The following is a 56,462-nucleotide window of genomic DNA, read 5'->3' as shown; positions in this document are numbered from 1 at the left end:
CACCAGGCCGCCGCGCGCCGTATTAATCAGCAAGGCGGAGCGTTTCATGCGCGCCAGTTCGGGCGCGCCGATGATGTTGCGGGTCTGCTCGTTCAGCGGTGCATGCAGGCTGAGCACGTCCGAGGTTTCCAGCAACTCGTCCCAGGACACGTTCCTCACGCCTTCCTCGTCCACCGGTGTGCGCTTGTGCACCAGGATTTCCATGCCGAACGCGCGCCCCAGCCGCGCCACCGCCTGCCCCAGCGCGCCATAGCCCAGCAGGCCCAGTTTGCTGCCCGCCAGGTCGGTGATGGGGTAGTCGAACAGGCAGAACTTGTCGGACTTCTGCCACTTGCCGGCCTGCACGTCGGCGCGGTAGGCCAGCAGGTTGCGGCGCAGCGCCAGGATCATGGCAAAAGTGTGCTCGGGCAAGGTGGCGTACGCATAGTTGCGGATGTTGGACACCACGATGCCGCGCTCCTTGCACGCGGCCAGGTCGATGATGTCGGTGCCGGTGGCGGCCACGGCGATCATCTTCAGGTCCGGCAGCTGCGCCAGCGTATCGGCGCGCAGCGGCACCTTGTTGGTGATGGCGATGGTGGCGTCGGCCAGGCGGCCTGCGGCGTCGGCCGCTGCCGTGGCCGCGTATTCGGTCCAGCTATGGCTGAAGGCCGGGCGGCGCACGTTGGCGATTACGCTCTCGCGGTCGAGGAAGACAATATTGTGGTCATTCATCAGGCGGCCTGCTGGGTAGGAAGGAAGTTGGGCAAGGTGCGGATGCGCATGCCGGGGTGGGCGGCAAAATGCTCGGCCACCCACTCGACGAATACCCGCACCTTGGCCGACAGGTGGCGGTTCTGCGGGTAGACGACATGAATCGGGATCGGGTCGGTGATCCAGTCGGCCAGCACCTGCACCAGGCGGCCGTCGCGCAGGTATTCCTCCAGCGCGAAGTCGGTCATCTGCACGATGCCCAGCCCGGCCAGCCCGGCCGCGACGTAGGCGTTGCTGTCGTTGAGCGCGATCACGCCCGGCAGCGGCATCTGGATGCGCTCGCCGTTCTGCGTGAAGTCCCAGTCATAGATCTTGCCGGTCTTGGCGGAAAAATAGTTCACGCAGCGGTGCCGTTCCAGTTCGCGCGGGTGGCGCGGCACGCCGTAGCGTTCCAGATAGGCCGGCGCGGCGCAGGTGACGAAACTGAGCACGCCGATGCGGCGCGCGATCAGCGCCGAGTCGCCCAGGATGCCGCCGCGCACGGCGCAATCGACACCTTCCTCGATCAGGTCCACCGGGCGGTCGCTGCAGCCCAGTTCCAGCGTGATGTCCGGGTAGCGCTCGAAAAAATCGGGCAGGGCAGGGACCAGCACGCCGCTGGCCAGGCCGGTGGGCGCGTCCACCCGCAGCCGTCCGCTGGGGCTGAGCTTGGTGCGCGACAGCGATTCCTCGGCTTCGCGCACGTCCGACAGGATGCGCAGGCAGCGCTCGTAATAAGCGGCGCCGTCGGCGGTTACGCTGATCTGGCGCGTGGTGCGGTGCAGCAGCTTGACCGCCAGCGTGGTTTCCAGGCTTTGCACCAGCGTGGACACGGTGGCTTTCGGCAGTTGCATGTTCTCGGCCGCGCGCGTGAAGCCTCCGGCATCGACCACCTGCACGAACACTTCCATTGCTAGCAGTTTGTTCATCTATTTCCTTATTGTTCGGGATTCTGAACAATCAATTCGACTTCAGGCCATTTATCGGATTGTAGATCAAGACTATAGTTCATGCATGCAGAAATGTAACGCAGTGCCACTAGGAGTTTAACCATGAAACATCGGGATGGAATCTTTGCAACGATCGCGTTAGCGCTGAGCTCGTTCGCCTTGGCCGGAATGATGTACACCGACGCGTACTCGGCAGCTGCCGGTACGGAAGTGCGTGGCGTCAACGCGCTGACCCATGAGGTCATCGGCGGCGACATGGTGGCGCGTGCGGACAGCCTGGACGGCACTCATTCTGCGGCGGTGCAGCAATGATGGACCCGGTGCCGGCACAGCTGAAGATGCGCGATCTCGAAGTGGCCGGGGCTCATGGCCCGCTGGCTGCCCGCCTGTATAGCGGCGCCTGGTCCGGCAACCCGGCCGGCGCTGCCGGGGGCAAACGCGATACGCTGATCGTCTTCTTCCCCGGCGGCGGTTTCGTCAGCGGCGACCTGGACGAGGCGGACGAGTTCCTGCGCGGCCTGGTCAGCTGCAACACCGGCTACCTCGTGCTGGCCAGTAATTACACCCTGGCCACTGCCAGCCCCTTCCCGGCGGCGGTGGAAGATGCCCACGCGGTCTTGCTGTGGGCGAAGAAGAACAAAACCAAGCTGGGCTGGAATGGCAAGCGTTTGGTGGTGGCCGGCATCGAAGCCGGTGCCAATCTGGCCGCCGTCAGTTCGCTGATGTCGCGCGACCGGGGCGGCCCTGCGCTGTCCGGCCAGATCCTCATCATGCCCATGCTGGACCCGGGCCTGTCGAGCAGCTCCATGCGGGAGCTGCCGACATGCACCGACAAGGCCAAGGCGGCCGACGTATGCGCCGCCGGCTACCGCGGCTACCTGCCCAATGCGGCGGACCGTACCCATCCTTACGCCTCGCCCCTGCAATCGAGCCGGTTGAAGAACCTGCCGCCGGCCTTGATCCTGTCGGGCGAAGACGACCCATTACGCGACGAAGCTGAACAATACGGCACCAAGCTGATCTCTTGCGGGATCAAAACCACCGTGCGGCGCCTGCCGGCCGCGCCCGTCTCCGACGTGGAGGCGCGCAACGAATGCGCGTGCAAAGTATTTGCACTGAGCGAAATTGCCGGCTTCATCGCCGGCCTGGATGGAACGGAGATTCCGCCAGCATGATTAAATAAACAAATACGTTTACATATTACCTGGCTGCCAGTATATTTGTAGACGAGAGAGACATTCCGTGCAGTAACAATTTTTCCGTGCCTCGTGCGCGGTAGGGCCGTCTTGTCCCTACGTTTTGCAGTGACAAGCGGTATCGCCGCATCTATTAAAAATTTTCATACAAAAAGGGATTAATATGAAAACCGAGAAAAATATCACCACCTTGCTGCGCCCACTGGCGGCGGCAATGGTCGTTGCAGGGCTGGCAGCCATCAGCCTTGCAGGATGCGATACCGCAAACGGCAAGACCGCCGAAGCGCCCGCTGCCGGCGGGCCGCCGATTTCCGCCGCCGCCGTGGTGGAAAAGAACATCACTGAAACCCAGGAGTTTTCCGGCCGCCTGGAAGCCATCGAGCGCGTGGAAATCCGTTCCCGCGTGAGCGGCTTCATCACCGCCGTGAACTTCAAGCCGGGCAGCGAAGTCAAGAAGGGCGACGTGCTGTTCCAGATCGACGCCCGTCCATACCAGGCTGAACTGAGCCGTGCCGAAGCCGCCGCCAACTCGGCGCGCGCCAAGGCCGACCTGGCCAAGCTGGAACTGGCCCGCGCCGAGAAGCTGCTGGCCGACAAGGCCATCGCGCAGCGCGAATACGACGAGAAAGCCTCCGGCCTGAAAGAGCTGGACGCCAACGCCCGCGCCGCCACCGCGCAGGCCGAAGCGGCCCGCCTGAACGTGGCTTACACGCAGGTGGTGTCGCCGATCAACGGCCGCGTGTCGAAAGCGGAAATCACGCTGGGCAACCTGGTCGATGCGTCGGCCGTGCTGACTTCCGTGGTCTCGCTGGAAAAAATCTACGCCAGCTTCGACGGCGACGAAGACACCTACCTGCGCGTGGGCACCGCCGCCACCAAGGGCAAGCCGGTCACCGTGAAAGTGGGCCTGGCCAACGAAACCGGCTTCCCGCACGAAGGCAAGCTGGAATTCGTGGACAACCAGCTCGACCCGCGCAGCGGCTCGGTGCGCATGCGCGCCACCTTCGCCAACGCCGACAACGCGCTGGTTCCCGGCCTGTTCGCCCGCGTGCAGCTGGAAGGCGCCGGCACCGGCAAGCCTGCGCTGCTGATCAACGACCGCGCCGTGGGCACGGACCAGAACCGCAAGTTCGTGTTCGTGGTCGGCGCCGACAGCAAGGCCGAATACCGTCCTGTCACGCTGGGTCCGCAAATCGACGGCCTGCGCGTGGTGCGCGACGGCCTGAAGCCGGGCGAGAAGATCGTGGTCAACGGCCTGCAGCGCGTGCGCCCCGGCGCTCCGGTGACGGCGGAAATCGTGAAGATGGATTTCGACCCGCTGGCGCCGGCCCCGGCCAAGCCTGAAGCCAAGAAAGAAGAAAAAGTCGCCGCCGCAGCCGACAAGGCCAGCAGCACTGCGAAGCAATAACAAAGGAATAATCCATGAACTTTTCACGCTTCTTTGTCGATAAACCGATCTTCGCGGCGGTTCTATCGATCATCATTTTCGTCGGTGGATTGATATCCATCTTCAAGCTGCCCATCTCCGAGTATCCGGACGTGGTGCCGCCCTCCGTGGTGGTGCGCGCCCAGTATCCGGGCGCCAATCCGAAGATCATTGCCGAAACCGTGGCCGCGCCGCTGGAAGAGCAGATCAACGGCGTCGAGAACATGCTCTACATGTCGTCGCAGAACACCTCGGACGGCGCGCTGGCACTGACCGTGACGTTCAAGATCGGCACCAACGTGGAGCAGGCCGAAACCCAGGTGCAGAACCGCGTCCAGCGCGCGCTGCCGCGCCTGCCGGAAGAGGTGCGCCAGATCGGTGTGACGACCGTCAAGTCGTCGCCCAACCTGACCATGGTGGTCCACTTGCAGTCGCCGGACGGCCGCTATGACGACCTGTACCTGCGCAACTACGCTGTGCTGAACGTGAAGGACCAGCTGGCCCGCATCAACGGCATGGGCGAGGTCCAGCTGTTCGGTTCCGGCGACTACGCCATGCGCGTCTGGCTCGATCCGCAGAAGGTCGCGGCGCGCAACCTGACCGCCGGCGACGTGGTGGCCTCGATCCGCGAGCAGAACGTGCAGGTCGCGGCCGGCGTGATCGGCCAGGGTCCGGCGAAAGACGCGGACTTCCAGCTGACCGTGAACACGCAAGGCCGTTTGCAGTCGGTGGAAGAATTCGGCAACATCATCGTCAAGACCAACGCCGACGGCGCTGTCACCTTGCTCAAGGATGTGGCGCGCCTGGAAATGGGCTCGAATTCCTACGCGCTGCGCTCCCTGCTGAACAACAAGTCCGCCGTGGCTATCCCTATTTTCGAAGCGCCGAACGCCAACGCGCTGCAACTGTCCTCGGACGTGCGCGCCAAGATGGCGGAGCTGTCGAAAGATTTTCCGGAAGGCGTCGAATACAGCATTGTGTACGACCCGACCCAATTCGTGCGCGAGTCGATCGACTCCGTGATCCACACGCTGATCGAAGCGATCGTGCTGGTGGCGCTGGTGGTGATCATCTTCCTGCAAACCTGGCGCGCCTCCGTCATTCCGCTGCTGGCCGTGCCGGTGTCGGTGGTGGGTACCTTCGCCGTGATGATAGGCTTCGGCTTTTCGATCAATACGCTGTCGCTGTTCGGCCTGGTGCTGGCCATCGGTATCGTGGTGGACGATGCGATCGTGGTGGTGGAGAACGTCGAGCGTAACATCGCCAACGGCCTGACCCCGCGCGACGCGACCATCCAGGCCATGAAAGAGGTGAGCGGCCCGATTATCGCCATCGCCCTGGTGCTGTGCGCCGTGTTCGTGCCGATCGCCTTCGTGTCCGGCCTGACCGGCCAGTTCTACCGCCAGTTCGCGCTGACCATCGCCATCTCGACCGTGATCTCGGCATTCAGCTCGCTGACACTGGCCCCGGCCCTGTCGGCAGCCCTGCTGAAACCGCACGACGCGCCGAAAGACGCGCTGACCCGCGGCATGGACAAGATCTTCGGCCGCTTCTTCGGCTGGTTCAACCGCTTCTTCGGCCGCGCGTCGGACAAGTATGAGGTGGGCGTGAAGGGCGTGCTGCGCCGCAAATCGGCCGCGCTGGGCGTCTACGCGCTGCTGGCCGTCGCCGCCGTGTTCATGTTCAAGGCCGTGCCGTCGGGCTTCGTGCCGGCGCAGGACAAGCAGTACCTGGTGGGCTTCGCCCAGCTGCCGGACGCCGCCTCGCTGGACCGCACCGACGCCGTGATCAAGAAGATGTCCGCCATCGCCAAGGAAATCCCGGGCGTGGAAGCCAGCGTGGCTTTCCCAGGCCTGTCGATCAACGGCTTCACCAATGCGCCTAACTCGGGCATCGTGTTCACCACGCTCAAGCCTTTCCATGAGCGCAAGGACAAGAGCCAGTCGGCCGAAGCGATCGCCGCCGAGATCAACAAGCGCATGGGCGCCGTGCAGGACGCGTTCGTGATGGTGTTCCCGCCGCCGCCAGTCAACGGCCTGGGCACCATCGGCGGCTTCAAGATGATGCTGGAAGACCGCGGCAACGTGGGCTACGACGAACTGTATAAAGCCAGCCAGGCGATGCAGATGAAAGCATGGCAGAACCCGCAGCTGCAGGGCGTGTTCTCCAGCTTCCAGATCAACGTGCCGCAGCTGTTCGCGGACGTGGACCGCACCAAGGCCAAGCAGCTGGGCGTGCCGCTGGCGACCATCTACCAGACCTTGCAGATCAACCTGGGTTCGCTGTACGTGAACGACTTCAACCAGTTCGGCCGCACCTACCAGGTGCGCGTGCAGGCTGACGCCCCGTTCCGTTCGCAGGCCGAGCAGATCGCCCAGCTGAAAGTGCGCAACGACAAGGGCGAGATGATACCGCTGTCGTCGCTGATGCGCGTGAAGGACAGCTATGGCCCGGACCGCGTGCAGCGCTACAACGCCTACGTGTCGGCCGACATGAACGGCGGCCCTGCGCCGGGCGTATCGTCCGGCACCGCGCAAGCCATCTTCGAGCAGATCGCCAAAGAGACTCTGCCAAAAGGGGTAGCTTACGAGTGGACCGATTTGACTTACCAGGAGATCCTGTCCGGTAATACGATGATCTACGTGTTCCCGCTGTGCGTGCTGCTGGTGTTCCTGGTGCTGGCTGCGCAGTACGAGAGCTGGACCCTGCCGCTGGCGGTGATCCTGATCGTGCCGATGTCCATCCTGTGCGCCCTGATCGGCGTGAAGGTGACCGGCGGCGACAACAACATCTTTACCCAGATCGCGCTGTTCGTGCTGGTTGGCCTGGCGTCGAAGAATGCGATTCTGATCGTGGAGTTCGCCCGTGAACTGGAAGACCATGGCCGCACCGTGCTGCAAGCGGCCCTGGAAGCGTGCCGCCTGCGTCTGCGTCCCATCCTGATGACGTCGATCGCCTTCATCATGGGCGTCGTGCCCCTGGTGTTCTCGAGCGGCGCAGGTTCGGAAATGCGCCACGCGATGGGTGTGGCGGTGTTTGCCGGCATGCTGGGCGTGACCTTCTTCGGTCTGTTCCTCACGCCTGTGTTCTACGTCCTGCTGCGCACCCTGGCCCAGCGCCTGGAGAAGAAATCCCCGGCTGACGCCATCGCGGCGCCTGCCAAACTGGAAGGGACTCATTAATATGAATATGATCGCCAAAGGTGTGGCGCCACTGGTCGCAGCGCTGCTGCTGACCGCATGCGCCGCGCCGCAATTCAAACAGCCCGACATCGCCGTGCCGACGGCCTTCAAGGAAGGGCAAGCGCCCGTGCAGACCGCCGCCGACGGCACCCGCTGGAAGCAGGCGCAGCCCGCCGAGCAGCAGCCGCGCGGCGAATGGTGGCTGGCCTTCCACGATCCGGCCCTGAACCAGCTGATCGCGGAAGCGACCAAGGCCAACGCCAACCTGGCCGTGGCGGCCGCCCGCGTGAAGCAGGCGCGCGCCATCGCCGGCATCGCCGAAGCGGACCGCATCCCGCAAATCGGCGTGGGCGTGGGCGCCCAGCGCGCCCGTGCCTCGGCCCAGTCGCTCGGCCTGCCGCAAGGCACGCCGGTGGCGCCGCAGACCACCTACACCGCCAGCCTGACGGCCAGCTATGAAGTGGACCTGTTCGGCCGCGTCTCCTCCGGCGTGGACGCCGCCCGCAGCGACGCCGCTTCGGTGGAGGCGACCTACCGGTCGGTGCTGCTGTCGGTGCAGGCCGACGTGGCGCAGACTTACTTCCGCCTGCGCGCCACGGACGCCGAACTGGCCACGCTGGAACAGACGGTGCGCCTGCGCGAAGAAAACGTGAAGGTCAACCAGCGCCGCTTCGACCTGGGCGACATCGGCGAATTCGACCTGTCGCGCGCCAAGACCGAACTGGCCACCTCGCGCGCCGAGGCCATCGGCCTGCAGCGCACCCGCGTCACCACCGAGCACGCGCTGGCTGTGCTGCTGGGCAAACCGGCGGCCGATTTCACGGCCGGCGTGAGCCCGCTGCTGGATTCGTCGCTGCTGCCCGCCATCCCGGCTGGCCTGCCGTCGGCGCTGCTGGAGCGCCGTCCGGACATCACGTCCGCGCAGCGCGCCATGGAAGCGTCCAACGCCCGTATCGGCGTGGCCCGCGCGGCCATGTTCCCGGCGCTGAACATCAGCGCCAACGGCGGCGGCGCCGCAGGCACCTTCTCGGAAGTGTTCAAGTGGAGCAGCCGTTCGTGGGTGCTGGGCGCGCTGATGTCCATGCCGCTGATCGACGGCGGACGCAACAAGAACAACGTGGTGCGCAGCGAAGCGGCGCTGGAAGAATCGGTTGCCAGCTACCGCCAGAGCGTGCTGACCGCGTTCGCCGAGGTGGAAGACAATCTGGCCGGCCTGCGCATCCTGTCCGGCCAGACCCAGCAGATCGACGACGCGCTGGTGTCGGCGCGCCGTTCGGCCGACCTGGCGCAGAAGCTGTATGACGCCGGCCGTTCCAGCTACCTGGACCTGCTGGACGCGCAGCGCAACCTGGCCAGCGTGGAACGCGCAGCCGTGCAGCTGCGCGGCAGCCGCGCCGTCACCACGGTGGCGCTGATCCGCGCGCTGGGCGGCGGCTGGGATGCCGCAGCGCCGCTGGCAGTTGCATCGAAGTAAGATTTTCTATACCGGTAGTTCTCGTTTTGCCCTTGACGGCGCCAGTGATGGCGCCGTTTTTTTTAACATTGATTTACTCGCCATCGGCGGCCGGCACCGGTAGACTCGCGGTAGGATAGACACCCACTTTCAGCGAGGGATAGCCATGCGCCAGCTTGCTCTGCCGTTCGTCTTGTCAGTTGTCCTGCTTGCCGCTTGCGGCGACAAACCCAAGGAAGCGCCGCCCCAGGGCGGGGCGCCGGTGTCGGCCGCCGTGGTGGTGGAGAAGGAGATCATTGAGACCCAGGAATTCTCCGGCCGCCTGGAAGCCATCGAGCGCGTGGAAGTGCGTCCGCGCGTGGGCGGCTACATCACTTCCGTCAATTTCACGCCGGGCAGCATCGTGCGCAAGGGCGACGTGCTGTTCGTGATCGACCCGCGCCCCTACCAGGCGGCGCTGAACGGGGCCGAGGCGGCCGCAGCCGCCAACCGCGCCAAGGCCGAACTGGCCAGGCTGGAGCTGACCCGCGCCGAGCGCCTGTATGCCGACCGCGCCATCGCCCGGCGCGAACTGGACGAGCGCGCGGCCGGGCTGAAAGAGCTGGACGCGGACCTGCGCGGCGCTCACGCGGCGCTGGAAACGGCGCGCCTGAACATGGGCTATACGCGCGTGCTGGCGCCGATTGCGGGCCGCGTAAGCAAGGCCGAAATCACGGTCGGCAACCTGGTTGACACCACGGCGGTGCTGACCTCCGTGGTCTCGGTGGACAAAATCTACGCCAGCTTCGACGGCGACGAGGAAACCTATCTGCGCGTGGGACCGATGGCGCACAAGGGCACGCCGGTGGCGGTGCGCGTGGGCCTGGCCAACGAACAGGGCTTCCCGCACGAAGGCAAGCTGGAATTCGTCGACAACCGCCTCGATCCGCAGTCCGGCAGCGTGCGCATGCGCGCCACCTTCGCCAATGCGGACAATGCGCTGGTGCCCGGCCTGTTCGCCCGCGTGCAGGTCAGCGGCGGCAAGGACGGCAAGGCGACGCAGGCGCTGCTGATCAACGAGCGCGCCGTGGGCACGGACCAGAACCGCAAGTTCGTGTTCGTGGTGGACAAGGAGAGCAAGGCCGAGTACCGGCCGGTGGCGCTGGGGCCGTCCATCGACGGCCTGCGCGTGGTGCGGTCCGGGCTTTCCAAAGGCGAGAAGGTGGTTGTCGCCGGGCTGCAGCGCGTGCGGCCCGGCGCGCCGCTCACGCCGCAGATCGTCGGCATGGACTACGACCCGGCCGCGCCGCCCAAGCCGGCCAAGGAAACCAAGGTGGCGCAAGCGGGGGGCAAGCCATGAACTTCTCCCGCTTCTTCGTCGACAAGCCCATCTTCGCCGCCGTCCTGTCCATCATCATTTTCGTGGCAGGCGTGATCTCCATCATCGAATTGCCCATCTCCGAGTATCCCGACGTGGTGCCGCCGTCGGTGGTGGTGCGCGCCCAGTACCCGGGCGCGAATCCCAAGATCATTGCCGAAACCGTGGCCGCGCCGCTGGAGGAGCAGATCAACGGCGTCGAGAACATGCTGTACATGGACTCGAAAAACACCTCGGACGGCTCGCTGGCGCTGACGGTGACGTTCAAGATCGGCACCAACGTGGAGCAGGCCGAAACCCAGGTGCAGAACCGCGTGCAGCGCGCCTTGCCGCGCCTGCCGGAAGAGGTGCGCCAGATCGGCGTGACCACCGTGAAGTCCTCGCCCAACCTGACCATGGTGGCGCACCTGGTGTCGCCCAACGGCCGCTATGACGACGTCTACCTGCGCAACTACGCGGTGCTCAACGTGAAGGACCAGCTGGCGCGCATCCCCGGCATGGGCGAGGTGCAGCTGTTCGGCGCCGGCGACTACGCCATGCGCGTCTGGCTGGACCCGCAGAAGGTGGCCGCACGCAACCTCACCGCCGCCGACGTGGTGCAAGCCATCCGCGAGCAGAACGTGCAGGTGGCGGCCGGCGTGATCGGCGCGGCGCCGTCGCGCGGGTCCGAGTTCCAGCTGACTGTAAACACCCAGGGCCGCCTGAAATCGCTGGAGGACTTCGGCGCCATCGTGGTCAAGACCAGCGGCGACGGCGCCACCACCTTGCTGCGCGACGTGGCGCGGGTGGAGCTGGGCTCGAATTCCTATTCGCTGCGCTCCCTGCTGAACAACAAGTCTGCCGCCGCCATCGGCATCTTCGAGGCGCCCGGCGCCAACGCGCTGCAGCTGTCCACCGACGTGCGCAAGACGCTGGCCGAACTGAAAAAGGATTTCCCCGAGGGCGTGGACTTCGACGTGGTCTACGACCCGACGCAGTTCGTGCGCGAATCGATCAAGGCCGTGATCCACACGCTGCTGGAAGCGGTGGCGCTGGTGGTGCTGGTGGTGATCGTGTTCCTGCAGACCTGGCGCGCGTCCATCATTCCGCTGCTGGCGGTGCCGGTGTCCATCGTCGGCACCTTCGCGGTGATGCTGATGTTTGGCTTCTCCATCAACACGCTGTCGCTGTTCGGCCTGGTGCTGGCCATCGGCATCGTGGTGGACGACGCCATCGTGGTGGTGGAAAACGTGGAGCGCAACATTGCCAATGGCCTCACGCCGCACGACGCCACCATCCAGGCCATGCGCGAGGTGAGCGGGCCGATTATCGCCATCGCGCTGGTGCTGTGCGCCGTGTTCGTGCCGATCGCCTTCGTGTCCGGCCTGTCCGGCCAGTTCTACCGCCAGTTCGCGCTCACCATCGCGATATCCACCGTGATCTCGGCTTTCAGCTCCCTCACGCTGGCGCCGGCGCTGGCCGCGTCCCTGCTGCAGCCGCACGATGCGCCCAAGGACCCGCTGACGCGCCTGATGGACAAGGTGTTCGGCCGCTTCTTCCACTGGTTTAACAAGGTGTTCGGCCGCGCCTCGGCGCGTTACGAGGATGGCGTGGGCGGCGTGCTGAAACGGAAGGCCGGCGCGGTGGGTGTCTACCTGCTGCTGGTGGTGTGCGCCGGACTGATGTTCCGCGCCGTGCCGGAAGGCTTCGTGCCGGGGCAGGACAAGCAATACCTGGTCGGCTTCGCGCAGCTGCCGGACGCCGCCTCGCTGGACCGCACCGACGCCGTGATCCGCCGCATGTCCGACCTGGCCACCGGCGTGCCCGGCGTGCAGGACTCGATTGCCTTCCCCGGCCTGTCCATCAACGGCTTCACCAACGCGCCGAATGCGGGCATCGTCTTCATCGGCCTGAAACCCTTTCACGAACGGCACGGCGCCGCCGAGTCCGGGCTGGGCATCGCCGCCGAAGTGAACAAGCGCATGGGCGCGATACAGGACGCCTTTATCATGGTGTTCCCGCCGCCGCCCGTGAATGGCCTGGGCACCATAGGCGGCTTCAAGATGATGATAGAAGACCGGGGCAACCTGGGCTACGACGAGTTGTACAAGGCGGTGCAGGCCCTGCAGATGAAGGCCTGGCAGGAGCCGAAGCTGGCCGGCGTGTTCTCCAGCTACCAGATCAACGTGCCGCAGCTGTTCGCCGACATCGACCGCACCCGTGCCAAGCAGCTCGGCGTGGCGCTGCCCACCATCTACCAGACCTTGCAGATCAACCTCGGTTCGCTGTACGTGAACGACTTCAACCAGTTCGGCCGCACCTACCAGGTGCGGGTGCAGGCGGACGCGCAATTCCGCTCGCGCGTGGAGCAGATCGCCCAGCTCAAGGTGCGCAGCGAGCGGGGCGAGATGATCCCGCTGTCCTCGCTGATGCGTGTGAGCGACACCTACGGGCCGGACATGGTGCAGCGCTATAACGCCTACGTGGCGGCGGACCTGAACGGCGCCCCGGCGCCGGGCGTGTCGTCCGGGCAGGCGCAGGAAGCGCTGGAAAAGCTGGCGCGCGAGGTGCTGCCCAAGGGCATCAGCTACGAATGGACCGAGCTGACCTACCAGGACATCCTGTCCGGGAACACCATGATCTATGTGTTCCCGCTGTGCGTGCTGCTGGTGTTCCTGGTGCTGGCCGCGCAGTACGAGAGCTGGACGCTGCCGCTGGCGGTGATCCTGATCGTGCCCATGTCCATCCTGTGCGCGCTGGCCGGCGTGAAAATCACCGGCGGCGACAACAACGTGTTCACCCAGATCGCGCTGTTCGTGCTGGTGGGGCTGGCATCCAAGAACGCCATCCTGATCGTGGAATTCGCGCGCGAGCTGGAAGACCACGGCCGCACCATCCTGCAAGCTGCGTTGGAGGCCTGCCGCTTGCGGCTGCGGCCTATCCTGATGACGTCCATCGCCTTCATCATGGGCGTGCTGCCGCTGGTGTTCTCCAGCGGCGCGGGCTCCGAGATGCGGCACGCGATGGGTGTTGCGGTGTTCGCCGGCATGCTGGGCGTGACCTTCTTCGGCCTGTTCCTCACGCCGGTGTTCTACGTCATCCTGCGCACCTTTGCGCGCAAGTTCGAGCGCCAGCCGCATGCCGGAACGGCGGTGCCGGCCACGCCGCCTGCCACGCCGCACGGCGGGGCTGAGTGAGCGTCACTGCAGCGGCGCGGGCTTCAGTCCGTGCCGGTGCGCGATGGCGGCAACCGTGCCGTCGCGCTGCAGCTGGCGCAGCGTGGCGTGGAACAGTTCGGCCTGCTCCTCGGTCATTTTCTTGCGCGACAGGCCGATGTAATACTCCACCTTCTGCACTTCGCCCACCTGTTTCAGGCCGGCGTCGCCTTCCTGCTTCATCAGGTGCAGCGCCAGGTCCTGGTTGATGAACACCGCGCCCTTGGCGCCGTAGCGGCCCAGGCGCAGCTTGCGCAGCGCGGTCGGGTTATCCATTTCCACTTCCATGCGCGCGCCGGGAATGTGCTGCACCAGCTCGGCGGCCGCGTAGGAAGTGCCGGACGGGCCGTAGGCGCCGATGGTGTAGCCCGCCAGGTCGCCCGGCGCAGTGTAGCGCACCGGATTGTGCTGTTGCGCGTACAGCACGTAGGCCGACTGGATCACCGGCGCGCCCAGGTGGAAAATCTCCTCGCGCTCTGGCGTCTTGAGCAGCAGCAGGATGCCGTCCACTTTGCCGCCCTGGGCCAGTGCGTAGGCGCGCCGCCACGGATAGACGTCGAGCTTGCATTGCGTCTGCATGGCAGAGCAGACCGCGCGCAAGATGTCGGGGAACACGCCGACCGGCTGGCCGCCTTTCACGTCGTTAAAGGGCGGAAAAACCTGCATCACGAAGGTCAGGGGCGGCGGCGCGGCGCGCCCGACGGCCGGCACAAGGGAGGATAACAAGGCGGCCAGCAGGGGCAGCATCCGGGGCCGCAAGCTTGTCCTGGTCATGGCTCATCCTTTTGAGGGGGGATGACTTCAGACTATAGGCGCATTTCCCACGGCAATCAACCTGTAGCGGCAAGGCGGCCGCCGTTCGTTTATCATGCCGGCTGGCTGATTTGACAATGAGGATAGCTTGATCACGAGTGCGTTGCTGGCGGCGGTGCCAGGGATAGAACATGGATTTGGTACGGCGGCCGGGCTGGTGCCGCAGGCGCTGCAAGCGGCGTGGGCGCTGCGGCCGGACAAACGGCAGGTGCACGGCACGCGTTCGGTGCACATCACCGAAACGCAGCAGGCGGCAGGCGAGGCCGATGCGTTCTATACCTCGGCCAGCGGCATTCCCGTCAGCGTGATTACCGCCGACTGCGTGCCGCTGCTGATGGCGCGGCGCGACGGCGGCATGGTGGCGGCGCTGCACGCCGGCTGGCGCGGGCTGTACGCCGGCATCATCGGCCGCTTCTGGCACGAGCTGCGCGAGCGCGGCGAGCGGCCTGCGGACTGGGTGGCGGCCGTCGGCCCCACCATTTGCGCGCCGTGCTACGAAGTGAGCGAGGAGCTGGCCCAGGACTTCGTGCGCCATTACGCGGCGCTGCCCCCCGGCACCGTCGTGCCGACGCACCGCCACCTGGACCTGCGCGCCATTGCGCAGTACGAACTTGAACGCGCAGGACTGGGCGGGATCGAGCATGTGGGCGGCTGCACCTGCTGCGCGCGCAACGCGGACGGCGAACTGACTTTCCGCAGCTACCGGCGCGGCGACCGTAATTCTCAGCAGCACGCGGGCTTGTTGATACACGTTGATGCCTTGAAATAGCCACGCTTTGTTAACTGGCTAACCGTGGCGCCGGGCTGCCGGGCGTAAAGTCAGCGGTATGAGCGACACACTGAAAACCTACAAGGCCAAGCGCAACTTCGACGTGACGCCCGAACCGGCCGAAGGCGGCGAGGAGGGCGGGGAGAACCTGTCGTTCGTCATCCAGAAGCACTGGGCTTCGCGCCTGCATTACGATTTCCGGCTGGAGCTGGACGGCGCCATGAAGAGCTGGGCCGTCCCCAAAGGCCCCAGCTACGACACGCACGACAAGCGCATGGCCGTGCACGTGGAAGACCATCCCATTTCCTACAATACGTTCGAGGGCACCATACCGGAAAAGCAGTATGGCGCGGGCAAGGTTATTATCTGGGACAAGGGCACATGGCATCCGTTGGATGACCCGCGCAAGGGTTACCGGGCCGGCAGCCTGAAGTTCGAGCTGCGCGGCCACAAGATGCATGGCCGCTGGGCGCTGGTGCGCATGAAGGGGCGCGGCGAGAAGCAGGAACCGTGGCTGCTGATCAAGGAAAAAGACGAATACGCGCGGCCCGCCGCCGAATTCAGCGTGGTGGACGAAATGCCGGATAGCGTGAAAAAACTGGGCATGCCGAAGGCGAAGCGCGGCCGCGCCGCGGGTGCGGGCGCCGGCGCGGCGGCTGCGTCCGCCGCTGCTTCCCCGGCCGCTGCGGCCGCCGAGGTTCCAGCCGAAAAAGCCGAGCTGCCCGCCACGCTGGCGCCCGAGCTGGCCACGCTGGTGGACAAGCCGCCATCCAACCCGGAAGACTGGCTGTTCGAGATCAAGTTCGACGGCTACCGCCTCCTGGTGCGGGTGGACGGCAAGGACATCAAGCTGTTCACGCGCAACGGCAACGACTGGACCCACAAGCTCAAACCCTTGCACGCCGCGCTGGCGAAAATGAAGCTGCCGCGCGGCTGGTATGACGGCGAGATCGTGGTCCATGACGAGAACGGCCGGCCGGACTTCGGCCTCTTGCAGCAATCGTTCGACAACGAAAAAACCAACGATATCGTCTACTTCCTTTTCGACGCGCCTCTCCTCGACGGCTACGACTTGCGCAGCGTGCCGCTGGTGCAGCGGCGCGAGCTGCTCAGCGCCGTTATGGCCAGGCACGACGCGGGGATGGTCCGCCTGAGCGCACAGCTGGAGGCGCTGCCGCAGGAGATGGTGGAGGCGGCCTGCAAGATGGGCCTGGAGGGCATAATCGGCAAGCGGCGCGATTCGGGCTACACCTCGCGGCGCTCGGGGGACTGGATCAAGCTCAAATGCGGGCAGCGGCAGGAATTTGTCATCGGCGGCTACACGGACCCGCAAGGCTCGCGCACCGGCATCGGTTCGCTGCTGCTGGGCACGCACGGCAAGGATGGCAAGCTGCACTACGCCGGCAATGTGGGCAGCGGCTTCAACGAAGCCAGCCTGAGCGCGCTGAAGGCGAAGCTGGACAAGCTGGCCGCCGACGAGAGCCCGTTCGCGCCAACCAAGGCCATTGCCAAGAAGGCGCACTGGGTCAAGCCCACGCTGGTGGCGGAGGTCAGCTTCGGTGAATGGACGCGCAGCGGATCGGTCAGGCACGCCGTATTCCAGGGTCTGCGCAACGACAAGCCGCCCCGGCTGATCACGCGCGAGCAGCCGGCGCATGTGGAGGACCTGGCCTACGCGGAACCGGAGCAGCCGGCCGGCAAGCGCGCCAAGGCCGGCGCCAAGCCCGGCGCAAAGGTTGGTGCAAAGGCTGGTGCAAAGGCTGCTGCAAAGGCAAGCACCGGAGGCGCGCCGCAGCCAGCCACCGCCGATGCCGCCGATGCCGCCGATGCCGCCGATGCCGCCCCGGCGGCGCTGCACGGCACGCTGCCGGACAGCCTGAAGGTCACCAACCCCGACCGCGTGATCGATGCCGAAAGCGGCACCACCAAAATTGCGCTGGTGCGCTATTACGCGCTGGTGGGCGAGTTGATGATGGCGCATCTCAAGGCGCGCCCAGTGTCGCTGGTGCGCGCGCCTGCCGGCGTGGGCGGGGAACTGTTCTTCCAGAAGCATGCCGACGTGACCAAAATGCCCGGCCTGATGCACCTGGACCAGGAGCTGGACCCCGACCATCCCCCCATGCTGGCGGTGAAGAACGTGGAAGGCTTGCTGTCCGCCGCGCAGTGGAACGTGGTGGAGATCCACACGCAGAACGCGGTGGCCCGCACGTACGAAAAGCCCAACCGCATGATCTTCGACCTCGACCCCGGCAAGGGCGTGACCTGGCCGGCCATCCAGGAAGCGGCGGAACTGATGCGCGCCTTCCTCGACCAGCTTGGCCTGCCCGCCTTCCTGAAGACCAGCGGCGGCAAAGGCCTGCACGTGGTGGTCCCCATCAAGCCCGCCTATGACTGGGATACCGTGAAGGCGTTCTCCAAAGCCATCGTCGAGCACATGGCGGCCACGCTGCCCGACAGGTTCGCGCTCAAGAGCGGGCCGAAAAACCGGCTCGGCAAGATCTTTATCGATTACCTGCGCAACGGGCGCGGCGCGACCACCGTGTGCGCCTGGTCGGCGCGCACCCGGCCCGGGCTCGGCATTTCGGTACCGGTGCGCTGGGACGAACTGTCCCACCTGAAGGGCGGCGACCACTGGACCGTGGCCACGGTCCATACCCGGCTTGACGAGGGCAACGCGCCGTGGGATGGTTACGACGGCGCCGCCAAAAGCATAGGCGCCGCCATGAAGGCGCTGGGTTTCACGGCGGACTAGGTATCCTCAGGAGGCAACGATGTTACGCGACTATTCCCAATTTCCGGACGATGAAAACGGTGGCGTGCTGTGGGGCATGGACCAGGACGGGGACGATCTTGAAATTCCACGGGAAATGGATTTCTCCGTCATCTTCCCATCCGAAGACGGCGCGCTGAAATTCGCCACCCAGCTGCTGCGCGGCGGGCAAAAGGTGTCGTTCGCACCGTACGAAGGCAACGCTGAACTGCCGTGGCAAGTACAGGCGCATCCCTTCATGGTGCCCACCTACGAGAACATCACGGGCTACGAAGAAGAACTGGCCAGGGCGGCCACGCTGTTCGGCGGTCGCAATGATGGCTGGGGCTGCGTGTCGCAATGCGCCATGCCTGAGTAAGCCCGGGCGCCGGCCGGCGGGCCGCCGGCCGAGGCGTCTGTCAGGCGGCTTTGCGGCGGGTGCTTGTGCTGCTGGCTGCGCGCGGCTTGGCCGGCGCCTTGGCAGCTGCCTTTTTCGCGGCCGGCTTGGCGGCGGATTTGGCGGCCGGCTTGGCGGCGGCGCGCGCTGTTGAAGCGTTGCGTGCCTTGCTCGCGCCCGATTTGGCTGCCGCCGGCTTGCGCACGCGCGGCGCTGCTTCCTCCTCGCCGCTGTCCTCGTCGCCGGCCTCCTGAGCGGTGTCCTCGTCCTCGTCGTCGGCCACCTTCTTGCCCTTGCCGCCCAGACTCTGCTTGAGCAGCGCCACCAGGTCCACCACGTTGCTGCTGGCTGCTTCCTTCTTCTCCGGCGCAGCCACGGTGATCGACTTGGTCTGCTTGGCCTTCACCTTTTTCTCCACCAGGGCCAGCACGTCGTTCTTGTAGGTGTCGTGGTACTGCTCGGGATTCCACTCCTCCGTCATGCCTTCCACCAGCGACAGGGCCATCTTCAGTTCCTTGTCCGAAATGCCGGCCGACTTGACGGACTTGGGCGGCAGCTTCAGCTCCGACGTGCTGCGGATCTCCTCGGCAAAGCGCAAGGTGTTGAGGATGATGCTGTCGTCCACGCACACCAGCGCGCACAGGTGCTGGCGCACGCGGATCACCACGGTGGCGATGGCGATGCGGCCGGCCTGGCGCAGGGTCTCGCGCAGCAGCGCGTAGACCTTGTCGCCGCCGCGTCCCGGCGCCAGGTAGTAGGGCGTTTCGTAATAGGTCAGCGGCACGTCGGCCGCGTCCACAAAGGCCAGGATGTCGATGGTCTGCGTGGCCTTCACGTTGGCCTGGCGCAGATCCTCGTCCGACAGCACCACGTACTCGCCGTCCTTGTACTCGTAGCCCTTGATGATGTTGTCCCAGCTGACTTCCTTGCCCGTGCTCTTGTTGTAGCGCTTGAAGCCGATGGGCGAGAAATCGCGCTTGTCCAGCATGGTCAAGTCCAGGTCGTGCGACTGCACGGCCGTGTGCATTTCAACCGGGATGTGCACCAGGCCGAAGCTGATGGCGCCTTTCCACAATGAGCGTGCCATGGCGCCGCCTCCCTCTATTCGCCCACGCTGCCGGTCACCGGCAGCACGATACCCGTGATGTAGCTGGAGCAGCACGGCGCGGCCAGGAACACGTAGGCCGGCGACAGTTCTTCAGGCTGCGCGGGGCGCTTCATGTCGGTGGAGGCGCCGAACTGCGCGATCTTCTCGGGCGACTGGTCGGCGGGATTGAGCGGCGTCCACACTGGTCCCGGCGCCACCGCGTTCACGCGGATGCCCTTGTCGAGCAGGTTGGACGCCAGCGACATCGTGAACGCATGGATCGCGCCCTTGGTGGTGGAATAGTCCAGCAGGTGCTTGGAACCCTGCAGGCCGGTCACCGAGCCGGTGTTGATGATGGACGAGCCGCGCTGCAAATGCGGCTCCACCGCCTTGGCCATGTGGAAGTAGCCATAGATATTGGTCTTCATGGTGAGGTCGAAGCGCTCTTCGGACAGCTCGCTCAGCGAACCGGCGTGCTCCTGGAAGGCCGCGTTGTTGACCAGGATGTCGATGTGGCCGAACTCGGCGACAGTCTGGTCCACGGCGCGCCGGCAAAATGCCGGGTCGCGCACGTCGCCGGGCAGCAGCAGGCAGCTCTGGCCTTCGGCTTCCACGTAGCGTTTGGTCTCGGCCGCATCCTCGTGCTCGTCGAGGTAGACAATGGCCACGTCCGCGCCCTCGCGCGCGTACAGCACCGCCACGGAACGGCCGATGCCGGAGTCGCCGCCGGTGATGAGGGCGGTCATGCCGCTCAGCTTGCCGCTGCCGCAATAGTCCGGCGCCAGGAAGCGCGGCTTCAATTCCATGTCCGCTTCGCTGCCGGGTTTTTCCAGATGCTGCTTGGGCAGGGGCGGGCTGGGCTGGTCGTGGCGGCTGGTCTGCACCGCATCCTTGCTTTCCTTTTGCTGTCCCTGCGACTGGTCGCGCCTGTCCTGTTCTTGCTGTACAGCACGTTGCATGCTGGCGGCGGATTCCGCCGACTTGTTTCCTGGGTCTGCCATGACGTTCTCCTTCATCTGCAAGCGACCAGTATTCAGACGGAGTGCGCCATTGACGGTGCGGTTTCACACATAAACCGGTATTTTCAACCCGGTGTCGTTGCTAATTATGAACTCTATGGCAAACTGTAAAGAGTTCATATAAGAAGACTTGGGGATATCTCATGGCCGCAGACATCGACAGCCACGCCCGGCGGGTAGGGCTATTTCTCAACCTCGCAAGCGAACGGCGGGGCGAGTTCCAGGCTTGCTGCGGCGAGCTGTTCAACCGCTTGTTGCTCACGGAAACCTTCGACGGCGCCACCGCCATGCTGGCGCGCGACCCGGTGGACCTGCTGGTGCTGGACCTGGACGGCTTCGATGACAGCGGCGACCTGCCCGCCGCCGGCGCCTTGATCCGCGCGCGGCAGGGCGCGCCGGTGCTGGTGCTGTGTCCCTACGGAAATACTTCCTGGCTGCCGGAGCTGATGGCGGCCGGGCCGCTGACCTACCGCATCAGCCCCCTGCTGAGCGAAGACTTGCAGCAATCGGTCAGCCAGGCCCTCACGGCGCCGCTGGATGCGGCGGCCACCGCGCAGCAGGCCTTGCTGGACAAGGAAAGGGAACTGCGCGACCTGCTGGCCATCCAGCGCGGCGTGCAGCGCGCGCTGACCGGGCTGGAAGAGCTGGACATGATGGCCGCGCGCGTCTGCACCGCGCTGTGCAGCTTCCCCGGCGTGCGCCACGCGGCGCTGTTCCATATGCGCGAGCGCGGCAACCTGGTGCTGGCGGCGCAGGAATCGCGCAACCACCTGGACCTGGCGCGGCTGCTGCAGCGCACCGAACGGCTGCTGCAAACGCCGCTGTCGGACAGCTTCCCGCCGCTGATGGCGGTGGGCAGCGGCGACATGGTGCTGCTGGACGCGCCGGAAAAGGCGGGCGATCCCGAACTGGCGATGAGCTTGCATGACAAGGGCGTGCGCATGGTGCTGGCGCTGCCGCTGCGCAGCGAGGCCGGCGGCCCCGTGCAGGGCGCCATCAGCCTCATGTTCGACCGCCACGTATGCTTCTCGCGTGAACAGTTCTCCGGCCTGGGCAGCCTGGCGCAATTCATCAGCTTCGGCCTGGCGATGAGCGAGCTCAAGCATCAAAACGACGCGCTGGCCGGCAAGCTGACCCAGATCACCACGGTGGACGCGCTGACCGGCGCCTACAACCGGCGCCACGGCGAGGCCGAGCTGGACAACGAAATGCGGCGCGCGCGGCGCTACGGCATGCCGCTGGGCGCGATCGTCTTCGACATCGACAACTTCCGTTCCATCAACGACATTTATGGCTATCCCTGCGGCGACCAGGCCTTGCGCACGGTGGCGCAGACCGTGCTGGGCCGGCTGCGGACATCGGACATGCTGGTGCGCATGCGGGGCGAAGAATTCCTCATCATCGCCACCCACACGGCCGCCATCGACGCGCTCAAGCTGGCCGAAAAGCTGCGCGCCACCATTGCCGGCACCGAGCTGCCCGGCTGCGAGACGGTGACCATCAGCCTGGGCGTGGCGCAAGCCGGCCCGGAAGAAGGCGCCGCCACGCTGCTCGAGCGCCTGGACGCCGCCCTCTACCGCGCCAAGCGCGCCGGCCGCAACTGCGTCGAACTCGCCATGGCCTCCTGACCCCGCCCACCCAGCCAGTCTGAGCCGCATTCGGGGTCAGGCCCCGAATGCGGCTCAGGCCGCTTGAAGGCTTGTAGCTTACAGGCTACAGGGCTTCGAGGATGGTGGCGACGCCTTGGCCGCCGCCGACGCATTGCGTGGCCAGCGCGTAGCGGCCTTGCTTGCGCGCCAGCAGGGCGGCGGCTTTGCCGGTGATGCGCGCGCCGGTGGCGCCCAGCGGGTGGCCGATGGCCATGCCGCCGCCGTCGATGTTGACGATCGCCGGATCGATGCCGAGCTCGCGCACGCTGGCCAGCGCCTGCGAGGCGAACGCTTCGTTGATTTCCGCCACGTCCAGCTGGTCCGCCGTGATGCCGGCCTGCGCCAGCGCCTTGCGCGTGGCGGGGATGGGGCCGATGCCCATCACGGCTGGGTCCACGCCGGCCGACGCCATGCCGATGATGCGTGCGCTCGGCGTCAGGCCGTGCTTGCGTGCGAACGCTGCGCTGGTCACCAGCACCGCCGAGGCGCCGTCGGTCAGCGGCGAGGAAGTGCCGGCCGTCACCACGCCGTCGTCGCGGAACACGGGCTTGAGTCCTGCCAGCGCTTCCAGCGAGGTGCCCGGGCGGATGCAGCCGTCTTCGCTCACCAGCTCGCCGGCCGCAGTGCGCACCGGCACGATTTCACCGGCCAGCAGGCCGGCCTCGCGCGCAGCGGCCGCCTTGCGGTGCGACTCGTAAGCCATCTTTTCCTGGTCGGCCCGCGCCACCTCGTAGCGGCTGGCCACGTTCTCGGCGGTGTGGCCCATGCTGATGTAGGTGTCGCTGTGCTCGTACAGCTGCGGGTTGGGCGAGAAGTTGAAGCCGCCCTGCGGCACCATGGTCATCGATTCCACGCCCACGCACAGGTAGGCTTCGCCCAGCCCGGCTTCGATCTGGGCGGCGGCGATGTGGATGGCGGACATGGACGAGCCGCAGAAGCGGTTAACCGTCATGCCCGGCACCTCGAACGGGAACCCGGCCAGCAGCGACACGATGCGCGCCAGGTTGTTGCCCTGCGACGATTCCGGATAGGCGCAGCCGAGGATCACGTCGTCCAGCAGCGCCGGGTCGAGTCCGGTGCGCTGCATCAGGCCTTGCACCACTTGCGCGGCGAGGTCGTCGGGACGGGTGTCGGCCAGCTTGCCCTTCTTGGCAAAGTGGAAGGGGGAGCGCGCGTAGGCGCTGATGACGGCTTTCATGGTTTCTCCTTTCAGGCAACGGGGACTTTGGCCGGCAGCAGCAGCTCCGGCCGGCCGCCGGCGATGCGGGCAGCCGAGCCGGCGGCGCTTTCGTGGGGCACACCCAGTGGCACGGCGCTCACAGCCGACAGGCGCTCGTACTGCGCGTCGCTCAGCTTCAGCGTCAAAGCGCCCAGCGTGCCGTCCAGGTGGGCGCGCGAGCGCGGGCCGAGGATGGGCACCAGGCTGGTAGTGGAGCGGCGGCTGCGTTCGAGCAGCCAGGCAATGGCGACGTGGGTCGGCGGCGCGTCCACCTCGGCGGCCACGGCCAGCACGGCGTCCACGGTGGCGCGGGTGCGCTGGTCTTTTTCGTCGCGGAACAGGAAGCCGCCGAACGCTTGCAGGCGGCCGCCTTCGTTGTTGCGGTATTTGCCGGTCAGTACGCCGCCGCCCAGGGGCGACCACAGCGCGCCGCCCAGGCCCAGCGCGTCCGCCATCGGCAGCAGTTCGCGCTCGCCGCTGCGCTCGGCCAGGCTGTATTCCATCTGCACGCCGATGATGGGCGACCAGCCGCGCAGCTCGGCCATCAGGTCGGCGCGGGCCACGCGCCAGGCCGGGAAGTTGGACAGGCCGGCGTACAGGATTTTGCCGGAGCGCACCAAGTCATCGAAGGCGCGCAGGATTTCTTCCATCGGCGTCTGCTCGTCGGAGAAGTGGGTCCACAGCAGGTCGATGCGGTCGGTTTTCAGGCGCTTCAGGCTGGCTTCGACGGACTGGATCATGGCTTTGCGGCTGTTGCCGGTGCGCGAGATGCCGTCCTGGTCGCCCACGCCCAGCGTGTACTTGGTGGCGAGCACGAAGTGGTCGCGGTCGGCGGCGATGAAGTCGCCGGCCATTTCCTCGCTCTGGCCGCCTTGGTAGCCGTTGGCCGTGTCGATGAAGTTGCCGCCGGCGGCCACGTAGCCGTCGAACATGTTTTTGGCTTCGTCCCGCTCGGCGCCGTGGCCCCAGCCGGTGCCGAAATTCCCGGTGCCCAGGGCCACTTCGGAAACGCGCAGGCCGGTGCGGCGGCCGAAAGTCTTGTATTGCATGGAGCTGCTCCTTGAGGTTTAAATGACGATCGTCATCAATGCTTCATATATTACGGCCATAATGTATAATGTCAAGCAGAACTTAGCGAAGGAGAGCGGCATGAAAGTGAGCAGGGAGCAGGCGGCATTGAACCGCGAACGGATCGTGGAGACGGCGGCCAGGCTGTTCCGCGAAAAGGGTTTTGACGGGATCGGCGTGGCGGACCTGATGAAGGGCGCGGGCCTGACCCACGGCGGCTTCTACGGCCATTTCGCATCCAAGGAAGTACTGCTGGCGGAAGCCACCGCCAAGGCGCTGGAGAAGTCGGTGATGAAATGGCGCAAGCTGGCCGACCAGGCGCCGGAACGGCCGGTGGCGGCTATTGCGGAGTCCTATTTGTCGGTGGCGCACCGCGATTGTCCGGGCAAGGGCTGCGCGGTCAGCACCCTGGGCACGGACGCGGCGCGCGCCGGCCCCGAAGTGCGCAAGGCCATGGCGGACGGCGTGGAGGCGCAGCTGGCGCTGCTGGCCGAACTGGAGCCGGGCGAGGATGCCGCCGCGCGCCGCCGCCAGGCGATCGCCGACTACGCAAGCATGGTGGGCGGCCTGGTGCTGTCGCGCGTGATGGCCGATCCGGCGCAGTCCGAGGAGGTGCTCGCGGCCGTGGTGGCGGCGCTGGAGCAGAAGCGCTAAGCCGCAGTTCGGTCCTCGGTAACGACCTGCGGCGACCGTCAGGGCATGCGCGGCGGATTCAGCGGTGCAGATGCGGCCGGCGCCGTCAGAGCCGCCGGTGCGAGCGGGGGATATGGCGGGTTGTAGCGGGAGGCGAACCAAACCGCTCCGGTCAGCAGCGTAATGGCTCCGATAATGCGCCACGTCATGCCGTGCAGCGCTTTCTCCAGGTATTCCTTAGTGACCATGGTGGCCATGGCGGTCTCCACGATGGCGAGCCGGGCCTCAATATTGCTGACGCGTTCCGTCAAGGCTTGCACGCTTTGCGTCAGCGCTGAAATCTGCTGCCCTTGTGCTGTGACGATTTGAGTCAGTACCGCGACATCGATTCGCAGTTTGCCGACAGTTTCCGCCAATGCCGCCAGATCGCGAGCGAGCCCGTCCACCTTGCGCTCCAGTGAGCCCAGGCGCATGGAGGTCTCTTCCCCAATTCTTTCCAGATTGGCGACGCGTTCATTCATACGGCCATCATCATCCCGCAAATTTTTCGTGTCAATCGAGTTCATTGGACCTCCTGAGAGCGCGGTAGTTCCCACTGTGGCGCTGTTTTAATCGGGGATGATGAGATGGCTCAATGGTTGGCCATATCTGTTTTCCTTATATCCATATGCGTTGCCCGTATGGTAGGCTTCGCTTATTTCAAGGCTGACGGACAGAGCAATGCTGCATTGGTTGAGGCAATACCGGCGTGCCATGCTGCCGGGCGACATTAGCGCCGGCATCGTGGTGGCGATGATGATGATCCCGCAAGGCATGGCGTACGCGCTGGTGGCCGGGCTGCCGCCGGTGGCGGGGATTTACGCCAGCATTCTGCCGCCGCTGGTCTACGCATTGTTTGGCAGCAGCATGACGCAGTCGGTCGGCCCGATGGCCATCATTTCGCTGATGACGGCGGTGGTGATCGCGCCGCTGGCGCCGGCCGGATCGGCGCTGTACGGCGTGCTGGCGGCGCAGCTGGCGCTGGTGGCCGGCGTGGTGCTGCTGGTGTGCGGCGCGCTGCGCATGGGTTTCCTGGCCAACTTCTTTTCCCGCCCCGTGATGAGCGGCTTTACGGTCGGCTCGGCCATCGTCATCGCCGGCGGCCAGGTCAAGCCGCTGCTGGGCGCGTCCTTTCCCGAGTTCCACCTGCCCAGCGCCGTGCTGGGCGGCGTGTCGCTGGCGCTGCTGGTGCTGGGCAAGCGCTACCTGGCGGCCTTGCTGCGCCGCTGCGGCCTGTCCGCCGCGCAGGCCGACCTGGGCGGCCGGCTGGCGCCCATGCTGGTGGTGCTGGCGGCCACCGCCGCCGTGCCGCTGCTCGGCTTGCAGGCCATGGGCATCCACACCACGGGCGCCGTACCCTCCGGCCTGCCGGCCCTGAACCTGGCCACGTCCAGCAGCCACTGGCGCGCGCTGATCCAGCCCGGCCTGCTGATCGGCTTCATGGTTTTCCTGATGAGCATGTCGGCCGCGCAGACGCTGGCGCTCAAGCGCAACGAGAAGCTGGTGAGCAACCAGGAGCTGTTCGGCCTGGGCGCGGCCAATGTGGCCAGCATGGTGTCCGGCGGCTTCCCGGTGACGGGCAGCATTTCCCGCTCGGCGGTCAATTTCTCGGCCGGCGCCAATACGCCGCTGGCCAGCGTCATCACCGCCTGCCTGCTGGCGGCCGCGCTGGTCGCGCCGACCGGCTGGCTGGCGCTACTGCCGCTCCCCACCTTGGCCGCGACCATCATCGTGGCCGTGCTGGGCATGCTGGAATTCGATACGCTGCGCCTGGCCTGGCGCTACGACCGGGGCGACGCCGCTGCCTGGGCCGCCACGGCCGCCGGCGTGCTGGCGCTGGGCGTGGAGGCGGGCGTGGTGCTGGGCGTGCTCTTGTCGATGGGCACGCTGATCTGGCGCGCCAGCCGGCCGCACATCGCCGTGCTGGGCCGCATCGCGGGCAGTGAGCATTTCCGCAATATCGAGCGCTATCCGGCTGAAACGCAGTCCGACATGCTGGTGCTGCGCATCGACGCCAATCTGTTCTTCGGCAACGTGGAAGCGGTGAGCGAGCGCATTGAAGAAGAATTGCGCACGCACCCGGCAGCGCGCCACCTGCTGCTGGTGATGACCGCCGTCAGCTCGATCGACACCACGGCGCTGTTCGCGCTGTCCGACTGGAACGCCAGCATGCGCCGGCGCGGCGTGACCCTGCACCTGGCCGAAGTGAAGGGGCCGGTCATGGACCGCCTGCGCGAAAGCGATCTGCTGCAGCAGCTGAGCGGTCCCATCTTCCTCAGCACGGCAATGGCCTGCAATACCTTGCAGGCGGGCCGCGAGGGCGGGGTGGCGGAATACATCTAGGAGAAATCATGCAGGACAACAAACCCTATCGCCCGGGCGAGTCGCCCGGCAGCGTGGAGCGCCGCGCTGCCAAGCTGCTGTGCGCCGCCTTCAACCGCGAGGACGATGTCGCCAAGCGCGCAGCAATCCTCGAACAGCTGCTGCGCAAGCCGAACAACGCGCACTTCGAGGCGCCGTTCTTTTGCGACTACGGCTACAACATCACCGTGGGCGACCATTGCTTCGCCAACCACAACCTGGTGATCCTGGACTGCGCGCCGGTCACGCTGGGCAGCCATGTGCTGATCGGCCCGAACACCGTGATCTCGGCGGCCAGCCACCCGGTCGACCCGGTGGCGCGCGCGGCAGGCGTGTTCGAGGCGCTACCCATCACCATCGGCAACCACGTCTGGATAGGCGCCAATGTCACCATCCTGCACGGCGTGACCATCGGCGACAACTGCACCATCGGCGCCGGCAGCGTGGTGAGCAAGTCGATTCCCGCCAACAGCCTGGCGGTTGGCAACCCCTGCCGCGTGGTGCGCGAGATCCCTTAGGGAAAAACTATCGCTGCGGTAAAAACAATTGTCTTTGTGGTTTAAATGAGAATTGTTATTATTTGCTGACCCGATCAGCAAATTATGAGGTTCTCCGATGGTCACCGCAGCGAAAAAAGTCAGCCAGGTAGCCGCCCACACGGGCATCGCATTCAGCTTGATGTATGTGATGACGGGCTCCGTCGTCTTCGGCGGGCTGGCTGCGGTGCTGGAACCGGTGGTGAATGTCTTGCTGCTGCCATTCCACGAGCGCGCCTGGCACCGGCTGCGCGCCCGCGCCGTGGAAGCCCGTGCCCGCTACGCGGCGCTGGCCGGCGAAAAAATCAGCCAGACCCTGATGCACGCAGCCGTGGCGTTCCTGATGCTGTGGTGGGCCACGGGTTCGATGGCGGTGGGCGGTCTGGCCGCTGTGCTGGAACCCATCCTGAACGTGATCGCCTTGCCGTACCACGACCGCCTGTGGGACAAGCTGGAGCTGCGCCTGGCCGCGCAAGGCGCTGTGGCGGCCGCTGCTGCCGCCTGAGGCGGGCGGCAAGAGCCGGCGGGCGCGGCGGTTTGGTACACTGCGTCCTTTTCTTCGCCGTAGGTTGCCCCATGCCGTACCCACAAGAGCTGCGCGCGCACGCGCTGCAATGCCTGCTCGAAATCGATCCCGCCGCCAAGGCGCTGGCCGTTGCCGCCATGGCGCAAGCCTGGGCCGATGGCGCCCTGGCGCTGGACCCGGCCGCCGGTTTGCAGCCGTCAGGCGCCATCCCCGGCCGCCCGGCGCGGCCGGAACTGGTGCCGCCGCGCCTGGTCGGGCGCCGCTCGATGGCCACGCTGGAGGGCAGGGCGATGCTGGTGCATGCGCTGTCGCACATCGAATTCAACGCGGTCAACCTGGCGCTGGATGCGCTGTGGCGCTTCCCCGGCATGCCGCCCGGGTACTACACGGACTGGCTGCGCGTGGCCAGGGAAGAGGCTTACCACTTTTCCATGCTGTCCGCGCACCTGCAGACGCTGGGCTACGCCTACGGCGATTTCACTGCCCACGACAGCCTGTGGGAGATGGTGGAGCGCACCCGCGAAGACGTTACGGCGCGCATGGCGCTGGTGCCGCGCACGCTGGAAGCGCGCGGGCTGGACGCGATTCCGCCGCTGCGCGCCAAGATCGCGCAGGCCGGCGATATGGAAGCGGCGGCCATCCTGGACATCATCCTGCGCGACGAGATCGGCCATGTGGAAATCGGCAACCGCTGGTATCGCCATTTGTGCGAACTGCGCGGCCTGGAGCCGCGCGCCACCTATGACGAACTGGCGGCGCGCTATCGCGCCCCGGTGCTGAAAGGCCCGTTCAATTTCGAGGCGCGCCGCCAGGCCGGTTTCACCGAGGCCGAATTGGGCACGCTCGGCATGCCGGCCACGCCGGGCCTGGCGGACGCCTAGCCGCAAAAGCGGCGGTCAACATCCTTGGCCAGGTCGGCCAGGGATACGCTGCCCAGCCGGTCCAGCAGTATCTGTTCCGCTTGGCGCATGGCGTCCGCCAGCGCGGCGTTCACCGCCTGTTCCACCAGGCAGCTGGGATGGTCCTGTTCCACGCCCATGGCGAAAACGGAAGGATTGCCGAGCGCGCGGTGCACGTCCAGCAAGGTGATGTCCTTCAGCGGGCGCGCCAGCGCCCAGCCGCCGCCATGGCCTTTGCCCGACGTGACGTAGCCTTCATTGCGCAGCCCCGCCATGGTACGGCGTACAACCACCGGGTTGGTGCCCAGCATCTGGGCGATGTCTTCCGACGTGGCGGGTTCGCCACGGCGCTCCATGTGGATCAGTACGTGGAGCATGCGGGATAGGCGGCTGTCTTGTCTCATGCGCCCATCTTAGCCGTTCCGAACTCGTGTAACAAGAAAAGTTACGTCATCTGGCTTTGCTGCTATCATGTAACTTTTAATGATACGTAAACGGAGGGCAGCATGGAGCAGTACGACGTCATCGTGGTGGGCGGAAGTTTTGCAGGCTTGTCGGCGGCGATGCAGCTGGTGCGGGCGCGGCGCAGGGTGCTGCTGATCGATGCCGGGCTGCCGCGCAACCGCTGGTCGCCGGCAGTGCATGGCTTCCTGGCGCTGGACGGCATGGCGCCGGCCGACATCAATGCGCAGGCGCTGCGGCAGTTGCGGGCCTATCCGGCCTTTGCGTACGCGGTCGGGACGGCGCAATCGGCCGCCAGGGACGGCGATGGCTTCCTGGTGCAATGGGCAGCCGGCGCGGGCAAGGGCGGGGACGCGGCACTGGCGACCGGTCCCGGGCAGCAGGCGAAGGCGCGCGCGGCCAGGCTGGTGCTGGCCACCGGCGTGAAGGACACGCTGCCGCCCATCCCCGGCCTGGCCGAACGCTGGGGCAGGACGGTGCTGCATTGCCCCTACTGCCATGGCTACGAGGTCAGCGGCGGCGCGCTGGGCGTGCTGGCCGCGTTTCCGCAGTCGGCCCACCAGGGCATGCTGCTGCCGGACTGGGGCGACACCACGTATTTCACGCAAGGCCAGTACGAGCCCAGCCCTGAGGAAACCGTGCAACTGCAGGCGCGCGGCGCGCGCATCGAGCGGGTGCCGGTGGTGGAGCTGCTGGGCCGCGCGCCCGAGCTGGACGCGGTGCGGCTGGCGGACGGCCGCGTGCTGCCGCTGCGCGCCGTGTTCACCGCTCCGGCCACCAGCATGGCCGCGCCGCTGGCCGAACAGCTGGGCTGCGCCTTCGAGGCGGGCGCGACCGGGCCGCACATCCAGGTCGACGCGGGCCACCAGACCAGCGTGTCCGGCGTGTTCGCGGCGGGCGACGCGGCCACGGCGCGCCACAACGGCACGCTGGCCGCCGCCGCCGGCGTGCTGGCCGGCGTGTCGGCGCATTATTCGCTGATGATGGGCTCTTTGTAGCGCGGCGGCCACACTTGCTTGCAATATACTGGCGTGGCCGATATCGTCTGCGGGGCGCCGTGTGGCGCCGGCGACGGATGGGCCTACACAGGAGCGGGAATGGAAGCAGCAGGGCGGCGGGAACAAGCCAGGGATGAGGCGCGAGGGGAGCTTGCGCACGCGCAGGCCGGCCGGGTGCCGGAGCACGCCCAGGCGGAACAGGTGCGCGGCGACATCCTGGTGGTGGAAGACACGCCGGCCTCGCTGCAACTGCTGTCCAAGCTGCTCACCGACGCCGGCTACCGCGTGCGCGAGGCGCCCAACGGCGAACTGGCGCTGTGGAGCGCGCAGGCCCAGGCGCCCGAGCTGGTGCTGCTCGATATCCGCATGCCCGGCATCGACGGTTACGAAGTGTGCAGCCGCCTGAAGACCATGCCGGGCCTGGACGACGTGCCGGTGATCTTCCTGTCCGCCCACAGCGACACCGACGACAAGCTGCGCGGCTTCCAGGTGGGCGGCGTGGACTTCATCTCCAAGCCCTTCCAGTTCGAGGAAGTGAACGCGCGCGTGATGGCGCACCTGAAAATCCGCCGCCTGCAGCGGCAATTGGCCGCGCAGAACGAGCAGCTGCAGCGCGAATCGCGCCAGCGCCTGGCCGAGATCGCGCACATGAACCGCAACGCCAGCGCCTCGGTGTACTGCGCCGCGCTGGTGCACGAGCTGAACCAGCCGCTGGCGGCCATCATGAGCAATGCCGAGGCGGCCGAGCTGTTCATGCAGATGACCCCGCCCGCGCTGGCCGACGTGGAGGAAATCCTGGGCGACATCAAGCGCGACGACCGCCGCGCCAGCGAGCTGATCCAGCGGATGCGCGAACTGCTGAGGAAGTCCGACCCGGTGGCACAGCGCCTGGACCTGAACGAAGCCATGGACCAGGTGGCGGCGCTGCTCGGCAGCGAAGCGCGCACGCGGCGCGTGCAGCTGCGCACCGAGCCGGCGCCGGCGCCGCTGATGGTGGCGGCCGACCCGGTGCAGCTGCAGCAAATCCTGATCAACCTGGTGCTCAACGGCATGGACGCCATGGGCGCCGCGCCGCAGGCCATCGGCAGCGATGGCGCCGCCGCCAGGCCGCGCCAGATCACGCTGTGCACGCGCCGGCGCGACGACGCCATGGCCGAGCTGCGGGTGAGCGACCGCGGCTGCGGCTTAGGCGCCAACCAGGAGCGCCTGTTCGAGTCCTTCTTCACCACCAAGCCGCACGGCATGGGCCTGGGCCTGTCGATCGCGGCGGCCATCGTGCAGGCGCACGGCGGCCGCATCTGGGCCGAGAACAATCCTGGCGGCGGGGCCACGGTGGCCTTTGCCTTGCCCCTGCACCGTTCGGCGGGGGAGGCGGCATGAAGATCCACATCATCGACGACGACGAACCGCTGCGCACCGCGCTCTCGCGCCTGCTGGGCGCGTGCGGCTACCGGGTCAATGTATATGAATCGGGCGACGCCTTCGTGCGCGCCGAAACCGGCGACGAGGCCGGCTGCATCCTGCTGGACGTGGACATGCCCGGCCTGACCGGCCTGCAGCTGCAGGACCATTTGCGCGCGCGCAACAGCATCCTGCCGATAGTGTTTTTGACCGGCAGCGGCGACATTGCCATGAGTGTGCGCGCCATCAAGGCCGGCGCCGAAGACTTCCTGCCCAAGCCGATCGGCAAGGAGCAGCTGCTGGACGCCATCGGCCGCGCCATGGAGCGCTACGCGGCGGCTGCGGCGCACCAGAACCAGCTCAGCGAGCTGCGCAAGCGCGCCGCCACGCTCACGGCGCGCGAGCGCGAAGTGTTCGTGCTGGTGGTGCAGGGCATGCTGAACAAGCAGATCGCCTTCGAGCTGGGCAACACCGAGCGCACCGTCAAGGCGCACCGCCACAGCCTGATGGAAAAGCTGGGCGCCGGCTCGCTGGCCGAACTGGTGCAGATGGCGAACCGCCTGGGACTGGCCGACGGTTGAGCGCCGGCGTGCCGGCTTGCCGGCCGCGTACTTGTACCAAAGGACACGTTACAGCCGTGCGAAATCTCCCTACAGTCATGACTATCGGTGCTTGCACCCTTGGGATTGGCGTCATGGAAACAGCAAAACTCGTTGTGGCTGTCGTGGAAAACGACCCGGGCATGCTCAAGGCCCTGGGCCGCTTGCTGCGTGCGGCAGGCTATATGGCCCAGCTGTACGCCTCGGCCGAGCTGTATCTGCAGCGCGACGACCGCAGCGATATCAGCTGCCTGATCCTCGACATCGACCTGGGCGGGCTGTCCGGCATCGAATTGCAGCAAATGCTGGTCGGCGCCGGCAGCGCGCCGCCCATCGTGTTCGTCACCAGCCAGATGGACGGCGGCATGGAGGCGGCGGCCCAGCGGCTGGGCTGCCTGGCCTACCTGCGCAAGCCCTTCGCTTCGCAGGACCTGCTGGCGGCCTTGCAGCAGGCGGCCAGCCACCATTAAGAAAACCACCAGGGGCACCCATGAAGCAGCTCACGATCACCACCCGCCTCAGCGCCGACGGCGACTGGGAAGAACGCTGATGCACGCGCCGGCGCCCCGCGCGGCCGGGCTGCACGCCAGGGGCGAAATCTCGATCGCGCTGCTGGTCAGCGTGGCAGTGACGGCGGTGGTGACGCTGGTGCTGGCCGCCTTCGCCGCCTATTTCTACCAGAGCGAGAAAGCGCAGCGCTGGGCGCAGCTGCGCAGCGACCTGGCCGCCAGCGCCGACGAACTGGCCGCGGCGGCGGCGCTGCCGGTGTGGAACTACGATGAAGCGCAAATCATCACCATCATGAAAAGCGGCTTGAGCAACCGGGGCCTGCACGCCAGCACGGTCGCGCCGGTCGGCGTGCGTCCCTACATCCTGGTGCGCGGCGAGGACGGCCGCCTGCACCGCGCCGGCGCCGCGCCGCAGGACGCGCAGCTGCTGCAGGAACGGCGCGCCATGCGGGCCGCCGGGCAGGAGATCGGTGCCATCACGCTGTACGCCTCGCCGGCCGCGCTGCTGGACGAACTGCGCAGGCGCAGCTATGCCATCGCCGGCATGATACTGGTGCTGGACCTGGCGCTGGTGGCCGGACTGTACTTCGTGCTGTGGCACATGATGCTCAAGCCGGTGCAGGCCATCGGGCGCTTTGCGGCCGACGTGCAGGCCGGCCTGAACCCGGCCGCGCCGGCGCCGCGCGCCTGGCTGTTCGGCGAACTGAAAACCCTGCAGGCCTCGCTGCGCGAAATGATCGCGCTGCTCGAGAGCCGCTACCAGGCCATGCACGCCAGCGAGCAGCGCCTGCAGATCGCCACCCGCGCGGCCGGCATCGGCATCTGGGACTGGGACATCGCCAGCGGCACGGTACGCTGGGACGAGCAGATGTACCGCCTGTTCGGCGTGCCGCGCGCCGCCGTGGCGGACCGCCTGCAGCTGTGGCGCGACGCGCTGCACCCGGAAGACAAGGCGCGCACCGAGGCGGCGCTGCAGCGCACGCTGGACGGCAACGGCCAGTTCGACCGTGCCTTCCGCATTGTCTGGGCCGACGGTTCGGTGCGCCACCTCCAGGCCGACTCGATGCTGTTCCGCGACGGGGCCGGGCGCCCGGTGCGCATGGTGGGCGTGAACTACGACATCAGCGCGCACAAGGCGGCGCAGCAGGAGCTGCGCCAGCACCGCCACCACCTGGAGGAGCTGGTGGCCGAGCGCACCTGCGCGCTGCAGGTGGCGGTGGCGCAGGCGCAGGCGGCCAGCCAGGCCAAGAGCGTGTTCCTGGCCAATATGAGCCACGAGTTGCGCACGCCGCTCAACGCGGTGATCGGCTTTTCGCGCCTGATGGCCGACTCGCCCGGCATGCAGGCGGAGGACAAGCGCAACCTGGGCATCATCCACCGCTCCGGCCAGCACCTGCTCACGCTGATCAACGACATCCTCGAACTGTCCAAGATCGAGGCCGGGCGCGTCGCGCTGCAAAGCGAGCCGGTGCTGCTGGCCGAGATGCTGCAGGAAGTGATGGACATGGTCAGCATGCGCGCCGTGCCGGGCGTGTCGCTGCGGCTGGACACGCGGCAGCTGCCGCTGCGCGCGCAGCTGGACGGCACCAAGCTGCGCCAGGTGCTGCTGAACCTGATGTCGAACGCGGTGAAGTTCACGCGCGCCGGGCGTGTCACGCTGCAGGCGCAGGCTGGCTGGGAGGAGGGCGCGGCCGGCGGCGCGGGCCGCTGGCAGCTGGCGTTTGCCGTCTGCGATACCGGGCCGGGCATCGCGGCGGCCGACCAGGAGCGCATTTTCGAACCCTTCGTGCAGGCCGGGCAGGACGGCGTGGCCGAGGGCACCGGCCTGGGGCTGGCGATCTCGCGCGAATTCGTGCAGATGATGGGCGGCGCGCTGACGGTGCAGTCGGCGCCGGGCGCCGGGGCCGAGTTCCGCTTTGCCGTGCCGGCCGGCGTGGCGGCCGGTATCAACCCCGGCGCCGGGCCGGCTGGCGAGGCCGCGCCGGCGCCGGGCGGGGAACTGCCCTGCGCGGCCGGCGGCACGCCGCCGCCATTGACGGCCGAGGCGCTGGCCGCGTTGCCGCCGGGCAGTGCGGCCGGCTTGCGCGCGGCCGTGCAGGAGCTGAACCTGGCGCGCGCGGCGCGGCTGCTGGCGGCGCTGCCGCCGGCCTGCGCCGGCACGGCGGCGGCCATCGAACGCATGCTGTCGCTGTATCAATATCCTCAGCTGTGCGCCATGCTGGCGCCGGCGCAGGAGCACCAGCACCAGGGTGGCTAGGCCATGGGCGGCGGCCCCGGCGCGGGGCCTTGGGCGCGCGCCCATTCTATGGTAGGGTGGCGAGGGAATTAGAACCAGGAGAGGACGCCAGGCGATGCATCGGGATTTGTCGGAACAAGGCAGTAAGGGCGAAGTGCTGATCGTGGAGGACACGCCGGCGTCGCTCAAGCTGCTCAGCGACCTGTTGACGGAGGCTGGCTACTACGTGCGCCAGGCGCCCAACGGCGAGCTGGCGCTGTGGACGGTGCAATCGCGCCCGCCCGAGCTGATCCTGCTCGACGTGCGCATGCCCGGCATCGACGGTTTCGAGGTGTGCCGCCGCCTGAAGGCCGCGCCGGCCACGGCCCACGTGCCGGTGATCTTCCTGTCGGCCCAGCACGACACCGACGACAAGGTGCGCGGCTTCGCGCTGGGCGGGGCGGACTTCATCGCCAAGCCTTTCCAGGCCGAGGAAATCCTGGCGCGCACCGACGCCCAGGTGCGCCTGGGCCGCGCCCAGCTGGCGCTGGCCACCGAACGCGCCCACCTGGAGCAGCGCGTGCGCGAGCGCACCGCCGAACTGGCCGAACTGGCCGCCTCGCTGGAACGCGAAGTGGAGCGCCGCCGCGCCAACGAGGAAACCCTGCGCCTGGCCGCGCGCGTGTTTGCCGCCACCCAGGACGCCATCGTCATTGCCGACGCCAGTGGCGTCATCGTCGCCACCAATCCGGCGTTCACCGCCATTTCCGGCTACGACAGCGGCGAGATGACGGGGCGCCACGTCAGCACGCTGCAGACCGTGCAGCACAACACCAGCGCCTACCAGGACATGATGGCGGCGCTGGCCGGCCACGGCCACTGGTCCGGCGAGATGCTGGCGCGGCGCAAGAACGGCGCCACTTTCCCCGGCCTGCTCAGCGTGTCCACCGTCACCGGCGCCGACGGCGCGGTGGAGAACTACATCGTGGTGTTCATGGACATCACCGAGCGCAAGGCCGAGCAGCACATGATCGATTTCCTGTCCTACCACGACGCGCTGACCGGGCTGCCCAACCGCCTGCTGGCGCGCCAGTGCTTCGACGAGGCGCAGGCCGCGGCGCAGCGCAACGGCCAGTTCGTGGCGGTGATGTGCCTGGACCTGGACCGCTTCAAGAGCGTCAACGATTCCTACGGCGCGCCGGTGGGCGACCAGGCCTTGCAGGCGGTGGCGCGCTTCCTGCGCGGCTGCGTGCCGGAAGGCGCCACCGTGTCGCGCCAGGGCGGCGACGAATTCCAGATCATCCTGCCGGACGACAGCCATCTCAGCGCCACCATGGCGACCGCGCAAGCCATCCTGGCCGGGCTGCGCGACGGCCTGACCATGGGCGGCGAGGCCGGCGCCAGCCAGCACGTGGCGCTGACCACCAGCATCGGCATCGCGGTGTGCCCGGCCGACGGCAGCACGCTGGACGAACTGCTGCGCAACGCCGACACCGCGCTGTACCGCGCCAAGGAGGTCGGGCGCGACAACTACGCCTTCTTCACCGAGCGCATGGACGCCGACATCCGCGCCAAGCTGGCCATCCAGGCGCAGCTGCGCGGCGCCATCGCGCGCGGCGAATTCGAGGTGCACTACCAGCCGCAGATGTGCTTGCGCACCGGTTCCATGCTGGGCGCCGAGGCGCTGCTGCGCTGGCACAATCCGGTGCTCGGCCATGTGCCGCCCAACCGCTTCATCCCGCTGGCCGAGGAATACGGCCTGATCGCCGCCATCGGCGTGTGGGTGGTGGACACGGTGTGCGCGCAGATCGCCGCCTGGCAGGCGGCCGGCCTGGGCACGGTGAAGGTGGCGGTCAACCTGGCCGGCAGCCAGTTCGCGCATGACAGCACGGTGGCCAGCGTGGAGCAGGCACTGCGCCGCCACGGCGTGCCGCCCGCGTCGCTGGGCCTGGAGATCACCGAGGGCACCGTGATGGGCGACCCGGACAAGGCAGTGGCCGCGCTGGGGCGCCTGAAGGATATCGGCGTGGCCATTTCGCTGGACGATTTCGGCACCGGCTACTCCTCGCTGGCCTACCTGAAGCGCTTCCCGATCGACGTGCTGAAGATCGACAAGTCCTTCGTCGACGACGTGACCACCAAGGCCAGCGACGCCGCCATCGCCTTGTCGGTGATCTCGCTGGCGCACAACCTGAACATGCGCGTCATCGCCGAGGGCGTGGAAACGCGCGAGCAGGTCGAATTCCTGGCGGCCCACGGCTGCGATGAAATGCAGGGCTATTATTTCAGCCGGCCGCTGGCGGCCGGCGCCTACACCACGCTGTTGCGCGAGAAGCGCCTGCTGGATTTGTTACCCGATTGAGGAGCTTCATGAAGAAATCCGCCGCCGCGCTGGCCGCCGGCCTGCTGTTCTCGCTGGGCAGCGCGTTGCCCGCGCTGTCCGCCGCCGCCGACGAGGGCGCCGCCTTCAAGGCGCTGTACACCGAGGAATGGCAGTGGCGCATGGCGCAGCGCCTGGAAGACGAAGAGGACGACGTCAACGGCATCCGGCCCGACCTGCCGCGCATCGACGCCGCCACCCAGCAGGCGCGCCTGGCCTACTGGCAGCGCGTGCTGGCGAAGCTGGACGCGATACCCGTGGCGGCGCTGGCCCCGGCCCAGCGCATCGACTACGCGGTGTACCGCGCGCAGATCGCCGCGCTGATCGAGAACCAGCGCTTCCGCGAATACGAAAAGCCGCTCAATTCCGATTCGGCCTTCTGGTCCAACATCGCCGGCGAGGCCGACAAGAGCTTCCGCACCGACGCCGAATACGCGGCCTACGTGCGGCAGCTGAACGACATGCCGCGCTACTTCGCCGAAGCCACCGCGAACATGCGCGCCGGCCTGCGGCGCGGCTTCACGCCGCCGCGCGTGACGCTGCAGGGCCGCGACAAGTCGGTGGCCGCCGTGGCCGAGGCCACCCGGCTGGAAGAGCTGGCCTTCTACCGTCCATTCAAGGAAATGCCGGCGGCGATCCCCGCCGCGCGCCAGGCCGAACTGCGCGCAGCCGCGCTGAAGGCCTTGCGCGAGTCCGTGGTGCCGGCGCACCAGCGCCTGCTGGCCTTCCTGCGCACCGAGTACCTGCCGGGCGCCGCCGAAGCGCTGGCCGCCGAGCGCCTGCCGGACGGCAAAGCCTATTACCAGTCCAAGATCACCGAGTACACCACGACGTCGCTGAGCGCCGAGCAGATCCACCAGACCGGCCTGGCCGAAATGGCCAAGATCCGCGCCGAGATGCTGGACGTGATCAAGCAGGTGGGTTTCCAGGGCGGCCTGCCGGCGTTCCTGCAGTTCCTGCGCACCGATCCGCGCTTTTACGCGCGCACGCCGGAAGAGCTGCTGATGCGCGCGGCCTGGGTGGCCAAGCGCTTCGACGGCAAGGTGGCCAACTACTTCGGCTACCTGCCGCGCAGCCGCTTCGCCATCACGCCGGTGGCGCCGGACATTGCGCCGTATTACACGTCCGGACGCGGCGGCCCCGGCGTCTACATGGTCAACACCTACAACCTGCCGGCCCGTCCGCTCTACAGCCTGCCCGCGCTGACGCTGCACGAGTCGGCGCCCGGCCATGCCTTCCAGATGCCCATCGCGCTGGAGCAGAAGGGCCGTCCGGCCTTCCGCAACGCCTACATTTCCGCCTACGGCGAGGGCTGGGCGCTGTACACCGAGCGGCTGGGCGTGGAGATGGGCATCTACGAAACGCCGTACGAGATGTTCGGCATGCTGAGCTACCAGGCCTGGCGCGCGTCGCGCCTGGTGGTGGACACCGGCGTGCACGCCAAGGGCTGGACGCGCGAGCAGGCGCAAGCCTATCTGCGCGAGAACACGGCGTTGTCCGAGCATGAAATCGCCACCGAGGTGGACCGCTATATCTCGTGGCCGGGCCAGGCGCTGTCCTACTACCTGGGACAGATGGCCATCCTGGAAGCGCGCAGGAAGGCCGAGGCGGCGCTGGGGCCGAAGTTCGACATCCGCGCCTTCCACGACACGGTGCTCAACCTGGGCTCGGTGCCGCTGCCGGTGCTGCAGGCGCGCATCGACGCCTTCATTGCGGACGGCGGCAAGAGCCCTTACCCCAAGGACGAGTAAGCCGTGGCCAGCCGGATCGTGCATCGCGGCGTTGCCATCGTCACCCTGGGCGAGGGCGAGGCCGTGGCGCAGCTGGCGCCGAACTGCATCGCCATCCGGCGCGATGCGGCCGGCTGGTGGACCTGTTTTATCGGCGCCGACGGCACGGTGGAGGAGTACGACCAGCCCTACGCAAGCCGCGACGAGGCGTTGTGGGCGGCCAAGGCCGCCGCCGAATACGGCATCTAATCCCGCGCCGGCGCGGCCTCGGCTTCCAGCGCCTTGCCGATCAAGATCGCGAAGCCGACAAACATCAGGCTCAGGTTGCGCAGCTCGCCCGCGCCGGCGAAGGCTGCGAACAGCGGCAGATTGATGGCCGCCGCCAGCAGGATATGCTGGCGCACTGCTTTCGGACTGCCGCGCCAGCCGCGCACAAATACCGTGGCGATCAGGATCAGCGTGAGCACGAACACCTGGCGCGGCCCCATGATGCCGTAAGTCAGCTCCATCTGGCCGTAGGTGTGCGGCGACAGGTAAGCCGCCAGGTTGTCGGCCAGGTGGATCTCGACCGGGCTGCCGCCGGCGTGGGCAAACTGCATCTTGACGGCCACGTTCACCAGTCCGGACACCAGCACCGCCGCCGCCAGGATGGCGAGTGCTTTCCGGCGCGGGTAGTTGGCCAGCAGCAGCGGCAGCAGCGTGACGATGAAGAGGAAGAACGTTTCCTTGTTCAGCGTGGCCGGTATCAGGATGGCGAAGAACCAGGCTATGCGGTCGCGCGACACCAGCCAATACGCCAGGCAGAAGAACAGCAGCTCGGCCGTGTCATAGAAATAGCCGCCTATGGTTTGTATGTAGGGGAAGGCCAGCGACAGCACAGTGGGCGCGAACAGCGCGGCCATGCGGCCCAGGCCGGCGTCCAGCGCAATCCGGTGCAGCAGCAGCAGGCTGCCCAGCAGCGACAGGAAGGACAGGTAGTACACCACCACGTAGCGGAAGCTGAGCGCCGGCCGGGCCGCGCCGTAAGTCTTGACGTAGACCTTGCTGGGATTGAGCTTCTCGGCCACTTGCGCCTTGATGCGCTCCGGCACCAGCCGGTCGGCGCCGTTGGCCATCAGGGGCAGTAGTTGCCGATAGACAAAAGGCCGGTCGGCGGTGGCATCGAGCATGGCTTCGAGCGAGAAGCGCGCGGTATTGTCGCGCAAGCCCCATTTGCCGACGTAGCCGGAGAAGCTGGCCGCCGCCACCATCCAGAAGAAGGTGCAGTGCAGCAGCAGCGACAGCCAGCCGGACCAGGCGAGTTTTTGCCAAGTTTGATTCGTGGTGGAAATCATAGTGGGGACTCCCGGACGGTAGGAGAGCGTTCAATATTCTACGCTTGCTGCAAGCACGACCACGAATGGCTCAACTGTTTTCCAGATTGGCCGGATTGCTGTGGCAAATTGATCACTCGCTCCGCAGCGCAGCCAGTAGCTTGCCGATGTCGGCGTGCGGGAAATGCGGCCGCAGGCGATAGGGCTCGGGGCACGGCGCGGCCAGCGTGCCGCCGCCCTTCAGGCCCAGCACGACCTGGCCGCGCGCGGTGCAGGCGGCGGCCATCGCCGCGCCGGTGCCGGCATGGCCGAATACCGGCAGGCCTTCTATCGTGGCCACGTAAGCGTCCCGCACGAAGGTCTTGCAGGCTTTCATGCCGTCCAGCAGGATGCCGTCCGGCATTTCGGTGCTGCCGCTACGGCCGCCACAGTCATCGCGCATCAGTTTGACGACGGCGCGCAGCACCATGGCGTTGCGCATGGATTGCGTGGGCGGCTGCGGCGCGGCCAGGCCGCTGCCTTCCAGCAACCGGGTCCACTGGTTTTCCATCGGACCGTCCGCGCCCAGCAATTGCGGCAGCCAGCGCGGCTGGCATGCAGGCGCGTCGCCGCACTCCAGGGCGCGGGCGAAGTCCGGCTGCCCGCCGTGCTGGAAAGCGCGGTAGAAGCCGTTGATGCGGGACATGGCGCTGCCCTTGCCCTGGCGCGCCGCCAGCGCGTAGACGTAGGCGGGCAGGCCGCACCTGTATTCCAGGCGGTTGCCGCCGATCTGGCGCGGTGTCAGCGCGCGCCAGCTGTTCGGTTCGCTGTACAGGATGCAGTTGGCCAGCGCGTCGTCCAGTTCCTCGGCGGCTTGCGCGGGCGTGAGCCAGCCGTAGTGGATAGACGTCATCCAGCGCAGGAATTCGCCGCCGCCTTCGTGGATCAGGCGCCCGTCGGGATAATTGTCGACCGCGTCGCGCAACTGGAAGCGGTGGCTGAATTCGTGGGCCACCAGCAGCGTGGCCTTGGCCTGATCGGCAGCGGACGGCTGGCGTGGCCAGTTGTACAGCGCCAGGCGCAGCACGTCGCTGGCGTCGCCGCCGACGTTGGTGCCGCCAGGCGCCGAGGCCGCCACCGCGGCCACCAGCGGGCGCCTGAAGCTGGCGTCCGGCAGCTCGCTGCGCAGGTAGCGCACGGTGCCGTCGGCTACCGCCTGGATGGTGGCGACCGTGACGGCAGGCAAGCGCGGGTCGAAGAAATTGGGCGGTTCGGTGCTGGGCGGCAGCGAGGCGGTGAACAGCAGGGCGGCGCTGTCGCCGTCCAGCCGGGTGTCCACCTTGTCCGCGTAGGCCTGGCCATTGACGGCGATGCCGGGCGCGGCCAGGCTGTACCGGACCGTGCCGCAGGTCTCTGCGACGGCATAGTTCGACATGTGCGCGTACATGCCCTGGCCCAGCGGGAAGGCGGCCGGGTAGCCCATCTGGCGCGAGGCGGCGGGGACGCGGAAGCGCAGCGTCGAGCAGGCGCCATTGCTGCGGGTGAGCTGGTCGGCGCCGGCTGCGCCGCAGTCGTCCTGCGCTTGCCAGCTGGCGCGCGTGTTGAGTCCGGCCTCGCCGTTTTTCAGGAATGCCACGCTGTTGCATGCCGCAGGCAAGGCGTAGCTCACTTCCAGCGTATCGGCGGACAGCAGCTTTAGTTGGACATCAACCTCGGCCGCGTGCGCGGCCGGGGCCAGCAAAAGGAGCAGAAAATGTAGTCGCCGCATGGGATTTCGCCGAAAAAAGTTAACCAGCAGATAATATCATGTTGGCAACGACGTCAACGACGTCAACGATGGAAACATGGCAACGCTGCTGCTAGTCGCGCCAGAAGCGGTCGAACAGCGGCTTGACGCTGATGCCGTGCACGGCGATGGACAGCATGATGACCACCAGCGTGATGTCGATCAGGTCACGCGCCAGGGGCTGGGGCAGGCCGTGGTTGATGGCGTACATCAGGTAATACACGGAGCCGATGCCGCGCACGCCGAACCACGCGCTGATGCCGCGCACCCGCCCGCGCACCGTGGAGCGCGCCAGCCCCAGGTAGACGCTCAGCGGGCGCGCCAGCGCGAACAGGAACAGCGCCGTGCTCCAGGCGCGCCAGTCCCAGGCTTGCGCCGTCACCGCGCCGCCCAGCAGCAGCACCAGCGTCAGTTCGGACAGGCGCTCCAGGTGCTCCTTGAAGATCAGCGATTCGCCGCTGACGGTCAGCGGCGCCTCCGCTGGCTGCGGCGCACCGGCTTCCGGCTGCGGGGACGGCGCGGGCGCGGGCGCCGCCGACCCTGTCCCGGCTGGCGCGCCGTGGCCTGCCGCGCTGTGGCTTGCCGCGTGCGCGGTGACGGGGGCCTTCAGCAGGCCGTGCCTGTCCTTGGGCACGCCCGCCAGCACCAGTTCGGTCTGGCGCAGCGCCACGCCGGCGAAGAACACGGCCAGGAATCCCCAGGCGTGCAGCCACACGCTGACGCCGTAGACCACCGCGATCAGGCCCAGCCCCACCAGGTCGTCCAGCACTTCGTGCTTCGGGTCCTGGCCGCGCAGCGCCCAGCCCAGCCGGGCCAGCGCCGCGCCGCCCGCGATGCCGATGGCCACCGCGCCAGCCGTGCCCCACGCCACGTCAAGCAAGGCCCAGCGCCAGCCGAACTCGCCCAGCTCGTGCAGGCCGAGCAGGCCCAGTCCCAGCATCACGAAAGGGAAGGCGCTGCCGTCGTTCATGCCCGCTTCGCAGGTGAGGGCGAAGCGCAGCTGGTCGCGGTCGCCCGCGTGACGCACCTGCACGTCGGTGGCCAGCACCGGGTCGGTGGGCGCGAGGATGGCGCCCAGCAGCACCGCCGCGCCGAGCGGCAGGCCCAGCACCAGCGTGCCGAAGGCCGTCATCAGGCCGACCGAAATGCTCATCGACAGCCACGCCAGCCGCAGCGACGGCGCCCAGCGCGCCAGAGAAAACGGCACCGGCATTTTCACGCCGGCGGAAAACAGCGAGATCAGCACCGCCAGTTCCGTCAGCACTTCCAGGATGCCTGCCTCGGCATAAGGATCGACGGCGAACACGCCGATGAAGGCCGGCCCCAGCGCCAGCCCCACGCCCAGATAGACGATGGCCGACGTTACCGGCAGCTTGGCCAGCGTGGTGGCGGCCAGCCCGCGCGCAAGCATCAGGCAGCCGATGAGGATGAACCAGAGAGTGGTACTCATGCTTATGCAATATACGCTGTGCCTTGCTGCAACGGCGCGGCGTTGCCGGGGAGGCGCGCGCCAGCCCCGGCTGCTAACGCTACCGCCGCAGAAGCCGCGTGACGCAATGCGCCAACTTGGTGCATTTGAGCCGACTTGGTGCGGCTCGCGCGAGATCGTTTGGCCAAATCTCACACCTGTGCTGGCACGCTACTTGCTCAATGCATGTTCAGCACATGACGAGACGAAGCCACTGCATGCCCGATACCGCCGCCAGCGCACGCCCAATATATAGCGCTACCAGCCCGTTCCCCGCCGCCATGCCGGCCGGGGAGGGCGCCGTGCGCGCGCATCCGGCCTGGCATGCCAGCCTGGCGCTCGGTTTTGTGGACGACGGCGGCACCACGCGCCTGGTCGAGCGCCGCCACAGCGGCCCGCTGCGCGTGCAAAAGCCGCTCTATCCGGAAGGCGGCGCGGTGTGCCACGCCATTATCGTCCACCCGCCCGGCGGCGTGGTGGGCGGCGACCAGCTGGCGCTGAGCGCCACGGTGGGCGAGGGCGCGCGCGCCTTCCTCACCACGCCCGGCGCGGCCAAGTGGTACAAGGCCAACGGCAAGGTGTCGCGCCAGACCGTGCGCCTGCACGCCGGCGCCGGCGCCGCCATCGAATGGCTGCCGCAGGAAACCATCTTCTTCGACGACGCCCACGTGGAGCTGGAGCAGGACATCACGCTGGAGGCGGGCGCCAGCTACATCGGCTGCGAAATCCTGTGCATGGGCCGGCGCGCGTCCGGCGAGAGCTTCCGCAGCGGCCGCGTGGTGCAGCGTACCCGCATTCGCCATGGCGGCCGCCTGCTGTGGTGGGACCAGGGCGCCCTGACGCCGCACGGCATCGCCAGCCCGCTCGGCATGGATGGCCGCAGCGTGTGCGCCACCCTGCTCGCGGTGGGCGCCGCGCTGCCGGCCGCCGTGCTGGCGCAGATCCGCAGCGACGGCGCTGCCGCCGCAGCCGCCGATGCCTCAGGCATGTTCGGCGCCACCCAACTGAAAGGCCTGCTGGTCGTGCGCCATCTCGGCGACGACAGCGAGGCTGCCCGAGAAATCATGCTGGCCGCCTGGCGCACCTTGCGGCCGCACCTGCTGGGCCGCGCACCGTTCGATCCGCGCAGCTGGCGCACCTAGGACTGACCATGGACCTGACCCCACGCGAAAAAGACAAGCTGCTGATCTTCACCGCCGCCCTGCTGGCCGAGCGCCGCCGCGCGCGCGGCCTGAAACTGAATTATCCGGAAGCGGTGGCGCTGATCAGCGCCGCCATCATGGAAGGCGCGCGCGACGGCCGCAGCGTGGCCGAACTCATGTCGGACGGCGCGCACATCCTCACGCGCGCCGACGTGATGGAGGGCGTGCCCGAGATGATCCCGGACATCCAGGTCGAAGCCACATTCCCCGACGGCTCCAAGCTCGTCACCGTACACCACCCCATACCCTGATCCCCGAAGGAGCACATCATGATCCCTGGTGAATTCATGCTCGAAGAAGGCGAGATCGGCCTTAACCAAGGCCGCGAAACCGTCACCGTCGTCGTCGCCAACCGCGGCGACCGTCCCATCCAGGTCGGTTCGCATTTCCACTTTTTCGAAGTCAACCCGGCGCTGTCGTTCGAGCGCTGGAAAGCCTACGGCATGCGCCTGAACATCGCCGCCGGCACCGCCGTGCGCTTCGAGCCTGGCCAGGCCCGCACCGTCGAACTGGTGAAGCTGGGCGGCGACCGCGTGGTGCATGGCTTTAACGGCGCCGTCAACGGCAAGCTGTCCGACACGCTGCCGAAAGACTGAGCCATGGCCACCATCCCGCGCGCCGCCTATGCCGAGATGTACGGCCCCACCACCGGGGACCGCATCCGCCTGGCCGACACCGAACTGTTTATCGAGATCGAACACGATTACGCCATCCATGGCGAGGAAGTGAAATTCGGCGGCGGCAAAGTGATCCGCGACGGCATGGGCCAGTCGCAGCGCGCCCACGCCGACGTGATGGACACCGTCATCACCAATGCCGTCATCCTCGACCATTGGGGCATCGTGAAGGCCGACATCGGCCTGAAGAACGGCCTGATCGCCGCCATCGGCAAGGCTGGCAATCCCGACATCCAGCCCGGCGTCACCATGGCCATCGGCGCGGCCACCGAGATCATTGCCGGCGAAGGGCTGATCGTCACCGCCGGCGGCATCGATTCGCACATCCACTTCATCTGCCCGCAGCAGATCGAGGAAGCGCTGATGAGCGGCGTGACCACCATGCTGGGCGGCGGCACCGGCCCGGCGGTCGGCACCGCAGCCACCACCTGCACGCCCGGCCCGTGGCACTTGCACGCCATGCTGAGCGCGGCCGACGCCTTCCCCATGAACCTGGGTTTCCTCGGCAAGGGCAACGTCAGCCAGCCGTTGCCGCTGGAAGAGCAGATCCGCGCCGGCGCCATCGGGCTCAAGCTGCACGAAGACTGGGGCAGCACCCCGGCCGCCATCGACAACTGCCTGACCGTGGCCGACCGTTTCGACGTGCAGGTGGCCATCCACAGCGACACGCTGAACGAGGGCGGCTTCCTGGAGCACACGCTGGCCGCGTTCAAGGACCGCACCATCCACACCTTCCACACCGAGGGCGCGGGCGGCGGGCATGCGCCCGACATCATCGCGGCGGTGGGGCAGGGCAATGTGCTGCCGTCCTCCACCAACCCGACGCGGCCCTACACCGTCAACACGCTGGACGAGCACCTGGACATGCTGATGGTGTGCCACCACCTCGACCCCGCCATCGCCGAGGACGTGGCCTTCGCCGAATCGCGCATCCGGCGCGAGACCATCGCCGCCGAGGACATCCTGCACGACATCGGCGCCATCTCCATGATGTCGTCCGACTCGCAGGCCATGGGCCGCGTGGGCGAGGTCATCATGCGCACCTGGCAGACCGCGCACAAGATGAAGGTACAGCGCGGCGCGCTGGCCGAGGACAGCGCGCGGCACGACAACTTCCGCGCCAGGCGCTACATCGCCAAGTACACCATCAATCCCGCCATCACGCACGGCATCTCGCACGTGGTCGGCTCGCTGGAAGTGGGCAAGATCGCCGACATCGTGCTGTGGAAGCCGGCCTTCTTCGGCGTCAAGCCGTCGATGATCCTGAAGGGAGGCATGATCGCCGCCGCGCAGATGGGCGACCCCAATGCCTCCATCCCCACGCCGCAGCCGGTGCACTACCGCATGATGTTCGGCGCCTACGGCGGAGGGCTGCGCAAGTCCTTCACTTTTGTGTCGCAGGCCGCGTTCGACGCCGGCATCGGCGGCCAGCTGCGGCTGCAGAAGCAGACCATCGCGGTGAAAGACATGCGCGCGCTGCGCAAGAGCGACATGGTCCACAACGGCGCCACGCCGCACATGGAAGTCGATCCCGAAACCTATGAAGTGCGCGCCGACGGCCAGTTGCTGGTCTGCGAAGCGGCCGCCGTGCTGCCGATGGCGCAGCGCTATTTCCTGTTCTGACGAGGTCCGCATGCTTACCCTCCATACCAAACTGTCCGCCAGCGCAGGCCCCGGCGCGGCCCAACCGTTCGCGCGCCTGGTGCTGCCGTACGAGCTGCGCGAGAAGTGCCGCTTGCGAGCGGTGCTCAGCAATGGCGAAGAAGTGGCCGTCTTCACCGTGCGCGGCACGGTGCTGCGCGACGGCGACCTGCTGGCCGGCGAAGACCGCGGCAAGGTGGTGCAGGTGGTAGCGGCGCGCGAGCCCACCTACAAGGTCACCTGCGCCGACGCCCGCAGCTTGTTGCGCTGCGCCTTCCACCTCGGCAACCGCCACACGCAGGCGCAGGTCGGCGACGGCTTCCTGCGCATCCGCGCCGACGTCGTGCTGAAGGACATGCTGGCGGGCCTGGGCGCCAGCGTGGTGGCGGAAGACGCGCCGTTCGAACCCGAGTCGGGCGCCTACGGCGGCGGCCATGGCCACAGCCACGATGGCCACGGCGGCCACCCGCTCGCGCCCATCCCGCTGCGCCAGAAAATCCACCGCCCCGGAGACAGCGCGCCATGATGCACGCCTCGGCCCTGCTGCACCTGCTGCAGTTCGCCAGTCCGGCCTTGCCGATCGGCGCCTACAGCTATTCGCAGGGCCTGGAAGCCGCGCTGGAATCGGGCGCCGTGCACAACGCCGACACCGCCCGCACCTGGATCGCGCGCCAGCTGCGCGACGTGATGGCGCAATGGGAGGCGCCGGTGTGCTGGCGCCTGATGCGTGCCTTCTCGCAGCGCGACGCGCACGCCGTGGCGCAATGGAGCGAGCGTTTCCTGGCCTCGCGCGACACGGCCGAATTCCGCGCCGAGACGCTGCAGATGGGCTATTCGCTGGCGCGCCTGACGGCCGAACTGGGCATCGCCGACGCAGGCATCGCCGCCATGCTGCCGCCGGAAACCGAACTGGCGCTGCCGGTAGCCTACGCCTGCGGGGTGGCCGCGCTCGATATCCCGCACGAGGAAGCCTTGCTGGCCATGCTGTTCGCCTGGGCCGAGAACCAGGTGCTGGTGTGCGTCAAGTCCGTGCCGCTGGGCCAGGTGGCGGGGCAGCGCATGCTGCTGTCGCTGCGCCCCGAGCTGGAAGCGGCCGCACTGCAGGCGCAGCAGCTGGCCGACGAGGACCTCAGCAACTGGGCGCCCGGCCTGTCGCTGCTGTCGATGCGGCACGAAGTCCAGTACAGCCGTTTATACCGATCTTAAAAGAGGGAAGCTATGACATTATCCAACCCGCTGCGCGTCGGCATCGGCGGCCCGGTCGGCTCCGGCAAGACCGCGCTGTGCGAAATGCTGTGCAAAGGCATGCGCGAACGCTACGACATGGCCGTCATCACCAACGACATCTACACCAAGGAGGACATGGAGATCCTGCTGCGCGCGGACGCGCTGCCGGCCGAGCGCCTGATGGGCGTGGAGACTGGCGGCTGCCCGCACACGGCCATCCGCGAGGATGCCTCCATCAACCTGGAAGCCATTGCCCGCATGCAGGCCGACTTCCCGGACCTGGACCTGATCCTGGTGGAGTCCGGCGGCGACAACCTGGCGGCCACCTTCAGCCCGGAACTGTCCGACCTCACCATCTACGTGATCGACGTGGCCGGCGGCGAGAAAATTCCGCGCAAGGGCGGCCCCGGCATCACGCGCTCGGATCTGCTGATCATCAACAAGACCGACCTCGCGCCCCACGTCGGGGCCGACCTGGCCGTGATGGCGCGCGACGCCAAACAGCAGCGCGGCACGCGCCCCTTCCTGTTTACCAATCTGCGCAGCGGCGAAGGCGTGGCCGCCGTGATCGACTTTATCCGCGAACAAGGCCTGCTGGAACAGGCATACAAGGAGCAAGCATGAAATCCCCAACCCGCAAGCTGGTCTTCACCCTGGTCGCCGCCGGCCTGTGCCTGCCGGCACTGGCGCATCCGGACGCGGCCCATGCCGCCGGCGCCGGCGCCGCCCACGCGGCGGCCGTCGCCGCCACCGGCGCGGCAATGCCGCTGGCAGCCGGCACGGAGGCGGGCGGCTGGCTGGACGCATTCCAGACCGGCTTCGTGCATCCCTTCACCGGCTTCGACCATTTGCTGGCCATGCTGTCGGTCGGCATCTGGAGCGCGCGCCAGCAGCAGGGCGCTGCGCTGCCGCTGGTCTTCCTCGGCGCCATGCTGCTGGGCGCGCTGAGCGGCGTGGCGGGCGCCACCATCCCGGGGCTGGAAGCGGGCATCGCCGCCACCGTGGTGTTGGCCGGTGTGCTGATCGCCATGGCCGCGCGCCTGCCGCTGGCGGCCGGCGCGGCGCTGATCGCCGCCTTTGCCGTGCTGCACGGCAACGCGCACGGCCACGAGCTGCCGCTGGCCGGCAGCGCGTTCGGCTTCCTGGCCGCAAGCGGCGTGCTGATGCTGGCGGGGCGCTGGTTCGGCCGGGCGGCCGGGTTGGACATGGTGCGCATCACCGGCGCGGGCATTGCCGCCACCGGCGTGCTGATGATGGCCGCCTAGCGGTCGACGTCAAGGGAAGGCTTAGTGCGGCTTGCGCTCGGACAGCACGATGGGCGCTGCGTTTTCCGGATGCAAGCCCTGGTGGCCGGCGTAGGCCGCGCGGATGGCGGCCATGTCGGTGTCCGGGTCGCCGGTCAGGAACAGGTGGTCCTTCACGCCCAGCGTCTTGTTCGGGTAATCGATGTAGACCAGGCACAGCGGCACCCGGGCCGCCAGCGCCAGGTGGTAGAAGCCGCTTTTCCAGCTGTCGCGGTAGCCGCGCGTGGCTTCCGGCGTGATGCCCAGCCAGTACCAGTCGGCCGCGTTCATGCGCTCGGCCTGGCGCTGTATCATGCCGGTCTTGGTGCTCCGGTCCACCGGCTCGCCGCCCATGGCGTGGAACCATTTGCCCAGCAGCGGGATCTTGAACAGCGTATCCTTGGCCAGCCAGCGGAACGGCAGGTCCAGCGCCCACTTGCCGAAGATGCCGACCATGAAATCCCAGTTCGAGGTGTGCGGATACACCACGGCAATGCCGCGCGGCCCGGGCAAGGGCCGGAACAGCACGCGCCAGCCGAACAGCGTCAACACCCGCAGCGCGACGCGCTGCCCCAGCTTGGGCAGGTCTGCCGGTTTTAGTTGATCATTGTTCATGGTTATTGGTCTGTGCCTGTCGGAAAAAGTGCGCCGACATTCTAGCCGGGCGGGCTGGCCGCCGCAAGCAGGTCCGGGGCTGTTGCGCAGCGCACTCGGCGCACTTGCAACTTGAATGAAACGTTGAAATCGGTCCGGAATACGTTATATTGATGACAATCGGATCAAAAGCTGCAACCTGAAGGATACATGCTGCGCCGCCTGGTTGATGTACAGGCGCGGCCCTCAACGAGCGGGTCTCTGCCCCCGCGCGCCTTTGCGCGCCCTGGCAGTGGCATCGGTGTCCGTCTGCGGCGACACTGAAGTGCAGGGTGGCGAAAAATGACAACGAAAACGTTGCTATGCGTAGCGATGGGGGATTTGTCGTCCCTCGATACGCTCGAAGGTGTTATTCAGGGCTGGGATATCTGCAAGACCGGCAGTCTGACCGGCGCGGCCAAGCTGTTGCGCGCGCGCCACGTCAGTGTGGCCTTGCTGATATTGAACTCGGAGGACAGGGCGGTGCCGGAAATCGACGCCTTCCTGCGCGAGCACGGCCATGTCCAATGGGTGGCCGTGTGCCAGCCGCTGGTGCTGCAGCACGAGCGCTACCGCCAGCTGGTGGCCGAACACTGTTGCGATTTCCACACCTGGCCGGTCGACGGGCAGCGGCTGCGGCATACGCTGGGCCATGCCCACGGCCTGGCCACCTTGCACCGGGCGCCGCGCCCCGTGCCGGCCGTGTCGGCGCGGCTGGTGGGCCGCGCCCCGGCCACCCGGCGCCTGCTGGACCAGACCGCCCGCGTGGCGCCGGTGCGCGCGCCGGTGCTGATCTGGGGCGAAAGCGGCACCGGCAAGGAACTGGTGGCGCAGGCCGTGCACGAGCAGTCGCCGTATGCGGACGGCCCCTTTGTTCCCATCAATTGCGGCGCCATCGCGCCCGGCCTGGTGCAGTCAGAGTTGTTCGGCTACGAGAAGGGCGCTTTCACCGGCGCCAACCAGAGCCATCCGGGACTGCTCGAATCGGCCAACGGCGGCACCATCTTCCTCGACGAGATCGGCGACCTGCCGCTCAGCATGCAGGCCAACCTGCTACGCTTCCTGCAGGAGAAATCGCTGATGCGGGTGGGCGGCACGCGCGCCGTGCCGGTCGATGCGCGTGTGATCGCCGCGTCCCATGTCGACCTGGAGAAGGCCGTCGCCAACGGCAGCTTCCGCCAGGACTTGTATTACCGCTTGAACGTGCTGACCATTTCCGTGCCGCCGCTGCGCGAGCGCAAGGAAGACCTGGAAATGCTGGCCGCCCATTTCTTCGAGCGTTACGCCGCCGAGCGTTCGCCGCGCTTGCAGGGCTATTCCAGCGCCGCCCATGGCGCCATGCGCCAGCATGACTGGCCGGGCAATGTGCGCGAACTGATCAACCGGATACGGCGCGCGCTGGTAATGGCCGAGGGGCGCCTGGTGCAGCCGTCCGACCTGGGCCTGGCCGAGGCCAGCAATGGCAGCGCCGGCTGCGTGCCGCTGGACGGGGTGCGCGTGCGCGCCGAGCGCCAGGCCATCGAAGTGGGCCTGCGCAATGGCAAGAGCGTGACACGCGTGGCCGAGGAGCTGGGCATATCGCGCATGACCTTGTACCGCCTGATGGCCAAGCACGGCATCGACGTTCCCTCCCGCAGCCGCGCCAAATAGGCTGCCCGGCGCGGCTTGCGGCCGCGCCGGCCTGATACAGCGCTGTGACAATTCCCTTCCGCAATTCCGCGCGCCGTCCCCCAATCGAATCAAGCACTTGAGCTAACTCGGCTGTGCCAGCGCACGCCGGATTGTCACACGGTTGCGACACCGCGCGCCATACTTTTTTCCCGCAGGTAGCGACAAGCAGGCCGGAGCGCAGTTTGTATCAAAGTTCCTCCTTTGTTTTCAACAGCTTGCAAAACGGGAGGTAGTTGGCATCCCTTATGCATACGTAGCCCTGCCGGAATGCCAAAGTTTCGGCAAACCATCTTTCTAACCCAACCTGGTGAGGCAAGGAAAATGAAAAGAACGATACTGGCGAGTGCTATCGCAATGCTGTTCAGCGTGCAGGCCTACGCCCAAACCACAGACCCCCGGAACAATCTGGACCAAAGCGGCGCCGGCGCCTTCGCGACCGACCAAGCCAAGGCAATACAGGACAGCAGCAGTAACCGCAACAACGACTCTAGCTCCAACCGCAACAACAACAACAATACGGACGGCACGGCGCGCGCGCTGGGCGAAGGCTCGGCGGCGGCCAACAATGGCGCCACGGCCACCTCCAGCATGACCAATGCGTTCAACACATCGTCGGCCACCGCGATCAGCCGCCTGAATGGCGAAGTGAGCGGCAACCGCATTTCGAACATCGGTAACCAGGCCAGCAATGGCGGCAGCAGCACCGGCGGCGCCGGCTATGGCGGCGTGGGCGGCAATGCCACCGGCGGCAGCAACCGCGGCGCCAATGGCGGCGACGGCGCCAGCGCCACCGGCGGCGCCGGCGGCGCCGGGGCCAGCGCGCGCGGCGGCGCGGGCGGTGACGGCGCCTGGGCACGCACCGGCAGCGGCGGCGACGGCGCCGGCGCCACGGGCGGCGCCGGCGGCAACGGCGCCAGCGCAAACGGCGGCGCCGGCGGCGCAGGCGCTGCCGGGGGGCTGGCCAGGAACGGCAGCGCGACCTCGGGTAGCGCCGACGGCGGCGCGGCCCGCGGCGCGGACGGCGGCAGCGGCGGTGCGGCCTCGGGTGCCACTAGCGGCGCGGGCGGCGCAGGCGGCAGCGGCGGCGACGGCGCCCGTGGCGGCCTGGCCGGCGGCAACACCGGCGGCGCCGGCGGTGGCGGCGGCTCGGGCGGCAGCGCCAGCGGCGGCGCGGGCGGCAACACCGGCAATGCGATCGGCGGCGACGGCGGCCGCAGCGGCATGGCCTCGGGCGCCAGCGGCGGCGACGGCGGCCGCAACGGCAGCGCCAACGGCGGCGACGGCGGCCGCACCGGCAGCGCCAGCGGCGGCGCCGGCGGTTATGCCGATGGCACCGGCGGCGCAGGCGGCCGTACCGGGGCGGCCTCGGGCGCCGACGGCGGCGGCGGCGGCACCACCGGCAGCGCCACCGGCGGCGCCGGGGCGCGTAGCGGCTCGGGCGCAGCGGGCGGCAGCGGCGCCGCAGGCGGCAGCGCTTACAGCGGTTCGGCCAGCACCAGCCAGAGCGCAGACGGCGGCAACGGCCGTGCCGGCGGCGCCACCAGCGTGAACCGGGCTGCCGGCGGCGGCGAAAGCGGCACGCCGGCCATTGCAGGCAACCAAAGCGCCACTTCGACGGCCGGCACCGCAACGGGCGGGGCGGGCGGTGGCGGCACCAATACGGCCACCTCCGGCACCGGCACCGGCGGCGCAGGCGGCGCAGGCGCAGCCGGCGGCAGCACCGGCGCGGGCGGTGCCGGCGCGATGGCCAGCAACACCGCCGGCGGCGGCGCCGCAGGCGGCAGCAACACCAGCGGCGCGGGCGGCAGCGGCGGGGCCGGAACCGGCACCGGCGGGGCCGGCGCGGCAGCGTCCAACACCAGCGGTAGCGGCGCGGCAGCGTCCAACACCAGCGGCGCGGGCGCGGCGGGCGGCAGCAACACCTCGGGTGCGGGCGGTGCCGGCGCCATGGCGTCGAACACCGGCGGCGCGGGCGCGGCGGCAACCGGCGGCGCGGGCGGCGCGGGGGCCGGCGGCGGCAACGGCAGCAGCACGGGCGGCGCCGGCGGCAACGGTGCCGGCGGCGCAGCGGGCGGCAACAGCGGCATGGCCCAGAACAATGCGGGCGCGGGGGCCGCTGGCGGCAGCGCCACCGGCGGCAGCGCAGTCAGCGGTTCGGCCAGCAATGGCGCGGCCACGGCCGGTAACGGCGGTGCGGGCGGCGCAGGCGGCGGCGGCAACACCGGCGGCGCCGGCGCGGCGGGCGGCGCTGCCACCGGCGGCAACGGCGCGGCCAGCGGCAACGCCACGGCCGGCAACGGCGCAGCCGGCGGCGGCGCCACCGGCGGCGGCGGCGCGGCGGGCGGCAATGCCAACGGCGGCAACGGCGGCAGCGGCGGCACGCAGACGGCCGGCACGGCCACCGGCGGTGCGGCAGCAGGCGGCACGGGCGGTGCGGGCGGGGCTATCTCCGTCAGCGCCGGCGAGTTCAACATGTCCAACACCATGTCCAGTGTCGGCCAGTCGGCGGCCGGTATCATGACGGTGAGCCAGAACAACGGCTTCTCCTCGCTGATACAGCAAAGCGTCAACGTACAGGCCAACCTGTCGGTGGGCCGGTAAGCAGGGCTGGCGGCCGCCCGCACGGGGCCGCCAGCTTGGTGGAACGGGAGGTTAACATGTCATATGTATCCAGACCGGGATGGACGGCGTCGCTCCTGACCCTGTGCCTGCACGCAGCGGCGCAGCAGGCGCCGTCGCCGGAATCCGTACCTGCGCCGTCAACGCCGGCGGCAGTTGTGGCGGTTGACCAGGCGGCCGCACCTGCGCGCAGCGCTGGCGGAGCTACGCAGCGCGGTGACGGCATGCTGGGCGTGGCGCTTCCAGAGGCGCGCCTGGAACACCTGCGCGGCGGGAGTGCTACGCCGTGGAGCGATATGAAGCTGAACGGGGCGGTCAGCGGTAACAGCGCCATGGCTGTTACCACCGGGGCCAACGTCATCACCGAGGGGGCGTTCAGCAATGCGTCCGGCTTGCCGATGGTGATACAGAACTCCGGTGCGAATGTGCTGATCCAGAACGCAACCATCGTAAATGTTCAATTCAAATGAACGCGCAGCATTCCCGCTGTGTTTATGGCGCGGCCGTGCTGGCGGCGGCGGTGGCGGCTTGTCCTGCCGCCGAGTTGCCCAGCATAGGCGGCGCCACTTATCACGTGCGGGTGGCCAGCCTGAAGGAAGCGCGCTACCGCTCGACCGTGCGCCAGCAATATGACTACAGCTGCGGCTCGGCGGCGGTGGCGACGTTGTTAAGTTACCACTTCGACTACCCGGTTTCGGAGCAGCTTGCGTTTGATCAAATGTACCGTACCGGCGACCAGGCGCGTATCCGGCGCGAGGGATTCTCCCTGCTGGACATCAAGCGTTTCCTGGCCAGCCAGGGTTTTGCGGCGGACGGTTTCGAGCTGCCGCTGGAAAAACTGGCCGAGGCGGGCTTGCCCGCCATTGTGCTGGTGGTGGAGAAGGGATACCATCATTTCGTGGTCATCAAGGGCGTGCGGCCCGACCGGGTGCTGCTGGGCGACCCGTCCGGCGGCACGCGCGCAGTCGGGCGCGCCGCGTTCGACGCCATGTGGCAGAACCGTTTGCTGTTCGTGGTGCACGGCCGCCCCGGCAAGCCCCATTTCAACGAGGCGGCCGACTGGCAGGTGGCCCCGCGCGCCGTGCCGGAGCAGGCGCTCGAGCGCGACAGTTTAATGCGAATAACGCTGCCCAAACTGGGCGATGGCAATTTTTAAGGAGGCTGGCATGAGACGCTTGCGCTGGACCGCGGCTGCCGCGTGCGGCCTGATGCTGTCGGCCGGCGCCGCCGACGGCGGGCCGGGCTGGACCCCGGTGCCGGACAGCGCGCTCGAGGAAGTGCGCGGCGGCTTCGACCTGGGCGGCGGCATGGTGGTGTCGCTGGGCGTGGAACGCCTGGTGTCCATCAACGGCAGCACCGTGGCCAGCAGCCAGTTCAATATCGCCGACTTGTCGCGCATCACGGCCAGCGAGGCG

The 56,462-nt window shown here is 67.7% G+C and carries 50 protein-coding genes (2 of these 50 cut by a window edge); 37 read left to right on the top strand and 13 right to left on the bottom strand.

What is annotated here, in order from left to right; genetic code table 11:
- Positions 1-714 carry the 5' portion of a D-2-hydroxyacid dehydrogenase gene (locus ACFJI2_RS14925; RefSeq protein WP_377705731.1) on the bottom strand. 240 nt of this gene lie to the left of the window's left edge, so the window shows 714 of its 954 coding nt (coding positions 1-714); its start codon is at positions 712-714; its stop codon lies beyond the left edge, outside the window.
- The gene (locus ACFJI2_RS14920; protein ID WP_377705730.1) at positions 714-1,661 is read right to left on the bottom strand and encodes a LysR family transcriptional regulator; all 948 of its coding nucleotides are present in this window, start codon (positions 1,659-1,661) and stop codon (positions 714-716) included. The genes ACFJI2_RS14925 and ACFJI2_RS14920 overlap by 1 nt, the downstream gene beginning before the upstream one ends.
- A 123-nt stretch (positions 1,662-1,784) precedes the next feature.
- Between ACFJI2_RS14920 and ACFJI2_RS14915 the strand changes: the two genes are divergently transcribed.
- From ACFJI2_RS14915 to ACFJI2_RS14885, 7 genes are all read left to right on the top strand, one after another.
- Positions 1,785-1,994, top strand: coding sequence for a hypothetical protein (locus tag ACFJI2_RS14915; RefSeq protein ID WP_107868427.1), 210 nt, complete (start codon positions 1,785-1,787; stop codon positions 1,992-1,994).
- Positions 1,991-2,857 (top strand): alpha/beta hydrolase, encoded by an 867-nt coding sequence (locus ACFJI2_RS14910; protein ID WP_377705729.1) that lies wholly within the window; start codon positions 1,991-1,993, stop codon positions 2,855-2,857. The genes ACFJI2_RS14915 and ACFJI2_RS14910 overlap by 4 nt, the downstream gene beginning before the upstream one ends.
- Before the next feature lie 184 nt (positions 2,858-3,041).
- Positions 3,042-4,286, top strand: coding sequence for an efflux RND transporter periplasmic adaptor subunit (locus ACFJI2_RS14905; protein ID WP_107868429.1), 1,245 nt, complete (start codon positions 3,042-3,044; stop codon positions 4,284-4,286).
- Between the two features lie 14 nt (positions 4,287-4,300).
- Positions 4,301-7,486 (top strand): efflux RND transporter permease subunit, encoded by a 3,186-nt coding sequence (locus ACFJI2_RS14900; RefSeq protein ID WP_377705728.1) that lies wholly within the window; start codon positions 4,301-4,303, stop codon positions 7,484-7,486.
- Between the two features lies 1 nt (position 7,487).
- A complete protein-coding gene (locus ACFJI2_RS14895; protein ID WP_377705727.1) occupies positions 7,488-8,960 on the top strand; it encodes an efflux transporter outer membrane subunit in 1,473 nt (490 codons plus the stop codon).
- Positions 8,961-9,105: 145 nt separating this feature from the next.
- A complete protein-coding gene (locus ACFJI2_RS14890; protein WP_377705726.1) occupies positions 9,106-10,278 on the top strand; it encodes an efflux RND transporter periplasmic adaptor subunit in 1,173 nt (390 codons plus the stop codon).
- Positions 10,275-13,472, top strand: a complete 3,198-nt coding sequence (locus ACFJI2_RS14885; RefSeq protein WP_377705725.1) for an efflux RND transporter permease subunit — start codon at positions 10,275-10,277, stop codon at positions 13,470-13,472. Before ACFJI2_RS14890 ends, ACFJI2_RS14885 begins: the two co-directional genes overlap by 4 nt.
- Positions 13,473-13,475: 3 nt before the next feature.
- Here ACFJI2_RS14885 and ACFJI2_RS14880 read toward each other — a convergent pair whose 3' ends face one another.
- A complete protein-coding gene (locus tag ACFJI2_RS14880) occupies positions 13,476-14,264 on the bottom strand; it encodes a substrate-binding periplasmic protein (protein WP_377705724.1) in 789 nt (262 codons plus the stop codon).
- A gap of 127 nt (positions 14,265-14,391) precedes the next feature.
- Between ACFJI2_RS14880 and ACFJI2_RS14875 the strand changes: the two genes are divergently transcribed.
- From ACFJI2_RS14875 to ACFJI2_RS14865, 3 genes are read left to right on the top strand one after another with little or no spacing between them, the layout of a single operon-like run.
- Positions 14,392-15,072, top strand: coding sequence for a polyphenol oxidase family protein (locus tag ACFJI2_RS14875; protein ID WP_377705723.1), 681 nt, complete (start codon positions 14,392-14,394; stop codon positions 15,070-15,072).
- Positions 15,073-15,130: 58 nt separating this feature from the next.
- The gene (gene ligD / locus ACFJI2_RS14870) at positions 15,131-17,824 is read left to right on the top strand and encodes a DNA ligase D (RefSeq protein ID WP_377705722.1); all 2,694 of its coding nucleotides are present in this window, start codon (positions 15,131-15,133) and stop codon (positions 17,822-17,824) included.
- A gap of 19 nt (positions 17,825-17,843) precedes the next feature.
- A complete protein-coding gene (locus tag ACFJI2_RS14865; RefSeq protein WP_377705721.1) occupies positions 17,844-18,200 on the top strand; it encodes a ribonuclease E inhibitor RraB in 357 nt (118 codons plus the stop codon).
- A 40-nt stretch (positions 18,201-18,240) separates the two neighbouring features.
- Here ACFJI2_RS14865 and ACFJI2_RS14860 read toward each other — a convergent pair whose 3' ends face one another.
- Positions 18,241-19,305 (bottom strand): Ku protein, encoded by a 1,065-nt coding sequence (locus ACFJI2_RS14860; protein ID WP_377705720.1) that lies wholly within the window; start codon positions 19,303-19,305, stop codon positions 18,241-18,243.
- Positions 19,306-19,319: 14 nt separating this feature from the next.
- The gene (locus ACFJI2_RS14855; RefSeq protein ID WP_377705719.1) at positions 19,320-20,306 is read right to left on the bottom strand and encodes an SDR family oxidoreductase; all 987 of its coding nucleotides are present in this window, start codon (positions 20,304-20,306) and stop codon (positions 19,320-19,322) included.
- Positions 20,307-20,467: 161 nt separating this feature from the next.
- Between ACFJI2_RS14855 and ACFJI2_RS14850 the strand changes: the two genes are divergently transcribed.
- Positions 20,468-21,952: a diguanylate cyclase gene (locus ACFJI2_RS14850; protein ID WP_377705718.1), complete on the top strand. Its 1,485-nt coding sequence runs from the start codon at positions 20,468-20,470 to the stop codon at positions 21,950-21,952.
- 85 nt (positions 21,953-22,037) lie between these two features.
- Here ACFJI2_RS14850 and ACFJI2_RS14845 read toward each other — a convergent pair whose 3' ends face one another.
- The gene (locus ACFJI2_RS14845) at positions 22,038-23,171 is read right to left on the bottom strand and encodes a thiolase family protein (RefSeq protein WP_377705716.1); all 1,134 of its coding nucleotides are present in this window, start codon (positions 23,169-23,171) and stop codon (positions 22,038-22,040) included.
- A gap of 11 nt (positions 23,172-23,182) precedes the next feature.
- The gene (locus tag ACFJI2_RS14840; protein ID WP_377705715.1) at positions 23,183-24,241 is read right to left on the bottom strand and encodes an aldo/keto reductase; all 1,059 of its coding nucleotides are present in this window, start codon (positions 24,239-24,241) and stop codon (positions 23,183-23,185) included.
- Between the two features lie 100 nt (positions 24,242-24,341).
- On the opposite strand from ACFJI2_RS14840, the gene ACFJI2_RS14835 reads away from it, so the two are divergent.
- A complete protein-coding gene (locus ACFJI2_RS14835) occupies positions 24,342-24,914 on the top strand; it encodes a TetR/AcrR family transcriptional regulator (RefSeq protein ID WP_377705714.1) in 573 nt (190 codons plus the stop codon).
- A gap of 38 nt (positions 24,915-24,952) precedes the next feature.
- On the opposite strand, the gene ACFJI2_RS14830 is transcribed toward ACFJI2_RS14835, so the two are convergent.
- Positions 24,953-25,459, bottom strand: coding sequence for a hypothetical protein (locus ACFJI2_RS14830; RefSeq protein WP_377705713.1), 507 nt, complete (start codon positions 25,457-25,459; stop codon positions 24,953-24,955).
- 154 nt (positions 25,460-25,613) lie between these two features.
- Between ACFJI2_RS14830 and ACFJI2_RS14825 the strand changes: the two genes are divergently transcribed.
- The 4 genes from ACFJI2_RS14825 to ACFJI2_RS14810 all read left to right on the top strand — a co-directional run bounded on the left by ACFJI2_RS14825 (position 25,614) and on the right by ACFJI2_RS14810 (position 29,236).
- A complete protein-coding gene (locus tag ACFJI2_RS14825) occupies positions 25,614-27,275 on the top strand; it encodes a SulP family inorganic anion transporter (RefSeq protein ID WP_377705712.1) in 1,662 nt (553 codons plus the stop codon).
- A gap of 8 nt (positions 27,276-27,283) precedes the next feature.
- Entirely contained in the window at positions 27,284-27,811 is a 528-nt protein-coding gene (locus tag ACFJI2_RS14820; RefSeq protein WP_377705711.1) for a sugar O-acetyltransferase, read from the top strand.
- Positions 27,812-27,908: 97 nt separating this feature from the next.
- A complete protein-coding gene (locus tag ACFJI2_RS14815; protein WP_377705710.1) occupies positions 27,909-28,334 on the top strand; it encodes a DUF2061 domain-containing protein in 426 nt (141 codons plus the stop codon).
- A gap of 71 nt (positions 28,335-28,405) precedes the next feature.
- The gene (locus ACFJI2_RS14810) at positions 28,406-29,236 is read left to right on the top strand and encodes a ferritin-like domain-containing protein (protein ID WP_377705709.1); all 831 of its coding nucleotides are present in this window, start codon (positions 28,406-28,408) and stop codon (positions 29,234-29,236) included.
- Here the strand turns inward: ACFJI2_RS14810 and ACFJI2_RS14805 are convergent.
- The gene (locus ACFJI2_RS14805; RefSeq protein ID WP_377705708.1) at positions 29,233-29,658 is read right to left on the bottom strand and encodes an Rrf2 family transcriptional regulator; all 426 of its coding nucleotides are present in this window, start codon (positions 29,656-29,658) and stop codon (positions 29,233-29,235) included. The genes ACFJI2_RS14810 and ACFJI2_RS14805 overlap by 4 nt on opposite strands.
- A gap of 102 nt (positions 29,659-29,760) precedes the next feature.
- Between ACFJI2_RS14805 and ACFJI2_RS14800 the strand changes: the two genes are divergently transcribed.
- From ACFJI2_RS14800 to ACFJI2_RS14765, 8 genes are all read left to right on the top strand, one after another.
- Positions 29,761-30,714, top strand: coding sequence for an NAD(P)/FAD-dependent oxidoreductase (locus ACFJI2_RS14800; RefSeq protein ID WP_377705707.1), 954 nt, complete (start codon positions 29,761-29,763; stop codon positions 30,712-30,714).
- A gap of 99 nt (positions 30,715-30,813) precedes the next feature.
- Positions 30,814-32,094, top strand: coding sequence for a sensor histidine kinase (locus tag ACFJI2_RS14795; protein ID WP_377705706.1), 1,281 nt, complete (start codon positions 30,814-30,816; stop codon positions 32,092-32,094).
- Positions 32,091-32,696: a response regulator transcription factor gene (locus tag ACFJI2_RS14790; RefSeq protein ID WP_377705705.1), complete on the top strand. Its 606-nt coding sequence runs from the start codon at positions 32,091-32,093 to the stop codon at positions 32,694-32,696. Before ACFJI2_RS14795 ends, ACFJI2_RS14790 begins: the two co-directional genes overlap by 4 nt.
- A gap of 113 nt (positions 32,697-32,809) precedes the next feature.
- Positions 32,810-33,184, top strand: a complete 375-nt coding sequence (locus tag ACFJI2_RS14785) for a response regulator transcription factor (protein ID WP_377705704.1) — start codon at positions 32,810-32,812, stop codon at positions 33,182-33,184.
- Between the two features lie 79 nt (positions 33,185-33,263).
- Complete coding sequence (locus ACFJI2_RS14780) at positions 33,264-35,480, top strand: PAS domain-containing sensor histidine kinase (RefSeq protein WP_377705703.1); 2,217 nt, start codon at positions 33,264-33,266, stop codon at positions 35,478-35,480.
- Between the two features lie 94 nt (positions 35,481-35,574).
- Positions 35,575-37,800 (top strand): EAL domain-containing protein, encoded by a 2,226-nt coding sequence (locus ACFJI2_RS14775; RefSeq protein WP_377705702.1) that lies wholly within the window; start codon positions 35,575-35,577, stop codon positions 37,798-37,800.
- Between the two features lie 8 nt (positions 37,801-37,808).
- Positions 37,809-39,569: a DUF885 domain-containing protein gene (locus tag ACFJI2_RS14770; protein WP_377705701.1), complete on the top strand. Its 1,761-nt coding sequence runs from the start codon at positions 37,809-37,811 to the stop codon at positions 39,567-39,569.
- Positions 39,570-39,572: 3 nt separating this feature from the next.
- Positions 39,573-39,797 (top strand): hypothetical protein, encoded by a 225-nt coding sequence (locus tag ACFJI2_RS14765; protein ID WP_377705699.1) that lies wholly within the window; start codon positions 39,573-39,575, stop codon positions 39,795-39,797.
- Here ACFJI2_RS14765 and ACFJI2_RS14760 read toward each other — a convergent pair.
- The 3 genes from ACFJI2_RS14760 to ACFJI2_RS14750 all read right to left on the bottom strand — a co-directional run bounded on the left by ACFJI2_RS14760 (position 39,794) and on the right by ACFJI2_RS14750 (position 44,076).
- Positions 39,794-40,882 carry a hypothetical protein gene (locus ACFJI2_RS14760; RefSeq protein WP_377705697.1) on the bottom strand — a complete coding sequence of 363 codons (1,089 nt, stop codon included), beginning with the start codon at positions 40,880-40,882 and terminating at the stop codon, positions 39,794-39,796. The two genes, ACFJI2_RS14765 and ACFJI2_RS14760, sit on opposite strands and share 4 nt — an antisense overlap.
- Before the next feature lie 112 nt (positions 40,883-40,994).
- Positions 40,995-42,608 (bottom strand): hypothetical protein, encoded by a 1,614-nt coding sequence (locus tag ACFJI2_RS14755; RefSeq protein ID WP_377705696.1) that lies wholly within the window; start codon positions 42,606-42,608, stop codon positions 40,995-40,997.
- Positions 42,609-42,699: 91 nt separating this feature from the next.
- Positions 42,700-44,076, bottom strand: a complete 1,377-nt coding sequence (locus ACFJI2_RS14750; protein WP_377705695.1) for a cation:proton antiporter — start codon at positions 44,074-44,076, stop codon at positions 42,700-42,702.
- Between the two features lie 236 nt (positions 44,077-44,312).
- On the opposite strand from ACFJI2_RS14750, the gene ACFJI2_RS14745 reads away from it, so the two are divergent.
- Genes ACFJI2_RS14745 through ACFJI2_RS14710 form a run of 8 tightly spaced genes read left to right on the top strand, consistent with a single transcriptional unit; the run spans position 44,313 to position 50,106 of the window.
- Positions 44,313-45,236: an urease accessory protein UreD gene (locus ACFJI2_RS14745; protein ID WP_377705694.1), complete on the top strand. Its 924-nt coding sequence runs from the start codon at positions 44,313-44,315 to the stop codon at positions 45,234-45,236.
- 8 nt (positions 45,237-45,244) lie between these two features.
- Positions 45,245-45,547, top strand: coding sequence for an urease subunit gamma (locus ACFJI2_RS14740; protein WP_377705693.1), 303 nt, complete (start codon positions 45,245-45,247; stop codon positions 45,545-45,547).
- A gap of 18 nt (positions 45,548-45,565) precedes the next feature.
- Positions 45,566-45,892 carry an urease subunit beta gene (locus ACFJI2_RS14735; protein ID WP_377705692.1) on the top strand — a complete coding sequence of 109 codons (327 nt, stop codon included), beginning with the start codon at positions 45,566-45,568 and terminating at the stop codon, positions 45,890-45,892.
- Positions 45,893-45,895: 3 nt separating this feature from the next.
- Positions 45,896-47,596 (top strand): urease subunit alpha, encoded by a 1,701-nt coding sequence (gene ureC, locus ACFJI2_RS14730; RefSeq protein ID WP_377705691.1) that lies wholly within the window; start codon positions 45,896-45,898, stop codon positions 47,594-47,596.
- Between the two features lie 10 nt (positions 47,597-47,606).
- Complete coding sequence (ureE, locus tag ACFJI2_RS14725; protein WP_377705690.1) at positions 47,607-48,140, top strand: urease accessory protein UreE; 534 nt, start codon at positions 47,607-47,609, stop codon at positions 48,138-48,140.
- Entirely contained in the window at positions 48,140-48,820 is a 681-nt protein-coding gene (locus tag ACFJI2_RS14720) for an urease accessory protein UreF (protein ID WP_377705844.1), read from the top strand. Before ureE ends, ACFJI2_RS14720 begins: the two co-directional genes overlap by 1 nt.
- 12 nt (positions 48,821-48,832) lie before the next feature.
- The gene (gene ureG, locus ACFJI2_RS14715; RefSeq protein WP_377705689.1) at positions 48,833-49,465 is read left to right on the top strand and encodes an urease accessory protein UreG; all 633 of its coding nucleotides are present in this window, start codon (positions 48,833-48,835) and stop codon (positions 49,463-49,465) included.
- Entirely contained in the window at positions 49,462-50,106 is a 645-nt protein-coding gene (locus ACFJI2_RS14710) for a HupE/UreJ family protein (RefSeq protein WP_377705688.1), read from the top strand. Before ureG ends, ACFJI2_RS14710 begins: the two co-directional genes overlap by 4 nt.
- Positions 50,107-50,127: 21 nt before the next feature.
- On the opposite strand, the gene ACFJI2_RS14705 is transcribed toward ACFJI2_RS14710, so the two are convergent.
- Entirely contained in the window at positions 50,128-50,739 is a 612-nt protein-coding gene (locus ACFJI2_RS14705) for a 1-acyl-sn-glycerol-3-phosphate acyltransferase (RefSeq protein ID WP_377705687.1), read from the bottom strand.
- Between the two features lie 321 nt (positions 50,740-51,060).
- Between ACFJI2_RS14705 and ACFJI2_RS14700 the strand changes: the two genes are divergently transcribed.
- The 5 genes from ACFJI2_RS14700 to ACFJI2_RS14680 form a co-directional block, all read left to right on the top strand.
- Complete coding sequence (locus ACFJI2_RS14700) at positions 51,061-52,407, top strand: sigma 54-interacting transcriptional regulator (RefSeq protein WP_377705686.1); 1,347 nt, start codon at positions 51,061-51,063, stop codon at positions 52,405-52,407.
- 342 nt (positions 52,408-52,749) lie between these two features.
- A complete protein-coding gene (locus ACFJI2_RS14695) occupies positions 52,750-55,029 on the top strand; it encodes a hypothetical protein (RefSeq protein WP_377705685.1) in 2,280 nt (759 codons plus the stop codon).
- Between the two features lie 242 nt (positions 55,030-55,271).
- The gene (locus ACFJI2_RS14690; protein WP_107868469.1) at positions 55,272-55,517 is read left to right on the top strand and encodes a hypothetical protein; all 246 of its coding nucleotides are present in this window, start codon (positions 55,272-55,274) and stop codon (positions 55,515-55,517) included.
- Positions 55,514-56,203: a C39 family peptidase gene (locus tag ACFJI2_RS14685; protein WP_377705684.1), complete on the top strand. Its 690-nt coding sequence runs from the start codon at positions 55,514-55,516 to the stop codon at positions 56,201-56,203. Before ACFJI2_RS14690 ends, ACFJI2_RS14685 begins: the two co-directional genes overlap by 4 nt.
- A 10-nt stretch (positions 56,204-56,213) precedes the next feature.
- On the top strand, positions 56,214-56,462 hold the start of the coding sequence (locus ACFJI2_RS14680; RefSeq protein ID WP_132375434.1) for a hypothetical protein. 249 nt of this gene lie beyond the right edge of the window; 249 of the gene's 498 nt are visible here — the first part of the coding sequence; it begins with the start codon at positions 56,214-56,216; its stop codon lies off the right edge, out of view.

Origin of the sequence: Pseudoduganella sp. UC29_71, from assembly GCF_042693265.1 — a bacterium.
Lineage (GTDB): Bacteria > Pseudomonadota > Gammaproteobacteria > Burkholderiales > Burkholderiaceae_D > Rugamonas.
This window is presented reverse-complemented; position numbering and strand designations above follow the sequence as displayed.

Coding starts and splice junctions, on each gene's coding strand:
- ureG (WP_377705689.1), top strand. CDS start 48,833: ATGACATTATCCAACCCGCTGCGCGTCGGCATCGGCGGCCCGGTCGGC.
- ACFJI2_RS14755 (WP_377705696.1), bottom strand. CDS start 42,608: ATGCGGCGACTACATTTTCTGCTCCTTTTGCTGGCCCCGGCCGCGCAC.
- ACFJI2_RS14775 (WP_377705702.1), top strand. CDS start 35,575: ATGCATCGGGATTTGTCGGAACAAGGCAGTAAGGGCGAAGTGCTGATC.
- ACFJI2_RS14795 (WP_377705706.1), top strand. CDS start 30,814: ATGGAAGCAGCAGGGCGGCGGGAACAAGCCAGGGATGAGGCGCGAGGG.
- ACFJI2_RS14810 (WP_377705709.1), top strand. CDS start 28,406: ATGCCGTACCCACAAGAGCTGCGCGCGCACGCGCTGCAATGCCTGCTC.
- ACFJI2_RS14685 (WP_377705684.1), top strand. CDS start 55,514: ATGAACGCGCAGCATTCCCGCTGTGTTTATGGCGCGGCCGTGCTGGCG.
- ACFJI2_RS14720 (WP_377705844.1), top strand. CDS start 48,140: ATGCACGCCTCGGCCCTGCTGCACCTGCTGCAGTTCGCCAGTCCGGCC.
- ACFJI2_RS14780 (WP_377705703.1), top strand. CDS start 33,264: ATGCACGCGCCGGCGCCCCGCGCGGCCGGGCTGCACGCCAGGGGCGAA.
- ligD (WP_377705722.1), top strand. CDS start 15,131: ATGAGCGACACACTGAAAACCTACAAGGCCAAGCGCAACTTCGACGTG.
- ACFJI2_RS14805 (WP_377705708.1), bottom strand. CDS start 29,658: ATGAGACAAGACAGCCGCCTATCCCGCATGCTCCACGTACTGATCCAC.
- ACFJI2_RS14820 (WP_377705711.1), top strand. CDS start 27,284: ATGCAGGACAACAAACCCTATCGCCCGGGCGAGTCGCCCGGCAGCGTG.
- ACFJI2_RS14825 (WP_377705712.1), top strand. CDS start 25,614: ATGCTGCATTGGTTGAGGCAATACCGGCGTGCCATGCTGCCGGGCGAC.
- ACFJI2_RS14895 (WP_377705727.1), top strand. CDS start 7,488: ATGAATATGATCGCCAAAGGTGTGGCGCCACTGGTCGCAGCGCTGCTG.
- ACFJI2_RS14770 (WP_377705701.1), top strand. CDS start 37,809: ATGAAGAAATCCGCCGCCGCGCTGGCCGCCGGCCTGCTGTTCTCGCTG.
- ureC (WP_377705691.1), top strand. CDS start 45,896: ATGGCCACCATCCCGCGCGCCGCCTATGCCGAGATGTACGGCCCCACC.
- ACFJI2_RS14700 (WP_377705686.1), top strand. CDS start 51,061: ATGACAACGAAAACGTTGCTATGCGTAGCGATGGGGGATTTGTCGTCC.
- ACFJI2_RS14760 (WP_377705697.1), bottom strand. CDS start 40,882: ATGATTTCCACCACGAATCAAACTTGGCAAAAACTCGCCTGGTCCGGC.
- ACFJI2_RS14745 (WP_377705694.1), top strand. CDS start 44,313: ATGCCCGATACCGCCGCCAGCGCACGCCCAATATATAGCGCTACCAGC.
- ACFJI2_RS14885 (WP_377705725.1), top strand. CDS start 10,275: ATGAACTTCTCCCGCTTCTTCGTCGACAAGCCCATCTTCGCCGCCGTC.
- ACFJI2_RS14915 (WP_107868427.1), top strand. CDS start 1,785: ATGAAACATCGGGATGGAATCTTTGCAACGATCGCGTTAGCGCTGAGC.
- ACFJI2_RS14845 (WP_377705716.1), bottom strand. CDS start 23,171: ATGAAAGCCGTCATCAGCGCCTACGCGCGCTCCCCCTTCCACTTTGCC.
- ACFJI2_RS14890 (WP_377705726.1), top strand. CDS start 9,106: ATGCGCCAGCTTGCTCTGCCGTTCGTCTTGTCAGTTGTCCTGCTTGCC.
- ACFJI2_RS14860 (WP_377705720.1), bottom strand. CDS start 19,305: ATGGCACGCTCATTGTGGAAAGGCGCCATCAGCTTCGGCCTGGTGCAC.
- ACFJI2_RS14865 (WP_377705721.1), top strand. CDS start 17,844: ATGTTACGCGACTATTCCCAATTTCCGGACGATGAAAACGGTGGCGTG.
- ACFJI2_RS14830 (WP_377705713.1), bottom strand. CDS start 25,459: ATGAACTCGATTGACACGAAAAATTTGCGGGATGATGATGGCCGTATG.
- ACFJI2_RS14710 (WP_377705688.1), top strand. CDS start 49,462: ATGAAATCCCCAACCCGCAAGCTGGTCTTCACCCTGGTCGCCGCCGGC.
- ureE (WP_377705690.1), top strand. CDS start 47,607: ATGCTTACCCTCCATACCAAACTGTCCGCCAGCGCAGGCCCCGGCGCG.
- ACFJI2_RS14800 (WP_377705707.1), top strand. CDS start 29,761: ATGGAGCAGTACGACGTCATCGTGGTGGGCGGAAGTTTTGCAGGCTTG.
- ACFJI2_RS14740 (WP_377705693.1), top strand. CDS start 45,245: ATGGACCTGACCCCACGCGAAAAAGACAAGCTGCTGATCTTCACCGCC.
- ACFJI2_RS14695 (WP_377705685.1), top strand. CDS start 52,750: ATGAAAAGAACGATACTGGCGAGTGCTATCGCAATGCTGTTCAGCGTG.
- ACFJI2_RS14905 (WP_107868429.1), top strand. CDS start 3,042: ATGAAAACCGAGAAAAATATCACCACCTTGCTGCGCCCACTGGCGGCG.
- ACFJI2_RS14750 (WP_377705695.1), bottom strand. CDS start 44,076: ATGAGTACCACTCTCTGGTTCATCCTCATCGGCTGCCTGATGCTTGCG.
- ACFJI2_RS14840 (WP_377705715.1), bottom strand. CDS start 24,241: ATGCAATACAAGACTTTCGGCCGCCGCACCGGCCTGCGCGTTTCCGAA.
- ACFJI2_RS14835 (WP_377705714.1), top strand. CDS start 24,342: ATGAAAGTGAGCAGGGAGCAGGCGGCATTGAACCGCGAACGGATCGTG.
- ACFJI2_RS14790 (WP_377705705.1), top strand. CDS start 32,091: ATGAAGATCCACATCATCGACGACGACGAACCGCTGCGCACCGCGCTC.
- ACFJI2_RS14815 (WP_377705710.1), top strand. CDS start 27,909: ATGGTCACCGCAGCGAAAAAAGTCAGCCAGGTAGCCGCCCACACGGGC.
- ACFJI2_RS14880 (WP_377705724.1), bottom strand. CDS start 14,264: ATGACCAGGACAAGCTTGCGGCCCCGGATGCTGCCCCTGCTGGCCGCC.
- ACFJI2_RS14690 (WP_107868469.1), top strand. CDS start 55,272: ATGCTGGGCGTGGCGCTTCCAGAGGCGCGCCTGGAACACCTGCGCGGC.
- ACFJI2_RS14705 (WP_377705687.1), bottom strand. CDS start 50,739: ATGAACAATGATCAACTAAAACCGGCAGACCTGCCCAAGCTGGGGCAG.
- ACFJI2_RS14920 (WP_377705730.1), bottom strand. CDS start 1,661: ATGAACAAACTGCTAGCAATGGAAGTGTTCGTGCAGGTGGTCGATGCC.
- ACFJI2_RS14855 (WP_377705719.1), bottom strand. CDS start 20,306: ATGGCAGACCCAGGAAACAAGTCGGCGGAATCCGCCGCCAGCATGCAA.
- ACFJI2_RS14850 (WP_377705718.1), top strand. CDS start 20,468: ATGGCCGCAGACATCGACAGCCACGCCCGGCGGGTAGGGCTATTTCTC.
- ACFJI2_RS14785 (WP_377705704.1), top strand. CDS start 32,810: ATGGAAACAGCAAAACTCGTTGTGGCTGTCGTGGAAAACGACCCGGGC.
- ACFJI2_RS14735 (WP_377705692.1), top strand. CDS start 45,566: ATGATCCCTGGTGAATTCATGCTCGAAGAAGGCGAGATCGGCCTTAAC.
- ACFJI2_RS14910 (WP_377705729.1), top strand. CDS start 1,991: ATGATGGACCCGGTGCCGGCACAGCTGAAGATGCGCGATCTCGAAGTG.
- ACFJI2_RS14900 (WP_377705728.1), top strand. CDS start 4,301: ATGAACTTTTCACGCTTCTTTGTCGATAAACCGATCTTCGCGGCGGTT.